General features: G+C 72.3%; 48 protein-coding genes (1 of these 48 running past the window's edge). 31 read left to right on the forward strand and 17 right to left on the reverse strand.

The window, feature by feature from the left end; all coding sequences use genetic code 11:
• Window positions 1-363: the start of a helix-turn-helix transcriptional regulator gene (locus tag ABZ573_RS26450; protein ID WP_327029002.1), read on the reverse strand. It extends 444 nt beyond the left edge of the window; the window shows 363 of its 807 coding nt (coding positions 1-363); it begins with the start codon at window positions 361-363; the stop codon falls past the left edge of the window.
• 333 nt (window positions 364-696) lie between these two features.
• Here ABZ573_RS26450 and ABZ573_RS26455 point away from each other — a divergent pair, with 333 nt between their 5' ends.
• From ABZ573_RS26455 to ABZ573_RS26470, 4 genes are all read left to right on the forward strand, one after another.
• Window positions 697-876, forward strand: a complete 180-nt coding sequence (locus tag ABZ573_RS26455) for a hypothetical protein (RefSeq protein WP_151455758.1) — start codon at window positions 697-699, stop codon at window positions 874-876.
• Window positions 876-1,124: a flavin reductase gene (locus ABZ573_RS26460; RefSeq protein WP_358121688.1), complete on the forward strand. Its 249-nt coding sequence runs from the start codon at window positions 876-878 to the stop codon at window positions 1,122-1,124. The genes ABZ573_RS26455 and ABZ573_RS26460 overlap by 1 nt, the downstream gene beginning before the upstream one ends.
• 191 nt (window positions 1,125-1,315) lie before the next feature.
• The gene (locus ABZ573_RS26465; RefSeq protein WP_151455760.1) at window positions 1,316-1,969 is read left to right on the forward strand and encodes a hypothetical protein; all 654 of its coding nucleotides are present in this window, start codon (window positions 1,316-1,318) and stop codon (window positions 1,967-1,969) included.
• A gap of 185 nt (window positions 1,970-2,154) precedes the next feature.
• Window positions 2,155-4,089 (forward strand): PucR family transcriptional regulator ligand-binding domain-containing protein, encoded by a 1,935-nt coding sequence (locus ABZ573_RS26470; protein ID WP_358121690.1) that lies wholly within the window; start codon window positions 2,155-2,157, stop codon window positions 4,087-4,089.
• Between the two features lie 184 nt (window positions 4,090-4,273).
• On the opposite strand, the gene ABZ573_RS26475 is transcribed toward ABZ573_RS26470, so the two are convergent.
• Window positions 4,274-5,623 carry a hypothetical protein gene (locus ABZ573_RS26475; protein WP_358121692.1) on the reverse strand — a complete coding sequence of 450 codons (1,350 nt, stop codon included), beginning with the start codon at window positions 5,621-5,623 and terminating at the stop codon, window positions 4,274-4,276.
• Between the two features lie 91 nt (window positions 5,624-5,714).
• Here ABZ573_RS26475 and murD point away from each other — a divergent pair, with 91 nt between their 5' ends.
• Window positions 5,715-7,061: a UDP-N-acetylmuramoyl-L-alanine--D-glutamate ligase gene (gene murD / locus ABZ573_RS26480; RefSeq protein ID WP_327028999.1), complete on the forward strand. Its 1,347-nt coding sequence runs from the start codon at window positions 5,715-5,717 to the stop codon at window positions 7,059-7,061.
• Between the two features lies 1 nt (window position 7,062).
• On the opposite strand, the gene ABZ573_RS26485 is transcribed toward murD, so the two are convergent.
• The 3 genes from ABZ573_RS26485 to ABZ573_RS26495 form a co-directional block, all read right to left on the reverse strand.
• Window positions 7,063-7,614, reverse strand: a complete 552-nt coding sequence (locus ABZ573_RS26485; RefSeq protein WP_358121695.1) for a DUF6114 domain-containing protein — start codon at window positions 7,612-7,614, stop codon at window positions 7,063-7,065.
• 1 nt (window position 7,615) lies between these two features.
• Complete coding sequence (locus tag ABZ573_RS26490) at window positions 7,616-8,245, reverse strand: DUF6230 family protein (protein ID WP_151457472.1); 630 nt, start codon at window positions 8,243-8,245, stop codon at window positions 7,616-7,618.
• A 212-nt stretch (window positions 8,246-8,457) separates the two neighbouring features.
• Window positions 8,458-9,225, reverse strand: coding sequence for a TetR/AcrR family transcriptional regulator (locus ABZ573_RS26495; RefSeq protein ID WP_358121698.1), 768 nt, complete (start codon window positions 9,223-9,225; stop codon window positions 8,458-8,460).
• Between the two features lie 378 nt (window positions 9,226-9,603).
• On the opposite strand from ABZ573_RS26495, the gene ABZ573_RS26500 reads away from it, so the two are divergent.
• Entirely contained in the window at window positions 9,604-10,299 is a 696-nt protein-coding gene (locus tag ABZ573_RS26500) for a Tat pathway signal sequence domain protein (protein ID WP_358121700.1), read from the forward strand.
• Window positions 10,300-10,361: 62 nt separating this feature from the next.
• Here ABZ573_RS26500 and ABZ573_RS26505 read toward each other — a convergent pair whose 3' ends face one another.
• Window positions 10,362-11,357, reverse strand: coding sequence for a hypothetical protein (locus ABZ573_RS26505; RefSeq protein ID WP_327028996.1), 996 nt, complete (start codon window positions 11,355-11,357; stop codon window positions 10,362-10,364).
• 209 nt (window positions 11,358-11,566) lie between these two features.
• Between ABZ573_RS26505 and ABZ573_RS26510 the strand changes: the two genes are divergently transcribed.
• Together ABZ573_RS26510 and ABZ573_RS26515 are read left to right on the forward strand one after the other, a co-directional pair.
• Window positions 11,567-12,874 (forward strand): aspartate aminotransferase family protein, encoded by a 1,308-nt coding sequence (locus tag ABZ573_RS26510; protein WP_358121702.1) that lies wholly within the window; start codon window positions 11,567-11,569, stop codon window positions 12,872-12,874.
• A 17-nt stretch (window positions 12,875-12,891) separates the two neighbouring features.
• Complete coding sequence (locus tag ABZ573_RS26515) at window positions 12,892-14,382, forward strand: CoA-acylating methylmalonate-semialdehyde dehydrogenase (RefSeq protein ID WP_358121745.1); 1,491 nt, start codon at window positions 12,892-12,894, stop codon at window positions 14,380-14,382.
• Here the strand turns inward: ABZ573_RS26515 and ABZ573_RS26520 are convergent.
• Entirely contained in the window at window positions 14,354-15,805 is a 1,452-nt protein-coding gene (locus tag ABZ573_RS26520; protein ID WP_358121704.1) for an acyltransferase, read from the reverse strand. The genes ABZ573_RS26515 and ABZ573_RS26520 overlap by 29 nt on opposite strands.
• Window positions 15,806-16,000: 195 nt before the next feature.
• Between ABZ573_RS26520 and ngcE (ABZ573_RS26525) the strand changes: the two genes are divergently transcribed.
• The 13 genes from ngcE (ABZ573_RS26525) (at window position 16,001) to ABZ573_RS26585 (ending at window position 29,455) form a co-directional block, all read left to right on the forward strand.
• On the forward strand, window positions 16,001-17,419 hold the full coding sequence (gene ngcE, locus ABZ573_RS26525; protein WP_132238802.1) for an N-acetylglucosamine/diacetylchitobiose ABC transporter substrate-binding protein: 1,419 nt from the start codon (window positions 16,001-16,003) through the stop codon (window positions 17,417-17,419).
• Window positions 17,420-17,492: 73 nt separating this feature from the next.
• The gene (locus tag ABZ573_RS26530) at window positions 17,493-18,401 is read left to right on the forward strand and encodes a sugar ABC transporter permease (RefSeq protein WP_101411517.1); all 909 of its coding nucleotides are present in this window, start codon (window positions 17,493-17,495) and stop codon (window positions 18,399-18,401) included.
• A gap of 152 nt (window positions 18,402-18,553) precedes the next feature.
• Complete coding sequence (locus tag ABZ573_RS26535) at window positions 18,554-19,303, forward strand: carbohydrate ABC transporter permease (RefSeq protein ID WP_199184745.1); 750 nt, start codon at window positions 18,554-18,556, stop codon at window positions 19,301-19,303.
• Window positions 19,304-19,952: 649 nt separating this feature from the next.
• Entirely contained in the window at window positions 19,953-20,093 is a 141-nt protein-coding gene (locus ABZ573_RS26540; protein ID WP_192581290.1) for a hypothetical protein, read from the forward strand.
• 78 nt (window positions 20,094-20,171) lie between these two features.
• Window positions 20,172-21,632 (forward strand): MBL fold metallo-hydrolase, encoded by a 1,461-nt coding sequence (locus ABZ573_RS26545; RefSeq protein WP_358121707.1) that lies wholly within the window; start codon window positions 20,172-20,174, stop codon window positions 21,630-21,632.
• Window positions 21,632-23,080, forward strand: a complete 1,449-nt coding sequence (locus tag ABZ573_RS26550; RefSeq protein WP_358121747.1) for an MBL fold metallo-hydrolase — start codon at window positions 21,632-21,634, stop codon at window positions 23,078-23,080. The genes ABZ573_RS26545 and ABZ573_RS26550 overlap by 1 nt, the downstream gene beginning before the upstream one ends.
• A complete protein-coding gene (locus ABZ573_RS26555; protein ID WP_151453237.1) occupies window positions 23,071-23,655 on the forward strand; it encodes a hypothetical protein in 585 nt (194 codons plus the stop codon). Before ABZ573_RS26550 ends, ABZ573_RS26555 begins: the two co-directional genes overlap by 10 nt.
• A complete protein-coding gene (locus ABZ573_RS26560) occupies window positions 23,655-24,893 on the forward strand; it encodes an MFS transporter (protein WP_151453236.1) in 1,239 nt (412 codons plus the stop codon). Before ABZ573_RS26555 ends, ABZ573_RS26560 begins: the two co-directional genes overlap by 1 nt.
• Window positions 24,890-25,120 (forward strand): hypothetical protein, encoded by a 231-nt coding sequence (locus tag ABZ573_RS26565; protein WP_151453235.1) that lies wholly within the window; start codon window positions 24,890-24,892, stop codon window positions 25,118-25,120. The genes ABZ573_RS26560 and ABZ573_RS26565 overlap by 4 nt, the downstream gene beginning before the upstream one ends.
• A 56-nt stretch (window positions 25,121-25,176) precedes the next feature.
• Window positions 25,177-26,424, forward strand: a complete 1,248-nt coding sequence (locus ABZ573_RS26570; RefSeq protein WP_151453234.1) for a hypothetical protein — start codon at window positions 25,177-25,179, stop codon at window positions 26,422-26,424.
• The gene (locus tag ABZ573_RS26575; RefSeq protein WP_151453233.1) at window positions 26,421-26,840 is read left to right on the forward strand and encodes a glyoxalase; all 420 of its coding nucleotides are present in this window, start codon (window positions 26,421-26,423) and stop codon (window positions 26,838-26,840) included. Before ABZ573_RS26570 ends, ABZ573_RS26575 begins: the two co-directional genes overlap by 4 nt.
• Window positions 26,833-28,923: a prolyl oligopeptidase family serine peptidase gene (locus ABZ573_RS26580; protein ID WP_358121711.1), complete on the forward strand. Its 2,091-nt coding sequence runs from the start codon at window positions 26,833-26,835 to the stop codon at window positions 28,921-28,923. Before ABZ573_RS26575 ends, ABZ573_RS26580 begins: the two co-directional genes overlap by 8 nt.
• 70 nt (window positions 28,924-28,993) lie before the next feature.
• Complete coding sequence (locus ABZ573_RS26585; protein WP_358121713.1) at window positions 28,994-29,455, forward strand: hypothetical protein; 462 nt, start codon at window positions 28,994-28,996, stop codon at window positions 29,453-29,455.
• On the opposite strand, the gene ABZ573_RS26590 is transcribed toward ABZ573_RS26585, so the two are convergent.
• The 4 genes from ABZ573_RS26590 to ABZ573_RS26605 form a co-directional block, all read right to left on the reverse strand.
• Window positions 29,456-30,358 carry an aldo/keto reductase gene (locus tag ABZ573_RS26590; protein WP_358121715.1) on the reverse strand — a complete coding sequence of 301 codons (903 nt, stop codon included), beginning with the start codon at window positions 30,356-30,358 and terminating at the stop codon, window positions 29,456-29,458.
• 34 nt (window positions 30,359-30,392) lie between these two features.
• On the reverse strand, window positions 30,393-31,193 hold the full coding sequence (locus ABZ573_RS26595) for a Stf0 family sulfotransferase (protein ID WP_358121717.1): 801 nt from the start codon (window positions 31,191-31,193) through the stop codon (window positions 30,393-30,395).
• A 7-nt stretch (window positions 31,194-31,200) separates the two neighbouring features.
• Window positions 31,201-31,896, reverse strand: coding sequence for a class I SAM-dependent methyltransferase (locus ABZ573_RS26600; protein WP_358121719.1), 696 nt, complete (start codon window positions 31,894-31,896; stop codon window positions 31,201-31,203).
• 196 nt (window positions 31,897-32,092) lie between these two features.
• The gene (locus ABZ573_RS26605; RefSeq protein ID WP_358121721.1) at window positions 32,093-33,079 is read right to left on the reverse strand and encodes a BadF/BadG/BcrA/BcrD ATPase family protein; all 987 of its coding nucleotides are present in this window, start codon (window positions 33,077-33,079) and stop codon (window positions 32,093-32,095) included.
• A gap of 190 nt (window positions 33,080-33,269) precedes the next feature.
• Here ABZ573_RS26605 and ABZ573_RS26610 point away from each other — a divergent pair, with 190 nt between their 5' ends.
• The 5 genes from ABZ573_RS26610 to ABZ573_RS26630 are packed head-to-tail and all read left to right on the forward strand — an operon-like array spanning window position 33,270 to window position 38,295.
• Entirely contained in the window at window positions 33,270-34,232 is a 963-nt protein-coding gene (locus tag ABZ573_RS26610) for a MurR/RpiR family transcriptional regulator (RefSeq protein ID WP_358121723.1), read from the forward strand.
• The gene (locus ABZ573_RS26615; protein ID WP_151453225.1) at window positions 34,229-34,978 is read left to right on the forward strand and encodes an SIS domain-containing protein; all 750 of its coding nucleotides are present in this window, start codon (window positions 34,229-34,231) and stop codon (window positions 34,976-34,978) included. The genes ABZ573_RS26610 and ABZ573_RS26615 overlap by 4 nt, the downstream gene beginning before the upstream one ends.
• Window positions 34,979-35,004: 26 nt before the next feature.
• A complete protein-coding gene (gene ngcE, locus ABZ573_RS26620; protein ID WP_151453224.1) occupies window positions 35,005-36,441 on the forward strand; it encodes an N-acetylglucosamine/diacetylchitobiose ABC transporter substrate-binding protein in 1,437 nt (478 codons plus the stop codon).
• A gap of 16 nt (window positions 36,442-36,457) precedes the next feature.
• On the forward strand, window positions 36,458-37,366 hold the full coding sequence (locus tag ABZ573_RS26625; RefSeq protein WP_151453245.1) for a sugar ABC transporter permease: 909 nt from the start codon (window positions 36,458-36,460) through the stop codon (window positions 37,364-37,366).
• Window positions 37,366-38,295, forward strand: coding sequence for a carbohydrate ABC transporter permease (locus ABZ573_RS26630; RefSeq protein WP_151453223.1), 930 nt, complete (start codon window positions 37,366-37,368; stop codon window positions 38,293-38,295). The genes ABZ573_RS26625 and ABZ573_RS26630 overlap by 1 nt, the downstream gene beginning before the upstream one ends.
• An 11-nt stretch (window positions 38,296-38,306) precedes the next feature.
• Here ABZ573_RS26630 and ABZ573_RS26635 read toward each other — a convergent pair whose 3' ends face one another.
• A complete protein-coding gene (locus ABZ573_RS26635; RefSeq protein WP_358121726.1) occupies window positions 38,307-40,037 on the reverse strand; it encodes an ABC transporter ATP-binding protein in 1,731 nt (576 codons plus the stop codon).
• Window positions 40,034-41,806 carry an ABC transporter ATP-binding protein gene (locus ABZ573_RS26640; RefSeq protein ID WP_358121749.1) on the reverse strand — a complete coding sequence of 591 codons (1,773 nt, stop codon included), beginning with the start codon at window positions 41,804-41,806 and terminating at the stop codon, window positions 40,034-40,036. The genes ABZ573_RS26635 and ABZ573_RS26640 overlap by 4 nt, the downstream gene beginning before the upstream one ends.
• A 184-nt stretch (window positions 41,807-41,990) precedes the next feature.
• Here ABZ573_RS26640 and ABZ573_RS26645 point away from each other — a divergent pair, with 184 nt between their 5' ends.
• Entirely contained in the window at window positions 41,991-43,694 is a 1,704-nt protein-coding gene (locus ABZ573_RS26645; RefSeq protein WP_358121728.1) for a bifunctional 3'-5' exonuclease/DNA polymerase, read from the forward strand.
• Window positions 43,695-43,708: 14 nt separating this feature from the next.
• Here ABZ573_RS26645 and ABZ573_RS26650 read toward each other — a convergent pair whose 3' ends face one another.
• A complete protein-coding gene (locus ABZ573_RS26650) occupies window positions 43,709-44,122 on the reverse strand; it encodes a helix-turn-helix domain-containing protein (RefSeq protein ID WP_327028989.1) in 414 nt (137 codons plus the stop codon).
• Window positions 44,123-44,203: 81 nt separating this feature from the next.
• Between ABZ573_RS26650 and ABZ573_RS26655 the strand changes: the two genes are divergently transcribed.
• Together ABZ573_RS26655 and ABZ573_RS26660 are read left to right on the forward strand one after the other, a co-directional pair.
• Window positions 44,204-45,019: an NAD(P)H-binding protein gene (locus ABZ573_RS26655; RefSeq protein WP_358121730.1), complete on the forward strand. Its 816-nt coding sequence runs from the start codon at window positions 44,204-44,206 to the stop codon at window positions 45,017-45,019.
• A 230-nt stretch (window positions 45,020-45,249) separates the two neighbouring features.
• Window positions 45,250-45,843 (forward strand): nucleotidyltransferase family protein, encoded by a 594-nt coding sequence (locus ABZ573_RS26660; RefSeq protein WP_151453217.1) that lies wholly within the window; start codon window positions 45,250-45,252, stop codon window positions 45,841-45,843.
• A gap of 30 nt (window positions 45,844-45,873) precedes the next feature.
• On the opposite strand, the gene ABZ573_RS26665 is transcribed toward ABZ573_RS26660, so the two are convergent.
• Window positions 45,874-46,458 (reverse strand): N-acetylmuramoyl-L-alanine amidase, encoded by a 585-nt coding sequence (locus tag ABZ573_RS26665; RefSeq protein WP_151453216.1) that lies wholly within the window; start codon window positions 46,456-46,458, stop codon window positions 45,874-45,876.
• Window positions 46,459-46,756: 298 nt separating this feature from the next.
• Here ABZ573_RS26665 and ABZ573_RS26670 point away from each other — a divergent pair, with 298 nt between their 5' ends.
• Together ABZ573_RS26670 and ABZ573_RS26675 are read left to right on the forward strand one after the other, a co-directional pair.
• Window positions 46,757-47,284, forward strand: coding sequence for a hypothetical protein (locus tag ABZ573_RS26670; protein WP_358121733.1), 528 nt, complete (start codon window positions 46,757-46,759; stop codon window positions 47,282-47,284).
• Window positions 47,281-48,345 (forward strand): phosphotransferase, encoded by a 1,065-nt coding sequence (locus ABZ573_RS26675; protein WP_358121735.1) that lies wholly within the window; start codon window positions 47,281-47,283, stop codon window positions 48,343-48,345. The genes ABZ573_RS26670 and ABZ573_RS26675 overlap by 4 nt, the downstream gene beginning before the upstream one ends.
• A gap of 17 nt (window positions 48,346-48,362) precedes the next feature.
• Here the strand turns inward: ABZ573_RS26675 and ABZ573_RS26680 are convergent, their stop codons facing one another.
• On the reverse strand, window positions 48,363-49,172 hold the full coding sequence (locus tag ABZ573_RS26680) for a metal-dependent hydrolase (protein ID WP_311412960.1): 810 nt from the start codon (window positions 49,170-49,172) through the stop codon (window positions 48,363-48,365).
• Window positions 49,173-49,384: 212 nt separating this feature from the next.
• Window positions 49,385-50,304: glycosyltransferase family 4 protein (locus ABZ573_RS26685; RefSeq protein WP_358121737.1), on the reverse strand; the 920-nt coding region annotated here is incomplete at its 5' end.

Raw genomic sequence — 50,304 nt, forward strand, 5'->3', positions numbered from 1 at the left:
GTCGTTGAAGCGCAGCACGGCGCGGGCGTAGTTCTCCGTCTGGAACAGGCCGGGGACCAGAGCTGGATTGAAGTATCGGAGCTGCCTGGCGGCACGTTCGGCCTCCAGCCACGGCCGGAACCACGAGGGCTCCCGGTCCCGTTCGGCGATCCGCAGCAGCGCCACGAGCAGGTCACCGGAGCGGAGCACCTCATCCGCGCGGGCCAGGAACGCCCGGTCGAGCGGGCGGGTGCCCGTCTCCACGGCGGACACCATCGACGCCGAATAGTGCACCATACGGCCGAACTCCTCCTGGCTGAGGTTGGCGCTCATCCGCATCCGCCGCAGCTGGGTGCGAATCAGGTCGGCGGTCGGCTCCTCCACAGTTCCTCCACACAGGTCGCCTGAGTTCCACTCGGGATCCTGGCCCGGCGTACCGCTGTCGAAGCGCGGCCACGACCGGGCCGAATGCCTTCCGACGGTAGTCGCGCGCTCACCAGACTGTCACGCAGGCGGACCCGCTCGGCGCCCGGAGGGCTCGGGCGGGTCCGCCCCGGCCGTCCGCTTCCGGGCGGCCCGTCCCTGCCGACGGAGGTCGACGTGTGTGTTTCCAGGGGCCGACGGCGAACGCCTCTCGTGGCGGCGCACGTAGCCGGTTCGCCCGACTGGCGGTGCCGGAGGTGCACGGAGCCCTGGCCCTGCCCCGAGCTGCGGGCGATGCCGGATCCCGCGTCGCGGGACCTGCTGCCGGTGATGTCGGCCCTACTCACCACCGCGATCCGCGATCTCCGGGGCCACCCGGGCGGCCCCGACCCGATCGACGTGGTACGCCGGTTCCTGTGGTGGCTGCCGTTGAACCACGACGAGGCTCGCGCCATCGCCCTGCGGATGCGCTGATGGCGTACCGGAGAATTCCGCACCTGCCAATGCGCCCGCTCTGGCGGTGCCGCAACTGCGGCGCGGAGTGGCCCTGTCCGCCAGGTCGGCTCGGCCTGCTGGCGGAGCACCGGGGCGACCGCATCGGCCTGCTGTTCCACCTGGGCGGGCTGATGGCCGAGGCCCACGCCCAGCTCACCCAGCTCAACCCCGAGCGCCCTCTCGACCTGCGGGAACGCTTCCTCGACTGGGCGCGGGCCCGGGACTGACGTGACATCACAAGGATCTGGTAAGGATCGGACTGGATGCTGTAGCGATCACCCCACTGGGCCAAGACCTGGCTGAAGTAGGCATTCGCTTAACCGACACACTCGGGCGGCATCGCAGCGGTGGCCAGCCTGCTGCGACGCGGGCCCGTCGCGATATCGTGCGCCGCCGGCCTCGAGAGGAAGCGTGGAGCATGACGACAACGCCTACGGGTGGCGCCCTTCGCGCCGCGAAGGCCAACGCACTGGTCCTGGCGGTCCTGCTTGCGGCTGGATGCACGCGGCCGACGGACACCGCTGAGTCACGGCCCGCTGCCGGCCACTCGCCCAGCAGCAGCCCCAGTGTCGTTTCGATACGACTCGACGCGCCCGAGACGCTGCTCGACGGCTGGAACGAATCGATCGACCGACGACTGCACGATATGACCAAGCAGAACATCGGCGGCTTCAAAAGGCTTCTCCAGGGTGAGCCGACCAGCGCGGTGGGTACCGCCTACGCAGCAGGGAAGGAGAAGTATTCAGCGGAGCTCGGGGTTCATCGACCCGACGACAGCCGGTTCGTGCTTGTCAGCGGGGTCTCCGGCACTGTTGTCGCACCGGAAACGACGCTCGACGCCGTGTTCGGCGCGCTGACGGCGGTCGTCGACGTGAAGCCGGTCGCGCCGGGACCGCTGGGCGGCATAGCACGCTGCGGCACCAGCAAGAACGCCGGCGTCCGCGTCGAAGTCTGCGGGTGGGCCTCCCCGCACGTCATTGGCGTGATTCACTTCGGAGGCTTCAAGCCGGCCGACAATCCGAGCAAGATGTTTACGCAGGTGCGCGCACAGGTCGAGCACCCGGCATCGTGACCCGTAGCTGACACGGCCGACCGACTGACCCCTGCGGCGGCCCAGGTAGGCTGTTCGGCTTCCGCGATAACGCCCAACTTCCGACCGGGTCTCGGCAGCGGTTGTCGCGCCGGTTGTACGCACTTGGCGGCACGAACCCGGGACGGGGCGGCTGCCCGTGCGGGATCTATGTCACGGACGGTAGCGTGTCGCCCGTGTTCCCTACCGTCCGTGAGGTCCTCGCGCTGGACCCGGTCCGCCACGGCGCTCCGCGCCTGGTCGCCGGGGACGCCGGTCTCGACCGCCCGGTGCGCTGGGTGCACGTGACCGAGGTGCCCGACATCGCCCCGCTGCTCGGCGGTGGCGAGCTGGTGCTCACCACCGGGATCGGGTTGCCCGCCGACGACGCCGGGCTGCGCGCCTTCATCGGCGACCTGGCCGACGTGGGCGTCTCCGGCCTGGTCGTCGAGCTGGGCCGCCGGTACGTCAGCGCGGTGCCCCGGGTGATGGCCGCCGCCGCCGAGCGGCGCGGGCTGCCCCTGGTCGAGCTGCGGCGGGCCACCCCGTTCGTCCGGATCACCGAGGCCGTGCATGCGCTGATCGTGGACGCCCAGTTGACCGAGCTGCGGGCGACGGAGGAGATCCATCAGCGTTTCACGGAGCTGTCGGTGGAGGGCGCCGGCCCCGGCGAGGTGGTGCGGCAGGCCGCCGACCTCTCCGGCTGCCCGGTGGTGCTGGAGAACCTCTCCCGGCAGGTGCTCGCGTACGACCCGGCGGGGGAGAGCGCCGAGCTGCTGCTGGACTGCTGGGAGCAGCACTCGCGGCGGATCCGGCCGGCGGGGCGCACCGCGTACGACGGCGACAACGGGTGGCTGGTGACCACGGTGGGCGCCCGGGGGCAGGACTGGGGGCGGCTGCTGCTGCGCTGGCCCGGCGGGGGCGACCTGGCGGCGGGCCGGCGCGTGTTCGACCCCGCCGAGGAGGGCGGTGCGCCCGTCGGCGTCGCCGCGCCGCCCGTGGTCCCGCCCACCCGGCTGACCATCCTCGTTGAGCGGGCCGCCTCGACGCTGGCCCTGGGCCGGCTCATCCGGCGCGACGCCGAGGGCCTGGAGCGGCAGATCCACCGTACGCTGCTCACCGCCCTGCTTGACCACTCGCTGCCGGTGGACGAGGTCGCCCTGCGGGCCCGGGCGCTCGGCGTGCTGCTGGAGCGCCGGCACCTGGTCGGGGTGGTGGTCCGGCACCGGGCCGACGACCCGGCGGGGGAGGGCGGCCCGGCCCCGGACCAGGGGCAGCCGGGCGGTCCGGAGGCCGGTCCTGCTCGGCTGCGTGATCTCGCCGAGGCGGTCGGGCAGGCGTTGCACGAGGCGAAGCTGACCGGGCTTTCCAGCGCCATCGACGACCATGCCGTCGGCGTGCTGCTCGCCCTGCCGGAGCCGGCGGCCGAGGAGCGGTCGCTGGCCGCGTTCGCCACCGCGCTGCACCGCACCCGCCCGGACGCCCCCGCCCGCTCGGACGGCCATGCCCGCCCGGACTCGCTCGTTCGCCCGGAGGGTCATCCTCGCCCGGGCGGCTCGGCTCGTCCCGACGGCCAGGCCCGCCCGGGCGGCCCCGTCCGTGGTGACGGACCGGCCCGGTCCCACGGGCGGACGAACGGCGTGGCCCGGCCGGCAGGCGGCGGACTGCTCGTCGCGGCCGGTTCTGGCGTGCCCAGCCTGCGGGAGGCGCGCCGGTCGCTGGTCGAGGCCCGGCAGATCGCCGACGCCGCCCGGCGGGACCGGCGGGACCTGCCGGTCTTCCGGCTGCCGCACGTCGGGCTGGCGGGGCTGCTGCACCTGCTGCGCGACGAGCCCCGGTTGCAGACCTTCGTCGAGCGGGAACTTGGCGCACTGCTGACCCACGACGCGCAGCACCCGCGGGAACAGCTGCTGGGCACCCTGCGGGCGTACCTGGAGCAGGGCCGCAACAAGTCGGCGGCGGCCGGGGCGGCACACCTGTCCCGACCGGCCTTCTACGAGCGCCTGGCCCGGATCCGCCGCGTCCTGGACGTGGACCTCGACTCGGTCGAGGCCTGCCTCTCCCTGCACGTGGCCCTGCTGGCCTTGGACGCCATCCGCACCCACCCCGCATCACCCCGCTGACCCCGCGTCGCCCCGCTGACCCCTGGTCACCCCGTTGATCATGAAGCTGTTGCCGCGACACGCCGAGGCGAAGCGCAACAACTTCATGATCAACGGGGAGAGGGCGGGGGAGGGGAGAGGGCGGGGGAGGGGAGAGGGCGGGGGTGGGGAGAGGGCGGGGAGGGGGAGGGGGCGGGGGCGGGGGTCAGGTGAGGGCGGTGAGGGCCTTGGCGTAGGGCGGGGGGATGTGGTTCGGGCCGCCCGGGGTGAAGACGTCCGAGGTGGCCGCCGTCGACCAGGCCGTGGCCGGGACCGCGTCGACCAGGGCGCGGACTACCGGGGCGTCGCGCCACTGGTCCTGCTCGGCCAGCAGGCTCAGGGCCACCACCGACTCCTCCACCTCGCCGACGCACTCGAACGGCTTGTGCCCGTCCACGCCCAGCAGCTCCCGGTAGCCGGGGATCTGCGACTCGTCGGCGAGCAGGTCGCCGCCGAAGATGCGGGTGACCCGCTCGCGGGACATGAACGGCGCCATGGCCAGGAAGACGAACCGGCACTTCGGGCAGTCCCGGCACCAGCGCTCGCTGGCGTCGCGCAGCTTGAACGCGGCGTTGCAGCTCGTCACCACGTCGTCGTAGCGGTCGATCTCGGCGAACGACCGGGCGATGTGCAGCTCCGACAGCGAGCGAAGCAGCGAGAAGTACGGCTCGGTGAGCCCGGCGTGCGAGGCCAGCGCGGCCCGGAGCAGCCCCTCCGCCTCCACACCCTTGGACCACTGGTGGTTGATCTCGTGGCCGTTCCAGACCAGGTTCGGGTCCGACGCCGAGCGCTCGTTGGACATCACCACCGGGCCCAGGCCGTGCAGCACCGCCGTGGCGACGGCGATCAGCGAGTTGATCGCGGTGACCGGGATGTGGCCGTTGAGCGCCCCGGCGGCGTTCAGCTCGAACAGCACCGGGTCGATGCGCCGCCGGGCGGCCAGCGGGGCCAGCCCGGACGCCTCGTTCACCGCGACGATCACGTGGTTCGGGTTGACCGAGAAGGGCACCGGGTCGAAGCCCGCCCGGCGCAGGGCCTCCAGGCTGACGATGGAGTCCTTGCCGCCGCCGACCGCCGAGAGCGGACGCCGGTCGGAGTCGTCGTACTCCCGGGCCGGGGAGACCGTGCCGGGCGGCACCTCCGGGCGCAGTTCGAGCACGTGCGGCAGCTGGTTGCGGTACGCGTACTCCGCGAGGCCCTTGGTGTAGACGGCGGTGACCAGCTCGGCGGCGGCCGTGCCTAGCGGCGCCGGCAGCACCAGGCGGGGCGGCGCGGCGGCCTTGTAGTAGCTGACGCCGGCGACCACGTGCAGCAGTTCCAGCACCCGGCCCAGGGTCGCCACGGTCTCGTCCGAGGGCGGCGCGTCCGGCAGGGGAAGGGTGACCACCTCGGTGAACCGCTGCTCGCCGTCGGGGCCGGTGAGGGCGTAGTCGAACAACACCTCCCCGGTGGAGAGGTCGATCGAGTAGGACGGGAAGGTGAAGGCGTCCATCCGCCGGAGCTGCTCGTTGGGCACACGCCATACTAGGCCCTGGTTCGTCCGGCCGTGTCCGGCTGCGCCGGACCCCGCCCCTGCCACGCCCGACAACACCCCCTGAGGAGAGCCCGTGCGCCTGTCTGACCTGCGCGGACGTACCGTCGCCGTCTGGGGGGCCGGCCGGGAGGGCCGGGCCGCGGTGACCGCGATCGCCGCGCACGGCCCGGCCGACCTGGTCGCCGTCGACGACAGCGCCAACTTCCTCAGCCTGCCCTGGGAGGGGCCGCTGGCCGAGGCCGCGCCGCTGGTCACCGGCGAGGAGGGCTTCGCCCGGCTGGCCGCCGCCGACGTGGTGGTCCGCTCGCCCGGCGTGCCGCAGACCCACCCGTGGCTGGTGGAGCTGCGCCGACGCGGGGTGACCGTCACCCAGGGCACCGCCCTGTGGATGGCCGACCACGCCGCCCGCACGATCGGCGTCACCGGCAGCAAGGGCAAGAGCACCACCTCCAGCCTGATCAGCCACCTGCTCGCCGCCGTCGACCGGCCGAACGTCTTCGGCGGCAACATCGGCGTGCCGACGCTGGACCTGCCGGAGGCGGAGCTGTACGTGCTCGAGCTGTCCAGCTACCAGTGCAGCGACCTGACCGACTCGCCCCGGGTCGCGGTCGTCACCGCGCTCTTCCCCGAGCACCTCGACGCGCACGGCGGCGAGGCCGAGTACTACCGGGACAAGCTCAACCTGCTGGCGCACGGGCCACGGACCGTGGTGGTCAACGGCGCCGACCCGAGGCTCGCCCTCGAACTGGGCGACCGCGCGGCGGTGCGCGCCGGCCTGCCGGACACCGCCCACGTGGCCGGCGGCGCCGACGGTACGCCCTGGTTCCACCTCGGCGACCGGCCGCTCTTCCCGCGCGCGGTGCTGCCGCTGGTCGGCCGGCACAACGAGGGCAACCTCTGTGTGGCGCTCGCCGTGCTCGACGCGCTCGGCGTCGACGTGGTGGAACGCCGGGACACGCTGGCCGTGGCGGTCGCCGAGTTCCAGGGGCTGGCCCACCGCCTCACCGAGATCGCCGACCCGTCCGGTCTGACGTTCGTCGACGACACCCTCGCCACCAGCCCGTACGCGGCCATGCACGCGATCGACGCGTACGAGGGGCGGCCGTTGACGGTGATCGTCGGCGGCACCGACCGGGGCCTGGACTACGCGCCGCTGCGCGAGCACCTCGCGGAGCGCGAGCTCACCGTGCTCGGCATCCCCGACAGCGGCGCCCGGATCGTCGAGGCGCTTGCCGGCCTGCCGAAGGTGCGTACCGAGGTGGTCGACGACCTGGTCGACGCCGTCCGGCTGGCCCGCGAGGTGACCCCGGCCGACGGGGTGGTGCTGCTCTCCCCGGCGGCGCCGAGCTACGGGCGGTTCCGCAACTTCGAGCACCGCTCCGAGGTCTTCGCCCAGGCGGTACGCGACACCGCCGGCTGACTCAGCCCCGGTCGGCGGGCGTCGGGTGCGTCGTGCCCAGGCCCGGCAGCAGCTCGTCGTCGTCCGGGTCGTCGTCCGCGTCGTCGTCCGGGTCCCCGGTGTGTGGGGCCGGTGCTCCGGTCTGCGGGGCCGGTGTTCCGGGCGCCCCGGTGGCGCCGCCCGGTTGGCGCCGCTTGTCGGGCGTCCAGGCGAAGGCGAGTGCCCCGCCGACGAGGGCCAGGAGCATCCCGACCAGGAAGCCGCCCAGGTTCGAGGTCAGCCAGGAGACCAGCCCGAGCAGCAGCGAGAGCACGGCGTAGAAGACCCGCTGCTGCGGAGTGGCGACCAGCAGCACCCCGCAGAGCACCAGGACGGCCGGCACCAGGTACGCGGCCAGCCCCTGCGGCCCGACGTGCAGCAGCACCCCGAGCGGCGCGCGCAGGGTCACGAGCATCTCCGTGCCGCCGAGCGCGATCAGCACCCCGGCGGTGAACGGGCGGCCCCGCCGCCAGCGGCGCCAGCGCCCGCCGGGTCGGCGGGCGGCTGGCACCGGGTGGTGTCCCGCGGCGGTCACGTCAGCATCCGTCGGAGGTGAACGCCATGCGCAGGTCGGGCAGGTTGAAGACGGCCGCCGTGGTGGCGTAGTTGTTCTGCCGCAGGTTGGTGATGATCACCGTGTCCGACTGCTGGGCGAAGACGCCGGGGTTGCCTTTGACCCCGGGGACCTGGTCGAGGGTGCTGGCGTCCTGCCCGACGTTGATGTTCTTGAAGGAGGCGTTGCCGGCGACCTCGTCGCCGTCGACGACCAGGGTGCGGGCGGTGACCGGTGTGCCGGCGCCGCCGGCGGTGATCTTCAGGTAGACGCCGCCCAGGTTGATGCTCTGGCAGAGGTTCGTCAGCTCGGCCTTGTCGATCGCCGACACCATCACCAGGACCTGTCCGCCGGTGTCGCCCTGGTTGGGGCTGTCCGGAATCATCTGGTCGATGGTGGCGAACTGCTCGAATCCCGTGCCGGTGAGCTTGTCGGCGGTGACGGTGAACGGCATGCCGGAGATGGCGAACTGCGCGCCCAGTACGCCCTGGGCGGTCAGCACGACCATGCCGGCGGCACCCGCCACGACGGTGCCCAGCGTGGCGGCGAACCGGCGCCAGCGCACGCCGCTGCGCGGCGGATCGGGTTCGATCGGTGCGATCTGCTCCGACATGGCGGGCTCCCTTTCGAAGATCAATTGATCGGCGACAATGGGAAATCGACTCAAGGTTCTGCGCAGGCTGAAGTTACCGCCGAGTAAATGCCGGGTCAACGGCCGGTGGGGGCTGGTTGAGGCGGTATCTGCCAAATACGGCCAAAGTGAAAAACCGCTGCGGTTTCCGACCGCGGGGCGGCGGGCTGCCCGGCCGGGAGGCGGGGGCGCCGTCAGGACAGGGTGGCCGCCTCGCCGGCCGGCGCGCACGGCGCGGTCGTGCCCGGGCCGTCGGCCGGGCGTGCCAGCCCCGTCGCCCGGGCCGCGTCGTCGGTGCCGAGGAAGGGCGCGGTGGCCGCGTAGGTGAGCACCGGCAGCAGCTGGGGCAGCTCCGTCGCCCGGCCCTGGGCCACCCGGCTGCGCACGGTGGCGTGGATCCCGCCGACCACGGTGGAGACCAGCGCGTCCCGGTCCACGTCCACCGTCGGGCCGGGGCCGGCGTCGGCGAAGAACCGGCGGAAGCTGCCGAGCAGGGCGTCGCGCTCCCGGCGGGCGTCCGGGCCGGCCGCGTCCACCTCGACGAGCGCCATCCGGGCGAAGGCGGGCACGCTCGCCAGTACCTCCAGCAGGGTGCGCAGGGCGGCGCGGGCGGCGTCCGACCACGTCGGCCCGGCCTCCCGGTAGGCGCTCTCCATGAGCTGCGACAGCACGGCGACGCCGTGCCGGTACGCGGCGAGGAAGGCGTCCTCCTTGCCGCTGAAGAGGGCGTAGAAGGCCGGTCGGGTCACCCCGGCGGCGTGGCAGATGTCGGTGACCCGGGCGTTGTCGTAGCCCTTCGTCGCCACCTCCCGCACGAGCCCGTCGAAGAGGCGGTCGCGCTGGGTGGCGGCCACCGCCTCGGCGGAGAGCCGGCGCGGGCCACGCTTGATCGCGCGATCGGGGTCGCGACCGGGGCGTGCGCCCGGCAGGGGTGCCGGATGCGGGCGGCGCTGCGTGGTCAACGTGCCTGCCTCTCCATTCATTGACTTTACGACCCTCCGGGGTTTATAACTTGCTGCACGCTCAGTTGGGATCCCGTCACCATGGGTGATATTCCGGATGGTCACCCGTTGACTCATCGAAGGAGGGCTCGATGGCTGCCATTATCGCGGAACAGGAGCGCCCTCCCAAGGCCGGAAAGACGCAGGTGACGCCGCTGCGCCGCGGCGTGCCACGCCGGCCTGCCCGCTGACGTCGCCGCACCACCACCGCCACCGCCGTCCGGCCCCGACGGCCGCCCGGCAACCCCCACCGCCGTCCATGACGCGACGGCCCCGGTCGCCGCGCGGGCACCCCCCGCCCACGCGAGTCGACCTCCCCCGCCCCGGAAAGGAAGAACCATGCTCAGGTACGGACGAATCGGCGTGGGTCTCACCACCCTCGCGCTGCTGACCGGCCTCGCCGCCGCCCCGGGCTCGGCCGCCGCTCCGCGCTCCGCCACCCCGGCACCGTTCGCCAACAACGTGCTGACCTACCCGACGCCGGGCGGCACCGCCGTCGCCGTCAACGACGTGATCCGGGCCAGCCTCAGGACCGGCACCAACGCCACCTTCTACTCCTCCGCCTCGGGCACCACCGGCGTGAAGTGCGCCGCGTCCACCTTCAGCGCCAAGGTGCTGAGCAACCCGGCGGCCCCGGGCACCGCCACCGAGAGCCTGACCGCCCAGTCCTTCACCAACTGCACCACCAACGTCATCGGCACCACCGGGGTGCAGAGCGTGACCGTGCAGAACCTGCCGTACGCCACCTCGGTCACCAGCGCCGGCGTGGTCAAGATCAGCGGCACGGCGACGGCGCCGATCCAGAGCACCGTCGTGCTGAACTCGCTGCTCGGCGCGATCACCTGCGTCTACCGGACCAGCACCAACAGCCTGACCGGCACGGCGACCAACGCCAACAACTCGATCACCTTCACCAACCAGACGCTGACGAAGTTCTCCGGCCCCAGCCTCTGCTTCGGCACGGCGTACTTCTCCGCGGCGTACTCGCCCGTGCAGGACTCCAGCAAGGGCAACGCCCCCGTCTACGTCAACTGATCGCGGTCCACGGGGCCGGCGCGCGGCGATCCGTCGTGCGTCGGCCACCGGTCGTGCGCCGGTCAGCCGTCGCCCAGCGCCGTGTGCAGGGCCCGCACGGACCGGATGGCCGAGCGGATCTCCTGGAGGTAGCGACCCGGGGTGAGCGCCGGTTCGGGCAGCCCGGCCAGGTCGGGCAGGGCCGGGTCGACGCCGACGGTCTCGATCGCGCAGCCGTACGGCACGGCGAGGGTGCGCAGCGCGTCGCAGTGCTGGAACGGCACGTAGATCGGCGCGGTCACCATCAGCACCGCGTCGCCCGCGCGCAGGCGGACGTGCTCGGCCCAGAACCGCTGGGTGTCTGCGGTGTGCGCGCGGCGCCGCGCGGGATCGCCGGACGGGGCGGCCAGTACGCGCACCGGCGGGCCGCCCTCGGGCCGGTACGTGCGCGACGACCAGGAGCGGTGGGGGTGGTCGGCGTCGTGGCCGTCCTCCTCGGCCGGGACGGTCACCGCGAACTCCCGCCGCACCGCCGCGTCCAGCGCCGCCACCTCGGTGTCGCAGGGCGGGACGCCGGCCACCTCCAGGGCCCGGCACTCCGCGTCCGACAGCGGGCGGAAGCTACCCAGCACCGCCACCTCGCCGCCGACCCGGGTGCCGCCGCGCAGCAGGTGCGCCGCGTACGCGACCCGGCGCTGGCAGGCGTGCGCCAACCCGCCGAGCACGACCAGGTGGGCGTACCGCGAGCGGGCCGGCGCCGCCGGACGCACCATGCCGAGCGCGGCGGCGGTGGCGAGCACCAGCCGCGCGGTGGCCGCGTCGACGGCCGGTTCCCGGGCGTCCGGCCGCTCCCGGCCACCCCGGAAGTCCCAGTGCCGGGCGGAGAAGTCGTCGAGGCCGGCCAGCACTCCCGCCACGTCCCCGTCCGGCCACGTGCCGCCGAAGTGCCCGACGAGGTCGCGCAGCGGTCCGGAGCCCACCCAGGCCCGTACGCCGGCCGCAATCGTCTCGACGCTCGTGCCCGCCGCGCCGGTCGGCAGCGCCGGCGCCCCACGCGGCGCTTCCTCACCGGTCCGCACCGCCGGATCGTACCGGCGGCCGGGTGCCCGGGCGACGAACGACCGGGCCGGCGGCGACGACCGGGGCCGGGCGACGACCGGACCGGACCGGACCGGGCCGGGCGACGGTGTGGGGCGGCCCCGGTGCCGCGCCACCAGCCGGCCCTTGTCCCCGCCGCCGGCTGGTGGCAGCGTGCGGTTACCGCGAACGCCGCTGAGAGGGTGCGACGATGACCACCGACGATCTGCTGGCCCGGCACCGGGCCGTGCTCCCGTCCTGGATGCCGCTCTACTACGACGAGCCGATCGAGCTGGTCTCCGGCTCCGGCCGTCGGGTCACCGACGCCCGGGGCCGCACCTACCTCGACTTCTTCGGCGGCGTGCTGACCAACATGATCGGCTACGACGTCCCGGAGATCCGGGAGGCCGTCGAGCGGCAGCTGCGCACCGGCATCGTGCACAGCTCCACCCTCTACCTGATCCGGCAGCAGGTCGAGCTGGCCGAGAAGGTCGCCCGCCTCTCCGGCATCCCCGACGCGCGGGTCTTCTTCACCAACTCGGGCACCGAGGCGAACGAGGCGGCGCTGCTGGTCGCCACCAACCACCGCCGCTCGCACCAGATCCTCGCCGTGCGCAACAGCTACCACGGCCGGTCGTACGCGGCGATGGGCGTGACCGGCAACCGGGGCTGGTCGGCCAGCGCGCTCAACCCGCTCCAGGTGGCCTGGCTGCACTCCGGCGAGCGGCTGCGCGGCCTGCTGGCCCGGCTGGGCGAGGCCGAACGGGTCGAGGCGGCCGTGGAGGACCTGCACGAGGTGCTCGCCACCCAGACCTCCGGCGACGTGGCCTGCCTGATCGCCGAGCCGATCCAGGGCGTGGGCGGCTTCGTGCACCCGCCGGACGGGCTCTTCGCCGCCTGGAAGAAGGTCCTCGACTCCCACGGCATCCTGTTCGTCTGCGACGAGGTGCAGACCGGCTGGGGGCGTACCGGGGAGCACTTCTGGGGCTACCAGGCGCACGGCGTGACCCCGGACCTGCTCACCTTCGCCAAGGGCATCGGCAACGGCTTCGCCCTGGCCGGCGTGGTCGGCCGCGCGGACGTGCTGGAGTCGGTGCCGGGCATCAGCTTCTCCACCTTCGGCGGCAACCCGGTCTCGACGGCGGCCGGCAACGCGGTGCTCGACTACCTGCTCGACCACGACCTCCAAGCCAACGCGGCCCGCACCGGCGCGATCCTCGCCGACGGCCTGCGCGCCGCCGTAAGCGGTCTCGACGGCGTCGCGGAGGTACGCGGCAAGGGGCTGATGCTCGGCGTCGAGTTCGTCCGGCCGGGCACCGCCGAGCCGGATCCGGCGCTGACCGGCCGGGTCTTCGAGGCGTGCCGGGCCGGCGGGCTGCTGACCGGCAAGGGCGGCCTGTACGGCAACGTGCTGCGGATGGGGCCACCACTGACGCTGACCGAGGACGAGGCCCGCGAGGGCCTGGCCATCCTGGTCGACGCGATCCGCTCCTGCGTGGCGGCGGAGGTGGCGGCGTGAGCGCGGCGGAGCACGGCGTGGACGTCATCGGCCACTTCGTCGACGGCAAGCCGTTCAGCGGCTCGTCCGGGCGGCACGGGGACGTCTTCGACCCGGCGACCGGTCGGCGTACCGCCCGGGTGGAGCTGGCCTCGGCGGCGGACGTCGCGGTCGCGGTGGAGGCCGCCGGGCGCGCGGCCCGGCTCTGGCGGGACGCGTCGCTGGCGAGGCGGACGGCCGTGCTGTTCGCCCTCCGGGAGCTGGTGCACGCGCGGCGGGACCGGCTCGCCGAGGTGATCACCGCCGAGCACGGCAAGGTGCTCGCCGACGCCGCCGGCGAGGTGCAGCGCGGCCTGGAGATCATCGAGTACGCCTGCGGCATCCCCTCCGCGCTGCGCGGCGGGTTCAGCGAGAACGTCTCCACCGAGGTCGACTCGTACAGCCTGCGGCAGCCGCTCGGCGTCGTCGCGGTGATCTCCCCGTTCAACTTCCCGGCGATGGTGCCGCTGTGGTTCCTGCCGATCGCGGTGGCCTGCGGCAACGCGGTGGTGCTCAAGCCGAGCGAGAAGGACCCGAGCGCGGCGCTGCTGCTGGCGGAGTGGTTCGCCGAGGCCGGCCTGCCCGACGGGGTGCTCAACGTCGTCAACGGCGACGCCGAGGCCGTGGACGCGCTGCTGGACCACCCGGGCGTGAAGGCGGTGTCGTTCGTCGGCTCCACCCCGGTCGCCCGGCACGTCCACCAGCGCGGCACCGCCGCCGGCAAGCGGGTGCAGGCGCTGGGCGGGGCGAAGAACCACATGGTGGTGCTCCCCGACGCCGACCTGGACCTGGCCGCCGACGCGGCGGTCAACGCGGGGTTCGGCTCGGCGGGGGAGCGGTGCATGGCGATCTCGGCACTGGTCGCGGTGGAGCCGGTCGCCGACGCCCTGGTCGCCCGGATCGCCGAGCGGATGGGCCGGCTGCGCACCGGCGACGGCCGGCGCGGCTGCGACATGGGCCCGCTGGTCACCGCCGCGCACGCCGCCCGGGTGCGCGCGTACGTCGAGGCGGGGGTGGCCGCCGGCGCGGTGCCGGTGGTGGACGGCCGCGACGTCGAGCCGGACGGGGACCCGAACGGGTTCTGGCTGGGCCCGACGCTGTTCGACCGCGTCACCCCGGACATGTCGATCTACACCGACGAGATCTTCGGCCCGGTGCTCGGCGTGCTGCGGGTCGGCTCGTACGACGAGGCGGTGGAGCTGGTCAACGCCAACCCGTACGGCAACGGCACGGCGATCTTCACCAACGACGGCGGCGCGGCCCGGCGCTACCAGCACGAGGTGGAGGTCGGCATGGTCGGCGTCAACGTGCCGATCCCGGTGCCGATGGCGTACTACTCCTTCGGCGGCTGGAAGGCCTCGCTCTTCGGCGACCTGCACGCGCACGGCGAGGACGGGGTGCGCTTCTTCACCCGGGGCAAGGTGGTCACCAGCCGCTGGCTGGACCCCCGGCACGGCGGGGTCAACCTCGGCTTCCCCACCCAGACCTGAGCAGGCGCAGGGTGCCGGCCCCAGCCAGGTACGCCACCAGCGCCGCCGCCGGCAGCCCCAGCGGCTCGGGCGCCGCCCTCGGCGTCTGGGCGTTGACCACCAGGGCGTACACCACGGCGGCGAAACCGGCGGCGGTGAGCGCGCTGCGCACGGTGGCCCGCCACCCGCCGCCGGCCGGCGCGCGGCCCGACGCGGCCCCGCCGCCGGCCGGCCGACCCTGCCCGGCGCGGCCGGTGCGGGCCTCGACGGGGCCGAAGACGGCGACCAGGGCGGCCAGCACCACGGTCAGCATCAGCACCCACGGCACCCGCCAGGCCAGCCAGGCCGCCGACCCCGCGGGTGGGGTCGGCAGCCTCCCGGCCGCGTCCAGCGCGCCGACCAGCAGGATCGCGGCGGTGAGGTGCCAGAGGAAGACGGTGAGCACGACGGCGTTCACCGCGATCACCGCCTGCCACGGGCGGGGGCGGCGCAGCCAGCGCTCCGCCGGGTCGCGCAGCAGCAGGATCAGCCCGAACTGGGCGGCGGTCAGCGTCAGCAGGGCCAGGCTGGGCGGGGCGGCGTTGTCCAGCCGCTCGCCCGGGACGTTGAGCATGCTCACCGGGTACGGTCCGACGGTGGTCAGTAGCACCGTCGCGGCCAGGCCGCCCAGCAGCGCCGCCGCGCCCGCGCGCCGCGACAGCGGCAGCCGACGTGGCCCCGCCCGGTCGCGCGCGGCCGCGGGGCGTGGCGGGTGCCCGCCCGTCCCGTCCGGGTGGGCGTCGTGACGCCCGGCGTCGGCGTCGCGCCAGGCGATGCCGAGCTGGTGCACGGCCAGCCAGCCGAGGACGTAGTTCGGCAGCGCCAGCTCCGCCGGGCCCAGCGCCCGCCCCACGTCGCCGGCGACGACCAACGCGGCCAGCGCCGCCGGCACGAGCAGGCCGAAGCGCCGGTGCAGGGCGAGCATCGCCGGGGTCAGCGGCACCACGATCAGGTAGGCGGCGAGGAACCAGAGCGGGATCGTGGCGAACCAGGCGACGGTACGCACCAGCGTCGCCCCGACGCCGACGAGCGACGCGAGCGCGGCGCCGCCGGCGATCACCAGCAGCAGCGCGGTCGTCGGGCGCAGCAGCCGGGCGCCCCGGTCCAGCAGCCACGCGGTGGCGTCGACGCCGGCGGCCCGGCGGGCGGCCAGCGAGGCGGCGTTGGCGTACCCGCCGACCAGGAAGAAGATCGGCATGACCTGGGCGACCCAGGTGAGCGGGTACGCCCACGGCAGGTCGGGCAGCGCCGAGCGCCCCGTCGGCCGGCCGGCGGCGTCCTCGCCGATCGTGGCGACCGCCCAGTGGCCGAGAACGACCATGCCGATCGCGAGCGCCCGGAGCAGGTCGACGTAACGTTGCCGACCAGCGGGGGTGCGCGCGGCGAGTTGCCGCAGGCGGCGCATGGCCCCGAGGGTACGTCAGGCGTGGACTGGCCGCTGCTGATAACGGTTCGGTCCCCGGGGGTTGAAGTCCGCGCCCTCCTGCCGTAGAAATTCTTCAGCAACATATTGCGAACTGAAGACAAATTCCCCCTGCGCCTCGTGCGGCGGTCACCATCCCCCATCCGGCGACCGCCCGGACCGATCCGAGGAGAGACCATGAACAGGCGTGACATCCTGCGGCGCACCGCCGCCGCCGGCCTCCTGGCCACCCCCGCCGCCGGCCTGCTGACCGGCTGCGCCACGGGCGGCGGTGACGACGACAAGGGCGACGCCGGCACCTACAAGGGCACCAAGAGCGAGCAGAACCCGCTCGGTGTCAAGGAGGACGCGCCCCTCGAGGTGGTGATCTTCAACGGCGGCTTCGGCGAGGAGTACGCGAAGGCCCACGAGGCCATGTACACCGAGAAGTACCCGAAGGCGAAGATCAACCACTCGGCGACGCAGGAGATCGCGAAGACCCTCCAGCCGCGCTTCGTCGACAACACCCCGCCGGACGTGGTCAACAACTCCGGCGCCAACCAGATCGACTTCAACGGCCTGGTGTCGCAGAACGCCATCGCCGACCTGGGCGAGCTGCTGGCCGCCCCGAGCCTCGACATCCCGGGCAAGACGGTCAAGGACACGCTGCTGCCGGGCGCCGTCGAGGTCGGCTCGTACGACGGCAAGTTCCTGGTGATGAACTACACCTACACCGTCTACGGCATCTGGCACTCCACCAAGCTCTTCACCGAGCGCAAGTGGGAGTACGCCAAGACCTGGGACGAGCACATCGCGCTGTGCAAGCAGATCAAGGCCGCCGGCATCGCCCCCTGGACATACGCGGGCGCGCACCCGCGCTACATGAGCTGGCCGGTCATCTCGACCGCCATCAAGTTCGGCGGCCCCTCGGTCGCCACGGCCATCGACAACCTGGAGCCCAACGCCTGGAAGTCCGACGCGATGAAGACCGCGGCCGACGCCTGGCACCAGATCGTCAAGGACAAGTTCATCCTCGAGGGCTCGCCCGGCCTCGACCACAAGCAGTCGCAGACCGCGTGGTGCCAGGGCAAGGCGGCCTTCATCTCCTGCGGTTCCTGGCTGGAGAGCGAGCAGAAGGACGTCACGCCGGCCGGGTTCAACATGACCATCCAGCCGACCCCGAGCCTGGGCAGCGGCGACAAGCTGCCGTTCGAGGCCGTCCGGGGCACCGCCGGGGAGCCGTTCATGGTCCCGGCGAAGGCCAAGAACGTCGCCGGTGGGCTGGAGTTCTTCCGGGTCATGCTCTCCAAGAAGGGCGCGCAGGACTTCACCAAGAAGGTCTCCAGCCTGACCGTGGTGGCCGGTGCCAGCGAGGGCGTCGAGCTGCCGTTCGGGCTGAACACGGTCGTCAAGGCGCTGGAGGCCTCCGGCAGCAACGGCTTCAACTGGGTCTACAACAACTACTACCGCAAGCTGGAGCGCAACCTCATCGACGCCGCGTGCGGCGAGTTCTTCAGCGGGCGGATCGGCCCGGCGGAGTTCCTCGACCAGTGCCAGAAGGGCGCGGACTCGATCGCCCAGGACAGCTCGATCAAGAAGTACAAGCGGGCCGCCTGACACCCCGGCCGGTGAGGGCGGGGCGGACCGCCCCGCCCTCACCGGACCGCCGCTGAAGAGGTAGGACCTCATCGTGAGACATGGCAAGTACCCGCTGATCGTCACCTTCCTGGTGCCGCCGGTGCTGCTCTACGTCATCTTCGTCGTGTCGCCGTACCTGCAGGCGTTCCAGATCTCCACCACCGACTGGCTCGGCTACTCGGCCGACGCCAACTCGGTCGGGCTGGCGAACTTCAAGACGCTCTGGAACGACGACTACGTCTGGAACGCGTTGAAGAACAACGCGATCCTGCTGGCGCTGGTTCCGGTGCTGACGATCGTGCTCGGCCTCTTCTTCGCCGCCATGCTCAACATGGGCGGGCGCAAGGGCCGGGCGGGGGTCAGCGGGGTGCGCGGCTCGTCGTTCTACCGCACGGTCTACTTCTTCCCGCAGGTGCTCTCCGTCGTGATCATCGCGCTGCTGTGGAAGGAGGTCTACCACCCGAACAAGGGCCTGCTCACCAGCGCTCTGAACAGCGTCGGTCTGGGTGCGCCCACCTGGCTGGGGGATCCGCGGACCGCCTTCTGGTGCGTGCTCGCCGTGATGATCTGGAGCAACGTCGGCTTCTACGTGGTGCTCTTCGGCGCAGCCATGTCGGCCATCCCCAAGGAGATCTACGAGGCGGTCATGCTCGACGGCGCCTCCCGGCTGACCACGCTGTGGAAGGTGACCATCCCGCTGCTCTGGGACACCGTCCAGGTCGCCTGGGTCTACCTGGCCATCTTCGCCCTGGACGGGTTCATCCTGGTGCAGCTGATGACCAACGGCGGTCCCAACTTCTCCACCGACGTCATCGGCGTGCGGATGTACGACACGGCGTTCGGCAGCGAGACCAAGTTCGGCTACGCCTCGGCGATCGGCGTGGTGATGTTCTTCCTGACCCTCACGGTGGCGGTGCTGGCGCTGCGGGCCAGCAAGCGAGACAGGATCGAGTACTCGTGACGACTCTGGACAAGCCCGCGTCCGTGGCGCTGCCCGACGAGCCTCCCGGCCCCGCCGACCGCCCGGTACGCCGCGAACTCGGCGTCGCCAACGTGCTGTCGCACGGCTTCCTGCTGTTCTGGGGTGCGCTGACCGTACTGCCGCTGCTCTGGATGTTCATCAGCTCGTTCAAGAGCAACGCGGAGATCCTGGCCGACCCGTGGTCGCTGCCCGGCGCGCTGCGCTTCGACAACTGGTCGCGTGCGTGGAGCGGTGCACACATCGGCCAGTACTTCCTGAACAGCCTGGTGGTGGTCGCGGGCTCGGTCACCCTGACCATGCTGATGGGCGCCACCGCCGCGTACGTCTTCGCGCGCTACGAGTTCCGGGGCAAGCAGGTCGTCTACTACCTGTTCGTCGGCGGGCTGATGTTCCCCGTCTTCCTGGCCCTGGTGCCGCTGTTCTTCGTGGTGCGCAACGCCGGCCTGTTCGGCACCTGGACCGGGCTGATCCTGGTCTACGCCGCGTACTCGCTGCCGTTCACGGTGTTCTTCCTGACCGCCTTCTTCCGTACCCTGCCCACGGCTGTCGCGGAGGCGGCACTGGTCGACGGCTGCGGTCACTTCCGGCTCTTCTTCCAGGTGATGCTGCCGATGGCGCGTCCGGGACTGATCAGCGTCGCGATCTTCAACTTCCTCAGCCACTGGAACCAGTTCCTGCTGCCCCAGGTGCTCATGCAGGGCGACGAGTCCAAGTGGGTGCTCGCCCAGGGGCTCGCCGCGCTCTCGGTCAACCAGGGCTACGCCGGCGACTACGCGCAGCTCTTCGCCGGCCTCACCATCGCGGTGGTCCCGGTGCTGCTGGTCTACATCCTCTTCCAGCGCCAGGTCCAGTCCGGCCTGACCGCCGGCCAGCTCAAGTAGTCGCGTCCGCTACCGATCAGGTCTTGTCGAGCGCGCCGGCGGCCGCACCCGCCTCGACGGGCAGAAGGGCGCCGGCCCCGCGGCTCGCTCCCGCGCGACGTCGCCTGCCGCGCGGCGAGGGCGGCCGGGCCCGCCGCCGGCGCGGCGAGGTCGTACGTCTGCGACGGACCGCGGCTGCGGTGCCACGGCACACCGGCGCACACGAGCGGCCGTGGTGCGCCTCCACGCGACGCGCTGACCCGGCCGCTCGATCACGTTCCGGTTGATCGAGGTCCAGCGGACGAGCCGCTCCCGCCGCGTCGGGCTGCCACTACACGCACGCTTGTAAACGGCTTGAGTCGCGGCGGTGGCGCCGACGTGGCGGACTGCGCCGCAGGAGCCCTTTTGACTGGTGGGGGCGGGTACGGCGGTGTCACCGATGCCGGTGCGCCGCGCCCGCGATCCCTTGTTGATGTTGATGGTATAGCGGGATCTGTCGATCGATGAAACACTCGCCCATAGGCAGTCATGAGTCGATCAGCGGTTCGTCGCAAGACTTCCATGGTCGCCTCCGGCTGCTCCGAAAAGGAACAGGCAGGTGCAGTTGCTCGCGTGAAGACCTGCGGGTCCGCATGGCGGAGCGCTGCCGATCCACGCACGGGAGGTGAGCATGAAGAAGGAAGCGAAGCCCATCACCAAGGCCGACCTCGACGCGCTGAAGCAGGCCGTCGGCAAGGTCACGCCGAAGGCGACCACCGCCAAGGCGGGCGGATCCCGCGTTCACATGGGGACCGTCACCTACACCCGCTAGTGCCGTGGCGGTGGGTGACGTCTGACGTCGCCCACCGCCCTGGTCACCGTGCCCATCGCAGCCCTTGGAAGAGGCGATATGAAGATCGGTTTCCTTGGACACAACGGCTTTGCTCTCGGGGCCGAGGATTCCCCGGTCCTCGTGGATCCGATCCTGTACCGCCGCTACGGTGAGGAGTACACCTCGAGCCCGGTCGAGATCTATCCGCCGCGACTGATAGACGTCGACCGGATGCCACCGCCTGCTGCCGTGATCATCAGTCACGAGCACTCCGACCACTTTCACCTGCCCTCCCTGAACAAGCTCGACAAGTCGACGCCCGTCATCGTCGGGCCCACCATGATCGACACCGTCGTCGACTGCATCGAGTCGCTCGGCCTGACCGTCACCCGGTTGCCGTTCGGGGAGCCGACCAGGTTCGGGTCGGTCATCGTCACCCTCTTCCCCCCTGGCCCCGACACGGTGCTCTGGGAGAGCCGCGTGTCGCAGGTCTACGTGCTCGACGCGTCCGAGCCAGACCGGGGCGGCGTCTTCCTGGGAATCGACGCCGCCACCTCCACCGACTTCATCGACGCCGTTTCCTCGGGACGGCTGCCAGCCCCCCGGGTGGTGGCCATGAGCAACAACGCGCAGGTGACCCCGCCCGGTGTGTTCGGGTCGCTGGACTGCTACCGGCCCGCCGGGCAGACCGCCGTCCGCTACCGCGGTCAGGGCTTTCCGGGCCTGGACATCCTGGGGGAAGTTGTCGCCTCGGCGGTGGAGCAGTCGGAGATCTTCCGCGGGGCACACATCCTGCTCTGCGGCGGCGGATTCCTGAAGGACTACGAGCAGATGGGCCCGTTCCCGTTCTCGGAGCAGCAGGAGTTGGCGCGCCTGGCCAAGCAGTTGGTGCGGCACATGGATGTGGTGGGTCCCGTTCCCGGCGACGTCGTCGAAGTGCGTGAGCACGGCATCGAGAAGGTCGGGGAGCTGTCGTGGCTCGGCGTCGACCATGACCGCTTCGCCGAGCTGATCCACCGGCGGGAGAGCTTTCTGGCCAGGCGGGACAGCATCGCCATGCGCTGCATCGAGAACGCCGACGAAGAATCCGAGGACGCGGCGCTGGCCTGCATCGAACGCGAGCTTACGTATCTGAGCCGCGTCCTGCTGCTCAGTGACTTCGGCCGGCGGATGGCCGTTTCGCCGTCGGCACACCCATTCGTCCTCAAGCTCAAGTATCTGACCCGTCCGGACCGCAGCTTTCGCTTCGATCTGGCCGCCGGGGCGTTCGAGGAGGCAGCGGATCTGCCGCTTGACGACTCTGTCGCCGCGTACCCCGAGGGAATCTTCATCCACGCCGTCGACTTCGCCGCCGTACTCCGTGGCGACCTGCAGTACTGGGACGTCGTCGGCATCGCGATGCGCACGTGGTTCGACGGAGACGCGCTGTCCTCGCCGGTGGCGCTGTTCTACGACGCCCTCGGCGAGCAGGTACGGCCGGACCTGTCGTGCCGGGTCTACCAGCAGCAGCTCGAGTACCTCGAGAAGGAGAACGCCTGATGTCCCCCGCATCCCTGACGTTCCTGGGCCACCAGTCGTGGCTGGTGGAGATCGGGGATACCCGTGTCCTCGTCGATCCGGTGCTGACCGACTCCTTCGGCCACTCGGACAGGCTGCGTTTCGAGATCCATCCCGCGCGCCAGGTGGTGGTGGAGAAGATGCCGTCGCTGGATGCCGTGCTGGTCACCAACGAGCATCTGGACCACTTCCACCTCAACTCGCTGGACCTGCTGCCTCCGGAAACCCGGATTCTGATGCCACGGATGATGCCGAAGGTGTGCGTTCGCGCCCTGGAGGAGGCGGGCCGCCAGGTCGAGTTGGTCGAGCTCGGCGCGGTGCAGAGGATCGGCGCGGTCGACGTGGTGTTCGTCCCGGGCGGCCCGGATGCGCCGATGTGGGAGAACCGTGTCGCCAGCGTCTTCGTGCGGCATGCGGAGGAGAGGGTCGGCGGAGTCTTCATCCAGTCCGACACGTCGATCGCGCCCCCCTCGCTGGAAGGCGGATGCGATCCGGACATCGTCGTGGCCACCCACAACGGGCAGGTGCCGCCGGCGGGTCACCTCGGCGCGTTCGACAACATGCTGCCGCTCGGCAGTGCCGACTTCGCTGAGGTCACCGGCCTCCGCCTGCTGCACGGGGTGCTGTCCGACGTCGTGGCGAGCTTCCCCTCGGTCCGGTACGTGACCTTCAGCGGTGGCGGCTACGTGCAGGTTCCCGCCAAGCACGGTGAGTTCCTGTGGGGAAACTTCGAGCAGTTGGCCGGTATCGCCAGCCGGCTCTCGCTGACCACCCGGGTGCTGGGAATGAGTCCCGGCCAGACCGTGCTGGTCGACGACGGGACGGAGGTGCGCTACAGCCAGGCGGAATGGATCGATCCTGCCGAGCCGTCGCGTCCCGTCGCCCCCAGTGACAAGGAGGCCGTTGCCGAGCCGGACCTGTCCGAGCCGCTGCTGCCCCTGTTCGACGAACAGCTCACGGACGAGGACCGGGCTCTCGTCGAGTCGGAACTCCAGCTCATGGCTCCGCTGCTGATGCAGGCGAACCTGGGGCGGCACCTGATCACCCAGAACACCTATCTCGACAAGCCGGTCGGCCCGCACAGGTTCGCTGTCCACCTGCGCGGCTTCGACGCCTCCGGTGAGGCGGATGACGGCCGAACCTTCGTGTTGAACTTCAACAACGGCCGTTTCGAGGAGCAGCCGCTGGACCTCCGCGACTGCCTGTTCTCCGTGCCGTCCGGCATCGACGTCAACGCTGTGGACCTTGTCGCCGTACTCCGGGGCAGGATCCACATCTGGGAACTCGCGGTCAGCCGCATGCGCCAGTGGTACCTGTGCGAGAAGATGGACAGCCCCGTGGGCTTCCTGTACGGCTACTACAGCGAGCAGGTGCGGCCGGAACTGGCCGCCGAGCTCTACCGCAACGTACGGGCCCTTGCGTGGCGATAGTGGTCGTGGGTCCACCTGCCGCAGGCAAGTCGACTGTCGCTGGTGTCCTGGCCGCTCGCCGGGGCCTGGAGGTCGCCTGCTTCGACGAGGATCCTCCGCGCTGGTACGGAAGGTTCGGATACACCGAGCAGGCCGCCGATGACGCGTACGCCAGCGGTGGCCTTTCCGCTTGGCACGCCTATACCGCCCGCTACGAGGTGCGTGCACTGGCTGAGGCGGTCACGGCCACCGAGGGGGTGGTCGACACGGGCGGGGGCGTCGCCCTCCAGCGCGGCGGGTCGATCGAGGAACGTATGCTCCGTAGCGCCCTCGACCGGGCGGATTTCGCCGTCCTGGTCTGTCCTCATCTGGAGGATCCGGATCAGGCGGCAGATGTTCTGGCGCAACGTCTTCTGTCCCGTGAACCGGGTGGCATGCCGGGCGACTGGCACCAGCCGGACGGTGTTGCGCTGCTCCAAGGTCTGATCCGGGCTTCGCTGGCGCTGAAGGAGAGCGTGGACCTGCTGATCGACACGGCCAACGGCGAATTTCATGAGCGGCATCGGCTACGGCCCGCTACTTCCGAGGTAACTTGATGTTCAACGCGTCCCTTCTCACTCCGCTGCGGTTGCCGAAGTTCCGGCGGGTCTGGATCGGCCAGCTCACCAACGTCGTCGGTGACGCCCTCTACACCGTGGCGGTCGCGCTGTTCCTGCTGCCACGCGAGGATGCCGCTCAGGCGGTGGGTCTGGTACTCGGGATGACGGCTCTGGGTGGCGTCGTCTCGCTGTTGATCGGCGGTGCCCTGGCGGACCGGCACCGCCGCTCTCGCATGATCATCATTTCTGACCTGATCCGCGCCGCCGCCGTTCTGGGCATCATCCTCGTCGGCAACGACGCGCCGCTGGTGGTGCTCGGCGTGCTGGCCGCGGTGCTCGGCATCGGCAGCGGTTTCTACCGTCCCGCGTACGGGGCGATCCTGCCGTCGCTGGTGCCCGAGGAGATGTTGGCGAGCGCCAACGGCCTGCGGTCCCTGGTGAACCGCTTCGGTGTCATCGTCGGCGCCGCGCTCGGCGGGGCCGTGGCAGCGGCGTTCAGCCCGACCTGGGCGCTCGGAATCAACATCGTCACCTTCCTCGTCAGCATCGTCACGCTGCTCCGACTGAATGAGCCAGCGCCCAGTCCGGAGGGCCAGGGCTCGTCGCTCGCAGCCGACATCAAGGACGGTTTCGCGTACGTCATCCGGCTGCCGTGGATGGCCGGTGTGATGCTGCAGGGCACGTTGCACATGGCGATGGTGGCGGCACCCGTCGCGGTGATGCTGCCCATCCTGACCGGGCCCGAGGGCTGGTTCGGCTACATCTCGGCGGCTGAGGGGGGCGGGGCCTTCCTGGGCGCGATGCTGGCCTCGTCGATCCGTACGCGTTCGCCGGGCTGGGTGGCGACCTTCGTGCTGCTGCTCCAGCTTCCGCAGACCGTCCTGCTGGCGATGGACGGGCATCCGGCGTTGATTCTCGTCGCCTCCGCGCTGACCGGGTTCGGACTGGCCACGTTCGCGGTGCTGTGGACCACCGCTCTGCAGAGGACCGTCCCGCGTGGGCGGCTCGGGCGGGTGTTCTCCATCGATCAGCTGACCGTCTTCGGTCTGATGCCCGTGGGATACCTCCTTGCCGGCTGGCTCCTGGAGAGGCTGGGTCCCGCCACCCTGGGTTGGGTGGCGACGGTGATCCTGGTGGTGTCGACCCTGATGGTGCTTCCGCTGCCAGGGCTGCGCCGGCTGGGCATGGAGGAGGAACGGGTGCCCGATCTGGCGGTCGAGGGTGTGGGGCGATGAGCGGAACCGGGCGGCACCCGGAAGCCAATCGTCTCCTCGGCCTGGAACCGGTGCTCTACAGGGACCTGCCGATGATGGTGGCGCCCGCCCCCGCCGACACGGAAGTCGCCGTGTGGTGGCCCCAGCCGAACGAGATGCCCTCGCTCACCGCATCCTGGCGGGACGCCACCGCCACCCGGCTGCTGCACGCCGTCTACCTGTCCGAGGCTGACGGAGAACCGCGGTGAAGGCCATCTTCGAGGGTGGCCGCAGCTGGCGCGTCCACTCCACCGGCGGGGTCAGGGTGGCGGTGGACCCGGCCTGGCTCGATGACGTGGGATGGACCGACTCCTACCGCTACGTGTTCCACCCACCCAGACACCTCGACCACGGCGCGATGCCGCCGGTCGACGCGGTGGTCATCACCGGTGCCCGCCCGGAACAGCTGGACCTGCAGACGCTCCACGAGCTCGATCGGCAGGTGGTGGTGGTGGTGAGCCCGCTGCTGCCGGCGGTGGCCGCCGAAGCGATCGAGGTCCTGGGGTTCGTCGCGATCCGCGGGTACGTCGACCACGACGTCTCCGTCGGTGACCTCGTGCTGCGATTCGTGGCGCCGGCGCCGGTCAGTACCGCGGCCCTGCCGACCGCCGGGCTGATGGTCCGCGAAACCGGCTGCCCATCGGCGTTCTACCTGCGCGGCGACGGTCCCTGTCGAGCCGATGGAGTGCCTTCGGACGAGGGCTCGGTGTTCGAGGTGCGCCACGGCGGGGCCGAGCGGGCGCCCGCGTCAGATGGCGACGGGCTGCACCTTGGCAGCGGCGTGCGGCACCCGGCGGTCGACCGGTCGGTGTTCGACGGTTGGGTGGCGCAGGGCTCCGGGCCCGGGGCCGCCGCACCGTGCGTGGTCCGTGCCGGTGACGCCTGGGACATCGACGTGGTCGTGAAGCCGGCAGCCGCCGCGGAGTGGGTCTCGCCCGGCCACGAACAGGAGCTGGGTGAGCTCGTGCTCCCCCTGTCCGCACGGCCGAGAAGCGACCGCGAAGGACGCGACCGCCACGAACTCGTGCTCGACGAGCTTCCCGGCCTGGCGAGGGACCTGACGCTGTACCCGCCGGGCGGTCCACGGCGCGCGCACTGGGCGCAGGGCACCCACGACGGCCTCGGGCCCAAGACCTTCCTGCTCACCCTCATCGAAGGTCCGGCGGGTACCCGCTGCCAGTACGCGCTCGACGTCACGCGGTCCGGGTTCGTGCCGTTGTATGAAGCCGCCGAGACGGCCCGGGACCGGTTCCCGTGTGGACTCACCCTCTGCTTCGACGATTTCGTCGCCATCCTGCGAGGTGAGCTGTACGCCGCGGACGTGTTCGCGTCGTCCCACGTGTGGAGCCGTGACGCGGATCCCGAAGACGTCCGGCGGACACTGGCGGACCTGTTCAGCGTCGCCCGACCGCAGCTCCTCAGACGTGTGCTGATATCCCAGGCCAACGCGCTCGTGGCCGGGTGGGCGCCAGCGGCACTGCTCGAGGTGCGGGAACCGGGTGGGACCTCATGACGGTATCGATCAGCCGCGTCTCGTCCGTCGTCATCTTCTCCGAGGAATGGCTTGCGATCGCGCACTGGTGGGCCAACCTCACGCGGCAGCCGCTGGTCCGCTTCCCCCGTTCGGCGTCGATCGACCTGGCCGGGGTAGAGATCGTGTTCTCCCCGACGGACGAACGCAATCCTCCCGGCGGTTCGCCGCTGCCGTACCTGTGGGTGGCGGACTTCAACGACGCCCGCCGTGAACTCGCCAACCGGGGCTGCCTGGAGATACACCGGCCGCTGGCCGTGCAGGGTGGCCGGCAGATCACCCAGTTCCGCGATCCCTTCGGCAACATCTTCGGCATCGAGGGCGCCCTGTCCGGGCCGGACGAGCTGTGGCCGGAGGTGGTGCAGGAGATGCGGGAGCTGAGGGAACTCTATGAGTGAAGGCGCCCGCGTCGCGGCGACCTGGAGGGTGGCCGACGTCGACCCACCCGCTGCACCGCCGAGGGAGCACCTCGCCCGGCACCACGGGCAGACCCGCAGCGACCCGTGGCAGTGGATGGAAGACCTGTTCACCCCCGAGGTCTTCGCCGTCGTCCAGGCCAACAACGCCTACACCACGGCGATCCTGGAGCCGCTGGAGAGCACGGCCGCAGACGCTGAGGCGCAGATCAGGTCCTGGACGCCGCAGGGCACGCGCTCGGTGCCCGTCGCGAAGGGGCAGTGGCTCTACTACAGCCGTACGGCCGATGGATCCGCGGCGGTGCTCCGCTGCCGCAGCCTGGTCGACCCCGACTCGGGCGAGGCCGTGCCACAGACCGAACAGGTCGTGCTCGACGAGGCCGCGCTGTCAGCCGGGCAGCCGCACTTCGCGCTCGGTGTCTACGACGTCTCGCCGGACGGTCGGCTCCTGGCGTACGCCGTCGACCTTGTCGGCGACGAGCGGTTCCACCTGCGTTTCCGGGACGTCGCCGCCGGCTCCGAGCTGCCCGTCCAGGTCGACGGGGTCACGTACGGCGGCGCCTGGGACGCCGCCGGCGAGCACTACTTCCACCTCGTCACGGACGCCACCGGCCGGGCCTTCCAGGTATGGCGTCTCACGCTGGCGACGGGCGAGCGGACCCTGGTGTACGAGGAGCCGGACGAGTCGTCGTGGCTCACCGTCGACCTGTCACGTAGTGAGAGGTACGTCTTCATCGAGTCGGACAGCCACGTCGGCAACCAGATCTCCGTGATCGACGCGCTGGCGCCACGGTCCGAACCGTTCCTCCTGGGGCCGGCACGACGTGCCGGCACGCATCTCCAGGCCGACCACCGGGAGGGGCAGTTCTGGATCCTGGCCAACTCCGGTGACGAGACCTCCCGGCTGTGGCACTGCCCGGCCGGGGCCCCGGCAGAGCCGACCGAGGTGGTGTTCGGCGACGCGCGGGAGACGAAGCTGCTGACCGTCGACGCGTTCGCCGGACACGTGGTCCTGCAGACGTACTCGCCCGGCCACCGGGGGATACGGGTCATCGACGCCGACAACGTCGTGACCGACCTGGCGCTACCCGCCGCGACGACGTGGGTGAGTGTGAACGGCAATCCGGACCACCACTCGCGGCTCGTACGGTTCACCGCCTCCTCGGTCGTCTGCCCGCCGATCACCGCGGCGTACGACCCGCACAGCCGCAGCACCGACATCGTGGACAGGGCGGTGGTTCTCGGTTGGGATCCGGCCAGGTACGAACAACTCGACCTGGTGGCCCACGGCCGTGACGGGACGGCGGTGGCGTTGACCGTGGTGCGGCAACGTCGCAGCGCTGGTGCGCCGCCACCGGGCGCGGTGCTCGAGGTCTACGGTGCCTACGGTGCCGTCGTACCGCTGGACTTCGATCCCGCGCGGCTGCCGTTCCTCGACCGTGGCGGCATCTACGCGTTCGCTCATGTCCGCGGTGGGGGAGAGGGGCCACCCGGTTGGCACGAGGCTGGCCGTGGCGAGCACAAGGCGACCAGCGTGAACGATTACCTGGCCTGCGTGGAGGCACTCGTCCGAACCTGTGACCTGCCACCGGGGCGCGTCGTCGCCAGCGCCGCGTCCGCCGGTGCCCTCGTCGCGGCTGCCGCCTGCAACACCTCGCCGGAATCGTTCGCCGGGCTGGTGCTCGACGTTCCGTTCCTCGACCCGCTCGGCACCCTGCTCGACTCCGAGGCGGCGCTCACCACTGTCGACCGGGCGGAGTGGGGCAACCCGCTGGCCGACGCGCGCGCCTACGCCGCCATCAGCGCCTACGCGCCCTACGACAACATCTCTTCCCGCGAGTACCCGCCGGTGCTGGTGTTCGCCGCGCTGAACGACAGCAGGGTCGGGGCGCACGAAGCGCTCAAGTACGTGTCCCGCCTGCGCGAGCAGGCCCACGGCGGACCGTTCCTGCTGTCGACGGACCTGTCAGCCGGCCACGGCGGCAGCACCGACCGCGACGCACGTAAGCGAAAGGCGGCGCTCGTCTGCGCCTGGGCACTGAAGGCACTCCACCAGGTGCCGTGACGCCTCCTCCTGAAAGGACCCGCTCGTGTCGAGACGACCAGTTCCACCCCCGGATCGCCTGCTCGCGGGGATGCACGGCGAGGCGGACCACAGAGGGTTCCTCGCCACACACGTGGCGTTCCGGGACGAGACCGGAGCACCCGTGCTCAAACTCGTGGACACCGGCAAGTCCGTGCTCTGCATGGTGGAGCGGCGGTGTCAGGCGTGCGGGTTCGACATCGCCCGTGACGACCTGATCATTTTCGTCGGATACAGCGAAGATGTGACCTTCAAGGAGCCGCCCCTGCACCTCGACTGCGGTGTCTACTCGCTCGGCATGTGCCCGGCCCTCATCACCCGTCATCGCCGCGAACAGCTGCGCATCGTGGTCTGCCGGGACTACGAGTTCCTACCGAAGAGCGAAGGCCGACCGCCCCGGTGCCGGCCGCTACCCGGGGCCGACGAACACGGCCGCGAGGCGCCCCCCGTCGAGTACACCGTGGAGGAACTCCACCGGATGCTCGCCGAACGGGCGTCGGGCCAGCACGAGTGATCATCCGATCGGCATCACGGAGCCGGTGAGCAGGTCGGCCACCTCCGCCGGCAGCTCCAGGTCGACGCTGGCGAGCTGGGCCCGTACCTGGTCGGCGTCACGTGCGCCGAGGAGCACACCGGCGACTCCCGGGCGGTCGCGAACCCAGGCCAGCGCCACCTCGGCGCAGCTGCGGCCCAGCGCCCCCGCGACGAGGTCGAGTACCTCGATCGCCGCCGGCACCTCGGGAGCGGACAGGAAAGGCGCGATGAACGGCGAGTATCGGGGGTCAGCACCTCTGGTACCGGGCGGCACACCCCGGTGATACTTGCCCGTCAGGACCCCGCTGGCCAGTGGCGACCATGCCAGCACCCCCGCACCGTACGCACGGACCCGCTTCGCGACGGCTTCGGCCGCCCGAACCAGCAGCGAGTACTGGAGCTGCACCCCGCTGATCGGCATGCCGATCCGCTCCGCGACCGCGAATGCCTCGTCCACCTGGCGGGGCGTGTAGTTGCACACCCCCACCGCCCTGGCGCGGCCCGAATCACGTGCGACACGTAGCGCCTCGACGCTTGCCGACAGCGGGGTCGCGTCGCTCCAGGCGTGCAGCTGCCACAGGTCGACATGGTCCGTACCGAGACGCCGCAGCGACGCGTCGAGCTGGGCCAGCAGGGCATCGGGGGTGGTGTCCACGCCGTTCGCGGTCACGCCGGCCTTGGTGCTGACGACGACGGCGTCACGCGGCACCGACGCGAGCAACCGGCCGAGGATGCGCTCGGCGTTACCGTCCGTATAGACGGCTGCGGTGTCGACGAGCGTGCCGCCCGCATCGAGGAAGCACCACAACTGCTCCCGTGCGGAGTCCTCGTCGGTCTCGTGGCCCCACGTCCACGTGCCCAGGCCGTAGCCGGAGACGGCCAACCCGCCCAGGGGCCTCAGCTGCATCCTCTGCCACTCACACCGGCACGCCGCAGCGGCGGCGCAGGTCGGCGGGGAGCGCATCGACCACCCCGCTGCTCACCAGATCGGACCGGAACCGCTGTGCCAGGTCGTCATTGGTGGCCGTCCGTTGCCGCACCACCGGAGACGTCACCACGGACTGCCGGGGAAGGCCGAGGTACTCAAGGACACCGTTGACCGAGCCAGCCAGATCGTCGTCCAGCTCCTCGTAACTCAGGGTGTAGGGTGCCGTGTCGCGCTCGGCGAAGAACGGGCTCCACCCGTGCTCGATGACCGCCAACGCCTGCAGGGTGTCCAACAGGACGTCGAAGTCGTAGGCCGGGGTCCCCGCCACGGCGTCGCGAAATTCGTCGTCGTCGGTGTGGCCCGTCCCGGCCCAGCGCACGTATTCCTTGGTCACCGCGGCGAGATAGCTGGACACCGTCTGCAGGACCAGGTCGTCGCGGTAGAGGCGGATGAACCGTACATCCTGCCGGCCATCGAGAACGGCGAGTGGATCGACACCGAGGTTGTCACGCGACCACTCGACCTGATTCCAGTGCAGCTTGAGGGCGAGCACTCCGCCGCTGTCCGCCTCGGCGCGCACTCTGCGGAGATACGCCGACGGGTCCGTCAGCCGCGGCTCGTCCATCGTGGATTGCGGTGCCCGCAGGTCCCAGGTGCCGGCCAGATGGTGGATGCGTGGACGGCCGAACCACTCCCGCGGTGAGCCGGCGCCCCGAACGCGCCCCAATGCCTCGCAGAGGTAGGTGCTGCCGACGCGCGGAGTGGCGCAGACAACGTAGGTCAGCGACACCGGCGACCTACTTGATCGCGATGATGGCGAGAAGAAAGCCCAGGCGGGCGAGCGCGTTGACGCCGGTCGTCCCCGGCTCCACGGGAACCCGCTCGATCACGATTCGCCGGTAGTGGCTGTAGAGTTTTTCCTGTTGAACCTCGTCGATGGTCGGCAGGATCCAGAACAGCGCGACGGCGGCCCCCGGCTTGAGGTGCGATGCCGCCTCGACGAGGAAGGAGACATTCTCGTCGACCAGGGCGGGCACATCCTCGGCGTAGGTGTCGAAGAAGATCCCGTCGGCCTCCGCGAACAGGCCTGCCTGATTCTGCCAATAGTCGTGCACGGGCCGGATGTCAGCCTGGGGGCGCTCGGCCCGCCACTGCCGCAGGCGCTCGAACATCTCCGGGTGGGGTTCGATGATGGTGTGGCGCTCGATCTTCTGGTCCTGGAGAGCACCTGCGGAGATCCCCATGCCGAAGCCGACCTCGATGATGCGGGTCCGCTCCAGGTTCGCGAGCAGGATCTCTGCCATCCGTTGCATGAGCGGGGTCTCCCACCGCTTCATCACCTTGTAGTGGTCGTCGACGACGAGTTGATCGGCTTCAAGACGCGAGGGGAGGCGATGCCAGCCTGAATCGGGCTTCACGGCAGCCAAGTTAGCACCATCCGCGCCGGCGCGTGGGGCACCGATGCCGGCGCTCCGGGCGAGGTCGGCGGGCATTGCCGAACAATTCCCGGGGGCGGGTGCCGACGGTGGGCGGCGATGAGCCCAGAAGACGCACCTCGATGCATGGCTCTTATTTCAGTTCGTGCCGGGACGCCACAGGAACGTGGCGTGCGGCCGAATTCGAACGACGTGTACCAGGTTCCGCGATCCGAATGTGGACCGGTCGAGGGAGTGGGCTCGACCGGTGGGCTCAGCGCGTCGGGACCAGCAGGGCGTGCAGGGCCTGCGGATCCGTCACCTCGGGCAGGTCGCGGGCGGCGAGCCAGGCCGCGGCGGCGGCGCCGTCGCCGGCGCTGTGCAGCGGCGCGTCGGGCCACCGCCGGCCGACCTCGACCCGGACCGCCGCGGCGAGCGGGGTGTCGCCGGTCAGCAGGCCGCCGCCGAACACGATGGGGGAGACCTCACCCGCCGGGCGGATCCGCGCCGCGCTCTCCGCCAGGTGCGCGGCGGCCTCGTCGATGAGCCCACAAGCGACCGGCTCGTCGTCGACGGCGGCGGCGACCACGAGGGGCGCGAGCCGGGCCAGTTCCACGGGGGGGCGCCGGGTCACCGTCTGGACCAGGGCGTCGACGGTGTCCCGGGGGCGGGCCGCCACCTCGGCGGAGCCGAGCAGTTCGGTGAGCACCCCGGTCGCCAGCCGGCCCGGTGCGTGCCCCCGGTCGAGGTCGGCCAGCAGCCGGCGGACCGCCTCCCGGCCCAGCCAGAAGCCCGAACCCGCGTCGCCGAGCAGCCAGCCGTGACCGTCGGCGACCCGGTCCAGCCGCAGCTCCCGGACCCCGGCGGCGATCGCCCCGGTGCCGGCGATCAGCACCGTGCCGTCCGGGCTGGCGGTGCCCGAGGCGTACGCGACCAGCGCGTCGCCGTGCACCGCGTAGGGGCAGCGCAGGCCGGCGTCGTGCCAGGCCCGGTCGAAGGCGTCGCGGCCCGCCGGATCGGCGAGCAGCCGGCCCGCCCCGGCCAGCCCGATCGTGCCGCCACGCACCCGGGCGGGATCGACGCCGGCGAGCGCCTCCCGCAGGGCGGCCAGCAGTTCGCCCGCAGCCCGTTCGGCACCGTGGCTGGTGGGGTTTCCGCCGCCCGCCCGGCCACTGCCCAGCCGCCGCCCGTCGAGGGTCAGGGCGGTCGCCCGGGTGGACGTACCCCCGACGTCGAGGCCGACCACGACGCTGTCGGACATCCGCACCCACCTCTCGATCGACGCCGCGTTCATGCTGGTCGGCCCGGCGGCGGTGGGCAAGGGGCGGACAGGCTCGGGAGCCGTGCGCCAGGTAACAGTTTGAAAACTTCGCCCGCAGCCTTGACACGGAGGGGCCTTTAGTAAGAACTTTTACCACTAACAGTTAACACTCTTTTCCGAAAGGTGCCCCATGGTTGATCACGAGGTGGACACCTCCGCGGGGACCGCGGTGGTCGACGCCGGCGCGGTCGATCGGCGGGGTGCGCTCGGGGTCGGCTCCGACGGCGTGCTGGCGCGGGTCCGGGCCGGCGCGGGCGAGCTGACGGGGGCACTGCGCCGCGTCGCCGAGCACGTGCTCAGCGACCCGGAGGCCGCCGCCCGGGCGACCATCGTGGAGTTGGCCGAGCGCAGCGGCACCTCCCCGGCGACGATCACCCGGTTCTGCCGGGCGATGGGCTTCGACGGCTACGCCGACCTGCGACTCGGCATCGCCGCGGAGACCGGCCGGGCCCGTTCGGCGGGCTGGAACGTCGACATCGGCCGCGAGATCCAGCCCAGCGACCCCCTCTCCCGGGTGCTCGACCAGATCATGGCCGCCGACACCCGCGCCATGCACGACACCGCCGCGCTGCTCGACCTCGCCGAGGTGGAACGGGCCGCCGTCGCCATCGCCGGGGCGTCGAGGGTGAACATCTTCGGGGCCAGCGGCAGCGCCCTGGTCGGCGAGGAGATGCAGTTCAGCCTGCACCGCATCGGGGTGGCGGCCTGGGCCTGGAACGACGTGCACGAGGGCCTCGCCAGCGCGGCCCTGCTGCGCCAGGGCGACGTGGCACTGGGCATCTCGCACACCGGCCAGACCCGGGAGACCATCGAGATGCTCGCCGAGGCGGGCAGCCGGGGCGCGACCACCGTGGCGCTGACCGGGTTCCCGCGCTCGCCGCTGGCCGAGCTGGCCGACATCGTGCTGCTCACCGCGAGCCAGGCCACCACCTTCCGCCCCGACGCGCTCTCCGCCCGGCACCCGCAGCTGGTCGTGCTCGACCTGCTCTACATCGCCGTCGCCCAGCGCACCCACGACCGCGCCCACGCGGCCTTCCGGCGTACCGCCCAGGCCGTCGACGGGCACAAGGCCGCGAAGGGGGCCACCGCATGATCAGCGCCCAGGGGTACGCCGACGCCGTCCGCCCGGTGCTCGACCGGCTCGTCGACGCCAGCGCCGACGCGATCGGCGCCGCCGCCGACCTGATCGCCACCAGCCTGCGCTCCGGCGGGGTGCTCCAGGCGTTCGGCGCCGGCCACTCCGAGGCGTTCGCCGCGGAGCTGGTCGCCCGGGCCGGCGGCCTGGTGCCCACCAACCGGCTCTCCCTGCACGACCTGGTGCTGCACGGCGACGCGCCGCGGGACGTGCTCGCCGACCCGAAGCTGGAGCGCGACCCCGCCATCGCCCACCAGCTCTACGCGCTGGCGGCCCCGCAGCCGCGGGACGTGTTCGTGGTGGCGTCGCAGTCCGGCATCAACGGCTCGGTGGTCGAGCTGGCGACGCTGGTCACCGGACGCGGCCACCCGCTGATCGCGGTCACCTCGGTCGCGCACACCGCACGGGTCGCCCCGCGGCACCCGTCCGGCCGGCGCCTCGCCGACCTCGCCGACGTCGTGCTGGACAACGGCGCGCCGTACGGCGACGCACTGCTGCCGCTCGAGGGCGGCGGCGCGGTCTGTGCGGTCTCCTCGGTCACCGCGGCGCTGCTGGCGCAGCTGCTGACCGCCGAGGTCGTACGACGGTTCCACCAGGCCGGGGAGGTACCCCCTATCTACCTCTCCGCCAACGTCCCCGGCGGGGACGAGCACAACCACGCCCTCGAGTCGAGGTACGCCGGGCGCCTCCGGCGGACCGCCTGACCCGAACATCCCAAGGAGAGACGACGATGTCGATTACCCCCGACAACCCGGCCGACCTGAGCCGCCGGACCGTGCTGCGCCGGGCCGCCGCCGTGGGTCTGCTCGCCACCCCGGCCGTAGGCCTGCTGAGCGCCTGCGCGACCAGCGGCGGCGACGAGAAGAACGAGCAGGTCGCGGACGGAAAGAAGAGCGCCACCAACCCGCTCGGGGTGGCCGAGGACGCCCCCATCGAGGTGGTCATCTTCAACGGTGGCTACGGCGAGAAGTACGCCACCGACGTGCACCAGCCGCTGTACAAGAAGGCGTTCCCGAAGGCCGAGATCAAGCACCAGTCGACCCAGGCCGTCTCCACCGTTCTCCAGCCGCGGTTCGCCTCGAGCAACCCGCCGGAGTTCGTGAACAACTCCGGCGAGAAGATGATGGACTTCGGCGCCCTGGTCGCCGACGGCCAGCTCCAGGACCTCACCGAGCTGTGGGACGCCCCGTCGGTCGACGACCCGAACAAGAAGGTCCGCGACACCGTGGTGCCGGGCACCGTCGACGTCGGGTCCTTCAACGGCAAGCCGTACGTCCTGTACTACGTCTCCACCGTCTTCGGCATCTGGTACTCGGGCAAGCTGTTCAAGGACAACGGCTGGGCGCCGGCGAAGGACTGGTCCGAGTTCACCGCCCTGCTCGACAAGATCAAGGCCAAGGGCATCACCCCGTACGGCTACGCCGGTGCGAACGCCGCGTACTACCAGTGGAACGTGATCCTCACCCACGCGGCGAAGATCGGCGGCACCGACGTGCTGAAGAACATCGACAACCTGGAGGACGGCGCCTGGCAGCAGGACGCGGTCAAGCAGGCTGCCACGGCGTGGGCCGAGATCGGCGCCAAGTACGTCGACAAGAGCTTCGAGGGGCTCAAGCACACCGACGTGCAGCTGCGGCAGAACCAGTACAAGCTGGCGTTCTACCCCAGCGGCGACTGGCTGGAGGGCGAGCAGAAGAAGGACACCCCGTCCGGCTTCGACTACCAGCTGATGCCGGTGCCGAGCCTGTCCGCCTCGGACAAGCTGCCGGCGACGGCGCTGCGGGCGACCGCCGGTGAGGGCTACTTCGTCTCGGCCAAGAGCAAGAACCCCAAGGGCGGCCTGGAGTACATGCGCCAGATGCTCTCGGTGGCCGGCGCGAAGGGCTTCACCGAGACGGTCAAGGCCCCGACCGTGGTCACCGCCGGCTCGGAGGGCTTCGCCTTCCCGCCCGGCGTGGCCAGCTCGCAGGCCGCGCTCAAGGCCGCCGGCCAGGACGTGTTCAACATCTACTTCGACGGCTGGTACAAGGAGCTCGACACGGAGGTCCGCACGGCCACCAACGAGCTGATGTTCGGCCGGATCAAGGCGGACGCCTTCGTGGAGCGCATCCAGAAGCGTGCCGACGCGATCAAGAAGGACAGCTCCATCACCAAGTTCAAGCGCTGATCGGGGCGTGAGGGTCATGCGGCACGGCAAGTATCCGTTCGTGATCGGGTTCCTCTTCGTCCCGGTCACGCTGTACGTGGTCTTCGTCATCGCGCCGTACGCGCAGGCGTTCCAGATCTCGATGACCAACTGGCGGGGGTTCTCCGCCCCGCAGTGGGTGGGCTTCGACAACTACCGGAGGTTGTTCGACGACGACAACTTCTGGAAGGCCGTCCAGCACCACGGCGTACTGCTGCTTGCCCTGCCGCTGATCACCATCGCCATCGCGCTGTTCTTCTCGTTCATGCTCAACGTGGGCGGGAAGAGCAGCGGCGGGCAGCGCCAGGGAGTCTGGGGGTCGAAGTTCTACCGGGTGGTGTTCTTCTTCCCCCAGGTCCTGGCGGTGGCCATCATCGCGGTGCTGTTCCAGATGGTCTACCGGCCGAACGAGTCCGGCCTGATCAACGGTGTGCTGATGAAGCTCGGCTTCGACCCGGTGCTCTTCCTGATCCGGCCGAACCTGGCGCTCTGGTCGATCATCGCGGTGCTGGTCTGGCAGGCGGTCGGCTTCTACGTGGTGCTCTTCTCGGCGGGCATGGCCTCGATCCCGGGCGAGATCTACGAGGCCGCCGAGATCGACGGGGCGAGCCGGGTGACGCTCTTCTTCCGGGTCACCCTGCCGCTGCTCTGGGACACCCTCCAGGTCGCCTGGGTCTACCTGGGCATCGCCGCCTTCGACGCGTTCGCCATCGTCTCGGTGCTCTCCGTGGACGGCGGCGGCCCTGACGGCGCGACCACGGTGCTGGCCATGGAGATCTACCGCAACGCTTTCGTCTACTCGAAGTACGGCTACGCCTCGGCCATGGGCGTGGCGTTGTTCTTCCTCACCCTCACGTTCGCGGCGTTGACGCTGCGGCTGACCAAGCGGGAAAGCGTGGAGTACTGATGAACCCGCAGACGACGCTGCCGCCGACACCGGCGGCACTACCGCCGAAGAACGTCAAGCCGGGCGCCGCGGGCAAGCGCGGGGGCGGGGGCCGACGCTCGGAGGTACGGTTCTTCGCCAGCCTCGGGCACGTGGCGCTCGCGGTCTGGGCGGTGATCGTGATCGTGCCGATCCTCTGGACCTTCCTCGCCTCGTTCAAGAACACCACGGAGATCTTCAGCAGCCCGTGGACGCTCCCGGCGGAGCTGCGGTTCGAGAACTACGCCCGGGCGTGGACCAAGGCCAACGTCGGCCGATACTTCCTGAACAGCGTGATCGTGGTGACGTTCAGCGTCCTCGGCACCATGCTGTTCGGTTCGATGGCCGCGTACGTGCTGGCGCGTTACAAGTTCTGGGGCAACCGGGCGGTCTACTACCTGTTCGTCTCGGGGCTGGCGTTCCCGGTCTTCCTCGCCCTGGTGCCGCTCTTCTTCGTGGTGAAGAACCTGGGGCTGCTGGACACCCACACCGGGCTGGTGCTGGTCTACATCGCCTACTCGCTGCCGTTCACCGTGTTCTTCCTGACCGCGTTCTTCAAGACGCTGCCGACGTCGGTCGCCGAGGCGGGGATGATCGACGGCTGCTCGCACACCCGGCTGTTCTTCCAGGTGATGCTGCCGATGGCGAAGCCGGGCCTGATCAGCGTGGGGATCTTCAACATCATCGGCCAGTGGGCGCAGTACCAGCTGCCGCTCGTGCTGCTCTCCAACGCCAAGGAGAAGTGGGTGCTCACCCAGGGCATCGCGGACATCTCGGTGAACGCCGGCTACGAGGCCGACTGGTCCGGCCTCTTCGCCGCCCTGACCATCGCCATCCTCCCGATGATCATCGTGTACGCGATCTTCCAGCGCCAGATCCAGTCGGGCCTCACCTCGGGCGCGGTGAAGTAGACCCGGGCGGGTCAGGGGTGCCAGGAGCGCCACAGGGCGGCGTACGGGCCGTCGGCCCGGACGAGCTCGTCGTGACTGCCGAGCTCGGTGATCCGGCCGCACTCCAGCACCGCCACCCGGTCGGCGTCGTGAGCGGTGTTGAGGCGGTGCGCGATCGCGATGACGGTCCGCCCGGTGAGCAGGGCGGCCAGGGCCCGCTCGGTGCGCCGGGCGGTCGTCGGGTCGAGAGCGGCGGTCGCCTCGTCGAGGATCAGCGTGTGCGGGTCGGCGAGCACCAGCCGGGCCAGCGCGAGCTGCTGGGCCTCGGCGGCGCCGAGCTGGTGCGCCCCGTCGCCCAGCAGGGTGCCGAGGCCGTCGGGCAGGCGGGCGTGCCAGTCGGCGCCGACCGTGGCCAGCGCCGCGCGCATCCGGTCGTCGGAGGCGTCCGGGGCGGCGAACGCGAGGTTGTCGCGTAGCGAGCCGATGAACACGTGGTGTTCCTGGGTGACCAGGGCGATGCGCCGCCGGCGTTCGGCCGGGTCCAGGTCGGTGACCGGGCAGCCGCCGACGCTGACGACCCCCTCCCGGGGCGCGTCGATCCCGGCGAGCAGCCGCGCCAGGGTGGACTTCCCGGCCCCCGACGGCCCGACGAGCGCCAACCGTTCGCCGGGCCGCACCTCGAGGTCGATGCCGTGCAGCACGTCGGGTCCGCCGCCGTACGCGAACCGGGCTCCCCGGACGACCAGCCGCTCGTCCACCGGCGCGGCGGCCCGACCGGGCCGCTCCGGCGGCACCTGACCGACGCCGAGCACCCGGGCGAACGAGGCGAGGCCGCGCTGTGCCTGCTCGGTCCACATGAGGATCCGGTCCAGCGGGTCGATCGCCTGCTGAAGGTAGAGCGCGGCGGCGACCACCGCGCCGAGGGAGACCGCACCCCGCGCGAGCAGGAGGCCACCGACCAGCAGCAGCGCGGCCACGGGCAGCGGGTGACTGGCCTCCACCACGCTGAAGAACACCGTGCGCAGCGCCAGGGTCTTCCGCCGGGCGGCCCAGACCCGGGCTATGCGCGCGGTGCCGTGCCCGATCCGTTCGTCGGCGAGGCGCAGCGCCTCGACCGTACGGGCGCCCTCCGCAGTGCTCGTCAGCGTCTCGGTCAGCTCGGCGGCGACCGCCCCCTCGGCCAGGTACGCCGGGCCGGCGCGCCGCAGGTACCACCGGGTGACCAGGGCGATCGTCGGCAGCCCGGCCAGCGCGACGAGCCCGAGCAGCGGGTGCAGCAGGAAGACCGCCCCGAACAGCAGCACCAGCTGCACCGAGGCGATGACGATGACGGGCACCACGTCCCGGACCGTGAGGCCGACGGTGGCCACGTCGACCGAGCTGCGGGTGGCGAGGTCCCCGGCGCCGGCCCGCTCGACGACGCCGACGGGCAGGTTCAGCGTCCGCTCGACGAACTCCTCGCGCAGCCGGGCCACGGCCCGCTCGCCGAAGCGGTGGCCGGCGTACTGCGCGTAGCGCGACAGCAACGTCTGCACCAGCACGGCCCCAGCGATCGCCAGGGCGAACCGGTCGACGGTGGCGACGCCGGCCCCCGCGGACACCCGGTCGACGATGCTGCCGAGCAGCCACGGCGGAGCGAGCCCGGCGACCGTGGCGGCGGCGTGCAGCGCCAGCACGACTCCGACCGCGCGCCGGTCCCGGGCGATCAGGCCCCGGGTCGCCCGGCGCACTGTGGCCCGGTCGGCGACCGGCAGCCCGCTCACCGCAGCGCCTGCTCGGCGTCGGCGTCGCCACGGGCCACGAGCCGCCGGTAGCCCGGGTCCCGGTCGAGCAGGTCGGCGTGTGAGCCGGTGGCGGCGACCCGCCCCGCGACCAGGTGCGCGACCTCGTCGGCCCGTCCCAGCAGCAGCGGCGAGGTGGTGAGCACGACGGTGGTCCGTCCGGCCCGCGCGCGGCGCAGCCGCTCGGCGATGCGCGCCTCGGTGTGCGCGTCGACCGCCGAGGTCGGCTCGACGAGGATCAGCACCTCCGGTTCGGCGAGCAACGCCCGGGCCAACCGGACCCGTTGCCGCTGGCCGCCGGAGAGGGACCGGGCCCGGGTGTCCAGCGGGGTGTCGAGCCCGTCCGGCAGGGCGTCGACGACGTCCTCGGCCGACGCGGCGTGCAGGGCGGAGGTGATCCGCTCCCGGTCACCGTCGGGGCGAGCCCCGCGCAGCACCTCCCGCAGCGTCCCGGCGAACAGGTAGGCGTCGTGGTCGGCGACCAGGATGCGGGCCCGCACCTGGTCGAGTTCGACGGCGGTCAGCGGCACGCCGCCCCAGGTGGCGTCGCTGACGGCGTACCGACCGAGCCGGTCGGCCAGCGCGAGGGCGTCCGCCGGGTCGGCGGCGGCCACCGCGGTGAGGCGACCGGCCCGGACGGTCAACCCGCTCGACCGGTCGTGCAGGTCGGCGGGACCGCCGGGAGCCGGGACAGGGCCGGCTGGATCGCCGGGGGCCGCGACCGGGGTGGCGGGGCGGGCCGGCTGGCGGCTGCCGGGAACCGTCGCCGCGCGGGCACGGGCCGGCGTGTCGCGCGGCCCGCCCACGTTGTCCGGCTCGACGGCGAGCAGGGCGACGATCCGGCGGGCCGCGACCCGGCCCCGGATCAGTTGGTGGCCGCCCTCCAGCAGGAACCAGACCGGCACGACGAGAGTCGCGACGTAGCCGTAGACGGCGACCAGCTCCCCGACGCTGATGTCGCCGGTGACCGCCATCCGGGCCGACAGCCACACCACCGCCGCGAGGAACAGCCCGGGGACGGCCACCGTCGCCGCGTCGATCCAGCTGTTCACGGAACCCACGCGGTATCCCTCGACGAGCAGGTCGCGGGAGCGGGCCGCGTACCGGCGGGCGAACAGGCCCCGGCCACCCACCCCGGCGAGCACCCGCAGCCCGGCCACGATGTCGCCCGACCGGGCGGTCAGCTCACCCTGCTGCTGCCGGTAGACCGACTCCGCCCGCTCCAGCCGGCGCAGCAGGGGAGCGACGACCAGGACGACCGACGGCACGCCCACCAGCACGCAGAGCGCGAGCAGGGGCGAGATCGACCAGAGCACGACGGCGACGACCAGGTATGCGACCACCGCGCCGATGCCGGGCCCGGTCACCGTCATCACCTGCGCCGCCCGGTCGATGTCGGTGCCGCCGACCGTGGCCACCTCGCCCGCTGCGGCCCGGCGTGGCAGCACGGCGCCGACCCGGGACAGCCGGCGGAGCACCACGGCGGCGGAGCGCGCCTTCGCGTCCTCCCGGATGAAGGTCATCGTGCGGTGCCGCATGATGCCCAGCCAGGACAGCGCGACGCCGGCGACGACGATCGCCGCCACCCACAGGGCCAGGGCCCGGTTGTCGCCGGCCCGCAGTCCGTCGTCCACGGCGCGGGAGATCAGGTAGGGCCGGACCGCCAGGCCGGTCATCCAGGCCGCGCCGAACAGGCTGCCGCGCAGCACCCGCCACGGCTGGCAGCGGACCAGCCACCACAGGTACCGCATCGGCCCCCGGATGTCCGGGGTGCCGGGCTCGGGATGGGGGATCCGTGGTGGCACCGGTCAACGCTAGCGAGCCGGGCACCGCCGCACCGCCCCGTTTCCGCCGTACCGCGCCGTCGTTTCGTCGCTGGCGCCTGCGGCCGACCCGTCCCGGCGCGGGGGCACGCCGGGGTGGTTGGTGGGTGGAGTGTCGCAGGGGCGAGGCAGAATCACATCCGTGCTGGTGGCGGTGGTCTCGGACGAGCGGGGCGGGGGAGCGCTGCAAACCCTCGACGCCGCGGGGCAGCCCGTCGGCCCGGTGCAGCCGGTCACCGACCTGGCCGCGGCCGTCGCGGCGCGCGAGGCGGCGGACCGGCCGCGCTGGGTGTGGGCCTCCGGCGCGACCGTCTACCCGGCGCTGCTGCGCGCCGGGGTGCGGGTCGAGCGCTGCCACGACGTCGAGCTGACCGAGACCCTGCTGCTCGGCCACGCCGGCCGCTGGGGCGAGCCCCGTTCGTTCGCGGCGGCCTGGGCCCGGCTGACCGACACGCCGGTGCCGGCCGACCCGCCGCCCCGGCCGGCCGCGCCACCCGGCCACGGGCAGGCCGCGCTCTTCGACGCCCTGCCCGGCCCGCCGGGCCCCGGCGTCGAGGCACTGACCCGGGTGTACGCCGACCAGCTCGCCCGGATCGCCGCCACCGAGCATCCCGGCCGGTTCCGGCTACTGGTCGCCGCCGAGTCGGCCGGCGCGCTGATCGCCGTGGAGATGGGGGCCGCGGGGCTGCCCTGGCGGGCCGACGTGCACGACCGACTCCTCGCGGAGCTGCTCGGTGAGCCGTCGCCGGTGGGCGGCCCGCCCCGCCGGCTGGCCGAGCTGGCCGCGCGGATCGCCGACGCGTTCGGCGTACGCCAGCTGCACGCCGACTCCCCGGCGGAGCTGTTGCGGGCGTTCGCCCGGGCCGGGGTGGAGCTGCCCAACACCCGGGCCTGGGTGCTGCGCGGGGTGGACCACCCGGCGGTGCCGCTGGTCCTGGAATACAAGGAGCTCTACCGGATCTGGACGGCGCACGGCTGGGCCTGGCGCGACGCCTGGGTGCGCGACGGCCGGTTCCAGCCGGAGTACGTCCCGGGCGGGGTCGTCTCCGGCCGCTGGGCCACCCGGGGCGGCGGCGCGTTGCAGATCCCCAAGGTGATCCGGCGGGCGGTGGTGGCCGATCCGGGCTGGCGGTTCGTGGTGGCCGACGCCGGCCAGCTGGAGCCGAGGGTGCTCGCCGCGGTCTCCGGCGACGCCCGGCTCGCCGCCGCCGGTGGTGCCGGCGACCTCTACGCCGCCCTCGCCCAGGACGCCTTCGGCGGCGACCGGCCCCGGGCCAAGGTGGCGCTGCTCGGCGCGATGTACGGGCAGACCGGCGGGGCGGCGGTGCCGGCGCTGGCGGTGCTGCGGCGCAGCTACCCGACGGCCTTCGGCTACGTGGAGGCGGCGGCCCGCACGGGGGAGGCCGGCGGGCTGGTGCGCTCCTGGCTGGGGCGCACCTGCCCGCCCGGCACGGCCGGGTTCGGCGACCCCGACGCCGACCTGCCCGACGGCGGCGACGATCCGCAGTCGCCGCGGGCGCGGGCGGCCCGGTCCCGGGGACGGTTCACCCGCAACTTCGTCATCCAGGCCACCGCCGCCGAGTGGGCCTCGACCCTGCTGGCGACGCTGCGCGGCCGGCTCGCCGCCACCGGCGGCGAACTGGTCTTCTTCCAACACGACGAGGTGATCGTGCACTGCCCGGCGGAGCGGGCCGACGCGGTCGCCGACGCGGTCACCCGGTGCGGCGAGCAGGCCGCCGCGCTGCTCTTCGGCGACACCCCGGTCCGCTTCCCGCTGGACCTCTCCGTCGTCGACTGCTACGCCGACGCGGCCTGACGGCTCCCGCCCGCTCAGGAGACGCCGGAGTCGGGGTTGGCGGCGTCCCACGCGTGCCGTGACTCGGCGATGGCGTCCTTGTGCGCCAACGACCAGTCGGCCAGCTGCCGCACCAGGTGGGTCAGGCTCCTGCCGCGCTCGGTCAGCTCGTAGGTGACGGTCACCGGGACGGTCGGGTACGCGGTGCGCAGCACCAGGCCGTCGCGCTCCAGGCGGCGCAGGGTCAGGGTCAGCATCCGCTGCGAGATGCCGTGGATGGCCCGTTGCAGCTCCCGGAACCGGCGGACGCCCGAGGAGAGCTCGACGATCGCGAGCACCGACCACTTGTCGCCGATGCGGTCGAGCACGTCTCGGATGCCGCAGTCCGGGTGCTCGGGCAGGCCGCAGGGCGCCAGCGCGTCGGTTACCGCCGTGTGCCCTGCCGACATCGAAGTGCCTCCTTGTGACCGCGTCCGTGGTTCCCGACGATGAGGCTAGTTCCGATTCGGTACCACCGAAAGGCTCGCCACATGCTGCTGGTCACCGGCGCCTCCGGGCACCTGGGCTCCCTCATCCACGCCGGGCTGGTCGAGCGAGGGCTCGCCCCGCTCGCCGGCACCCGTACGCCCGGTCGCTTCGGCGACGCCGGGCGGAGCGTGGACTTCGACGACCCGGCGGGGCCGGATCTGGCGGGCGTACGCGTGCTGGTGCTGGTCTCCGCCGGCTACGGCGAGGACGACGTCGTCGTCGCCCGCCACGACCGGGCGATCGCCGCCGCCGAGCGGCACGGGGTACGGCACGTGGTCTACACGAGCCTGGTCGGCGACGGCGACCACCTTGCCGTCGCGCTCGCGCACCGGTGGACGGAGCGTCGACTGCGGGAGAGCCGGCTCGACTGGACGATCCTGCGCAACGGCCTCTACGCCGAGCTGTTCGGTCAGCTGGCCGCCCCGGTCGACGGCGCGGTCACGGCCCCGTTCGGCACGGGAGCGCTGGCCGCGGCGGCCCGACAGGATCTGGCCGACGCCGCCGTGCGGGTGGCCGCCGACCCGGCCGTCCATCGCGGCCGCACGTACGAGCTGACCGGGCCCGTCGCGCTCACCGCGGCCGGCGTCGCCGCCGGGTTGGGCGTGCCCTACCGCCCGGTGTCGCTGGGCGAGCGGCGTGCCGCCCTGACGGGCCCGGGCCTGCTGCCGTTCCAGCCGGCCATGCTCATGTCGATCTACTCCGCCACGGCGGCCGGGTTCCTCGCGCGGACCCACGGCGACCTGGCGCGCCTGCTGTCGCGTCCGCCCCGCGACCCGATGCCGGTCGCGGTCGCCGCCGCCGCCGGGGCGCCGTCCTGACCGTACGCACAGCCTCGACGGGGCTGCCCACCTTCGAGCCAGCCACGCCGGAGACGGGCGACGCGGTGCGGTTCCGGGCCGGTAACGGTTGCACTATTTTCCCTTTTCGCCCCGCTACCCGGTCTGCCTTCTCCTCGTTGCTCCCGATGTCCGTACGACGGAGCGGGCCGTGCCCTCGTGCCACGGCCCGCTCCACGGTGGAGGGGGCCCAGCTGAACCGGATCGCAGGAATGATCATCGCCGCGGGCGGGGGGCGCCGCATCGGCGGTCCCGAGGCGCTGCTGCACCAGGGGGAGAAGCCCCTGGTGAACCGGATGATCGACACGATGACCAAGGCGGGCTGCGAGCGGATCGTGGTCGTGCTCGGCGCCGCGGCCGACCAGGTCCGCGAGACGGCGGACCTGAGCCAGGCCACGGTGGTGATCAACCGGGCGTGGGGGACCGGCGTCGGCTCGTCCATCCGGGCCGGCCTCGCCGCGCTCGACGACGAGGGCATCGAGGCAGTCGTGGTGGTGCCGGTCGACATGCCCGGCCTGACCGCCACCGCCGTGCGTCGGGTCGTCGCGCTGCCGTACCCCGACGTGCTGGTCTGCGCCACCTACGACGGGCTGCGCGGCTACCCGATGCTGTTCGGACGCCGGCACTGGTCCGGCATCGCCACCCTGGCCAGCGCGGACGTGGGCGCCCGGCCCTACCTGCTCGCGCACAAGGACCAGATCGTCGACATCTCCTGCGACTCGGTGGCCGACGGCAGCCGGGTCGACACCCCGGAACTGATGGCGCTCTACGGGCTGACCGTTCCACCCCAGCGCATCGGCGCCTAGGTGACCGACAGTCGCGCGGCCCGGGGGGTCTCAGGGTGCGGCGCGCCGTACGACGAGTCCCGGTGAGGGCGTGGGCCCGGACGGACGGGCGACCTGCCGGGCGGCGGCCAGGATGTCCGGCTTCTGCGCGATGATCGGCGGGCCGGGGCACTTGTCGTGCCCCCAGGCCTTGCCTCCCATGCTGTGATGGCCGAGGCCTGTGCCCGACGGGTCGGCCGTCAGGGCGAGCGGGACGCCGCACTCCTCGTGCACCCTGGCGAAGATCCGGCCGAGGGCGGCGATCTGCTCGTCGGTCAGCCTCTCCCAGCCGGGATGGCTGGCGTGGTGCGGGCTGCCGACGCTGAACCCGGAGCACTCCACCGAGAGCCAGTGCCCGTTGCCGGCTCGCTGGGTCCAGGCCTTGTCCGCCGTGTCGACCATCTGCGCGATGTCACCCTCACGACTGACGATGAAGTGCGAGGAGGTTTCGGTGTCCGGGTCCTGCTGGTGGCTGATGGTGCCCTCATAGGTGCCGTCGGCGATGTGTACCACCAGGCCGCGAACCTCCACCATGCCGTTCGGGACCCGGTTGGCGGTGGGGCCGCGCCAGCTCGCGAGATCCTCCCAGAGGGCCATCGGATGCTCCTTTCGGCGGACGCCGGTGCGGATGGCCGGCCGCGGGCTCGACAACCCGAACGTATCGTCGTCCCCACTCCCGTTGCCGGCGATTCGGCCGACTGGTCGTGTGCGCCCGGGGCAGGTCGCTGACGGCGGATCGCCCAGATCGGCCCTCCGCTCGGCCTGCACCCCGTCGGCGGCTGTCCGCTCCGGCCACCGCCCCCATGCCGGGCCGCTGTTCCGCTAGCGTCGGCGGGCGCGGCACCGCCGCCGTGGCACACCGCGGCGGGCCGCTGGCGACGGGGGAGGCCGGCCGATGATCGGAACGTTGACCCGGCACATAGCCGGGGCGGTCGCCGCCTGGCTGGTGTACGTCGCCGAGGGGTCGTTCGGCCTCTTGGCGCGGCTCGCGTTGGCCCTGGTCGCCGACGCCGGCCCGGGCGGGCCACTGGCCAGGCCCTTCATGGTGCTGGACGCCGCCCTGCCGGGTGCCGTCCTGGTGCTGCTCGTGGTGGTGCCGGCGGTCGTCATCGGCGACGTCGCCCTCGCCCGCCGTGGCGCGTTCGCTCGCACGCTGGCGGCCTGCGGGGTGGCCGTGTTCCTCGTCGGCCTGTACGTCGCCGGCATCGCGGCCGTCACCGGGGCGGTCGTCGCCGACGCGGCGTTGGCCTGGTTTCTTACGACGACGGTCGTGCTCTGCCCGGTGGTGGTCCACGCGGCCGTGGTGCAGGGGGCGCGGGCGGCGACCGGGTGGCTGGCCCGCTGGTGCCGCCCCGGCTCGCCGGCCACGGTCGCTCCGTCCGCGTCCTCGGTGGACCACCCCGGCGGCTCTGAGGCCCCGTGACCACGTCCCGCCCGCCGACCGACCTCGTCCCCGCCGACGTGCCGGCCGGGCAGCTCACCCACAACATGCTCAACGGGGTGACCGACGGCATCTGGCGCACCCGCCGGGACGGGCGGTCGGCCGTGCTGAAACTCCTCACCCCGCCCGGTCGCCCCGGCCCGGCGCACTGGGCCGGCAGCGAGGAGCCGGGGCACTGGAACTACTGGCGCCGCGAGGTCGAGGCGTACCGCAGCGGGCTGGCCGCCGCCGCGTACGCCGACGCCGGGCTGGCCGCGCCGACGGCGCTGGCGGTCGACGACCGGCCGGACGGCTCGGTCGCGCTGTGGCTGCCCGAGGTCGCCGGCCGGCCGGGCGTCGCCTGCACGCCCGCCGACCTCGGGGAGGTGGCCGTCCGGCTCGGCGCCGGACACGCCCGCTGGCTCGGCGACCCTGAGGCGCGGGAACTGGCGGCCGGCGGTCGCCCGCCGGAGTGGCTGGCGCGCGACTGGCTGCGCGACTACACGCTGAGCCGCCCGGTGGCCGCGCCGGTGCCGTGGGAGCACCCGGTCGCCGTCGCCGCCTGGCCGCGTTCCCTGCGGGACGCGCTGCGGGTGCTGTGGGAGCGGCGGCACGACGTGCTGGCCGCCACCGACCGGCTGCCGCGTACGCTCTGCCACCACGACTGCTGGCCGATGAACCTGGTGTTCGCCGCCGACGGCCCGGTGCTGCTGGACTGGTCCGGCGTCGGCCCCGGGCCGGTCGGCGAGGACGCGGCCAACCTGGTGCTGGACACCTTCCTCGACGGGCTGGTCGACGTCGCGCTGCTCGACGAGGTTGCCGCGACCGTGCCCGACCGGTACGCCGAGGGGCTGCACGGCGCCGTCGCGCCGGGGGAGGTGGCCCGTGCCGTCCGGCTCACCGGGGCGGCCAAGTACTTCTGGCTGGCGCCGATGATGCTCGGCCGGCTGGGCCGCTCCGCCATCAGCGGCACCTACGACGCCCGCGGCGAGGCGGAGATGATGGCGGGCCGTCGGCCTGTGCTGGAGCTGCTGGCCCGCTGGGCCGCCGAGGCATGGGACTGACCGGCGCGGGCAGGCCGTCAGACGTCGATGTTGAACCGTTGCAGCACCGACGGGGCGACCAGCCCGGCCGCCGCGAGCACCGAGATCGCGGTCAGTACGGCCCGGACGACCACCACCTCGGTCTTGCTGCCGGCCCGCAGGGCGATCTTGTTCGGCAGCCCGATCGGCGTCCACATCCGACGCTTGATCGGAATCGGCCAGAGGATGGGCACCCCGGCCCGGGTGATCATGTCGCCGAGGATGTGCACGAAGCAGCCGACCCCGACGGCGGTGCCGATCAGCGGATAGCCCCGGCCGCCGGGCAGGTTGGCGAAGGTGTACCAGGCGGCGGCGGCCGACGCGAGGGTGACGATGACCCAGCCGGCGCGCTCCGCCCACTTGTCGAACAGGCCGCGCAGCGCCAGCCCGAACATGAAGAAGAGGATGCCGATGACGGCCCACTTGCCGTACGCGGCGCAGAGCGTGGTGGTGCCCCAGCCGACCAGCAGGGTGAACGGGATGGTGTGAGTCAGGGTGCGGTGGCCGTTGTTGCGGCGCGGATCCTTGCTGAGCTTCGTCGCGTAGTAGACCCCGAGCGAGACCTTCTCCATCACCTCGGCGATGAAGAGCGAGAACACGCCGAAGGTGCGGGCGACGGTCGCCCCGCCCTGGTTGCGGGTCACCTTGCCGGAGAGGTCGAGGTCGGGGAAGAGCGCGCCACCGGCGCAGACGGCGGTGCCGACGGCGAGCTCCAGCGGCGACTGGTGGTAGTCGGCGAACTGTTGCAGCGCCCAGGATCCGGCCAGCCACACCGCCGCGCCGGACAGCGCGTGGGACGGTCCCATCATGTCGGCTCACCCTCCCCAGGGATCTTGAGCGCCAAAACTACGCCACTGTAGTTCGCCGACGCTCCGCAGGGGCATCGCCCGGACGGTCCACCGGGGACGGTGGCGGGGAGGGGTGGGTGGATCTGCCGCACCGGCAGGAAGTATGCCCTTGCCGGGCGGCAATCGGGGCCGGTCTGTCGGCCACCGGACGGTGGGGCGGCGGCGACGGCGGCTCAGCGGACGGCGCCGCCGACCGCGAGCAGGTTCCCCTCCGGGATGGTGATCTTCTGGCGGGCCCCGCCGAGCCGGGCGGCGGCGCGCCGGGCCTGCGTCGGGCCGTGCTCCCGGCCGACCGTCGCGTACGTGCCGGCGGTCCGGGCGGCGATGGTCGTCCAGCCGTAGTGACGGCCGACCATGGCGCGCGCCCGCCGGGCCACCCGCCGGGCGAAGACCTCGTCGCCGAGGAGCTGGTCGACCGCCTCGCCGAGGGCGCCCGGGTCGCTGTGTGGGAAGGTCACCCCGGTCACGCCCGGCTCGACGATCTCGGCGAGGCCGCCGGTGCGGGCCACGGCCAGCGGCGCGCCGGCCGCCGCGGCCTCGAGGGCCACCATCCCGAACGGCTCGTAGAGGCTGGGCACCACGGTCGCGTCGGTGGCGCCGAGCAGCGCCGGGAGCCGGGTCGAGTCCAGGAATCCCGCGAAGCGTACGGTCTGCCCGAGCCCGAGGCGGTGGGTCTCCTCCTCCAACTCGCCGCGGTAGGGGCCGTCGCCCGCGATCACCACCCGCAGCCCGGGGTGCCGGTCGCGCAGGTACGGCACGGCGTGCACCAGGTGCTGCACGCCCTTCTCGTAGACCAGCCGGCCGGCGTACCCGACGAGCGGGCCGTCGCCGGCGAACCGGGCCCGGGCGGCCGTGACCGCCCCCGGCCGGGCGCGCCAGGCCCGGTCGTCGACCCCGTTGGGCACCACGTCGACCTGCCCGGCCGGCACGTCGAAGAGCGTGGCGACCTGCTCGCGCATGTAGCCGGAGCAGACGATCACCCGGGCGGAGGCGTTGCTCAGCCAGTGTTCGACGCCGTGGATGGTGCGGTTCATCTCCTCGGGCAGCCAGCCCTGGTGTCGGCCGGCCTCGGTGGCGTGGATGGTGCTGACGA

It is taken from the genome of Micromonospora sp. NPDC007220 (assembly GCF_040634035.1).
Lineage (GTDB): Bacteria > Actinomycetota > Actinomycetes > Mycobacteriales > Micromonosporaceae > Micromonospora > Micromonospora reichwaldensis.

Excerpts from the sequence above, each read along its gene's own strand:
- ABZ573_RS26455 (WP_151455758.1), top strand. The coding sequence starts at position 697 with ATGCCGGATCCCGCGTCGCGGGACCTGCTGCCGGTGATGTCGGCCCTA.
- ABZ573_RS26460 (WP_358121688.1), top strand. The coding sequence starts at position 876 with ATGGCGTACCGGAGAATTCCGCACCTGCCAATGCGCCCGCTCTGGCGG.
- ABZ573_RS26465 (WP_151455760.1), top strand. The coding sequence starts at position 1,316 with ATGACGACAACGCCTACGGGTGGCGCCCTTCGCGCCGCGAAGGCCAAC.
- ABZ573_RS26490 (WP_151457472.1), bottom strand. The coding sequence starts at position 8,245 with ATGTCGGAGCAGATCGCACCGATCGAACCCGATCCGCCGCGCAGCGGC.
- ABZ573_RS26500 (WP_358121700.1), top strand. The coding sequence starts at position 9,604 with ATGCTCAGGTACGGACGAATCGGCGTGGGTCTCACCACCCTCGCGCTG.
- ABZ573_RS26510 (WP_358121702.1), top strand. The coding sequence starts at position 11,567 with ATGACCACCGACGATCTGCTGGCCCGGCACCGGGCCGTGCTCCCGTCC.
- ABZ573_RS26520 (WP_358121704.1), bottom strand. The coding sequence starts at position 15,805 with ATGCGCCGCCTGCGGCAACTCGCCGCGCGCACCCCCGCTGGTCGGCAA.
- ngcE (WP_132238802.1), top strand. The coding sequence starts at position 16,001 with ATGAACAGGCGTGACATCCTGCGGCGCACCGCCGCCGCCGGCCTCCTG.
- ABZ573_RS26535 (WP_199184745.1), top strand. The coding sequence starts at position 18,554 with ATGTTCATCAGCTCGTTCAAGAGCAACGCGGAGATCCTGGCCGACCCG.
- ABZ573_RS26540 (WP_192581290.1), top strand. The coding sequence starts at position 19,953 with ATGAAGAAGGAAGCGAAGCCCATCACCAAGGCCGACCTCGACGCGCTG.
- ABZ573_RS26545 (WP_358121707.1), top strand. The coding sequence starts at position 20,172 with ATGAAGATCGGTTTCCTTGGACACAACGGCTTTGCTCTCGGGGCCGAG.
- ABZ573_RS26550 (WP_358121747.1), top strand. The coding sequence starts at position 21,632 with ATGTCCCCCGCATCCCTGACGTTCCTGGGCCACCAGTCGTGGCTGGTG.
- ABZ573_RS26560 (WP_151453236.1), top strand. The coding sequence starts at position 23,655 with ATGTTCAACGCGTCCCTTCTCACTCCGCTGCGGTTGCCGAAGTTCCGG.
- ABZ573_RS26565 (WP_151453235.1), top strand. The coding sequence starts at position 24,890 with ATGAGCGGAACCGGGCGGCACCCGGAAGCCAATCGTCTCCTCGGCCTG.
- ABZ573_RS26575 (WP_151453233.1), top strand. The coding sequence starts at position 26,421 with ATGACGGTATCGATCAGCCGCGTCTCGTCCGTCGTCATCTTCTCCGAG.
- ABZ573_RS26580 (WP_358121711.1), top strand. The coding sequence starts at position 26,833 with ATGAGTGAAGGCGCCCGCGTCGCGGCGACCTGGAGGGTGGCCGACGTC.
- ABZ573_RS26585 (WP_358121713.1), top strand. The coding sequence starts at position 28,994 with ATGCACGGCGAGGCGGACCACAGAGGGTTCCTCGCCACACACGTGGCG.
- ABZ573_RS26600 (WP_358121719.1), bottom strand. The coding sequence starts at position 31,896 with ATGCCCGCCGACCTCGCCCGGAGCGCCGGCATCGGTGCCCCACGCGCC.
- ABZ573_RS26605 (WP_358121721.1), bottom strand. The coding sequence starts at position 33,079 with ATGTCCGACAGCGTCGTGGTCGGCCTCGACGTCGGGGGTACGTCCACC.
- ABZ573_RS26610 (WP_358121723.1), top strand. The coding sequence starts at position 33,270 with ATGGTTGATCACGAGGTGGACACCTCCGCGGGGACCGCGGTGGTCGAC.
- ABZ573_RS26615 (WP_151453225.1), top strand. The coding sequence starts at position 34,229 with ATGATCAGCGCCCAGGGGTACGCCGACGCCGTCCGCCCGGTGCTCGAC.
- ngcE (WP_151453224.1), top strand. The coding sequence starts at position 35,005 with ATGTCGATTACCCCCGACAACCCGGCCGACCTGAGCCGCCGGACCGTG.
- ABZ573_RS26625 (WP_151453245.1), top strand. The coding sequence starts at position 36,458 with ATGCGGCACGGCAAGTATCCGTTCGTGATCGGGTTCCTCTTCGTCCCG.
- ABZ573_RS26630 (WP_151453223.1), top strand. The coding sequence starts at position 37,366 with ATGAACCCGCAGACGACGCTGCCGCCGACACCGGCGGCACTACCGCCG.
- ABZ573_RS26640 (WP_358121749.1), bottom strand. The coding sequence starts at position 41,806 with ATGCGGTACCTGTGGTGGCTGGTCCGCTGCCAGCCGTGGCGGGTGCTG.
- ABZ573_RS26650 (WP_327028989.1), bottom strand. The coding sequence starts at position 44,122 with ATGTCGGCAGGGCACACGGCGGTAACCGACGCGCTGGCGCCCTGCGGC.
- ABZ573_RS26655 (WP_358121730.1), top strand. The coding sequence starts at position 44,204 with ATGCTGCTGGTCACCGGCGCCTCCGGGCACCTGGGCTCCCTCATCCAC.
- ABZ573_RS26660 (WP_151453217.1), top strand. The coding sequence starts at position 45,250 with ATGATCATCGCCGCGGGCGGGGGGCGCCGCATCGGCGGTCCCGAGGCG.
- ABZ573_RS26665 (WP_151453216.1), bottom strand. The coding sequence starts at position 46,458 with ATGGCCCTCTGGGAGGATCTCGCGAGCTGGCGCGGCCCCACCGCCAAC.
- ABZ573_RS26670 (WP_358121733.1), top strand. The coding sequence starts at position 46,757 with ATGATCGGAACGTTGACCCGGCACATAGCCGGGGCGGTCGCCGCCTGG.
- ABZ573_RS26680 (WP_311412960.1), bottom strand. The coding sequence starts at position 49,172 with ATGATGGGACCGTCCCACGCGCTGTCCGGCGCGGCGGTGTGGCTGGCC.